The organism is Streptomyces sp. NPDC027962, assembly GCF_055566095.1.
In genome coordinates this window covers 1-56,433 of sequence record NZ_JBVHTA010000051.1, presented here as the reverse complement: position 1 = coordinate 56,433, position 56,433 = coordinate 1, and the positions used below count along the sequence as shown (strand labels likewise).

At 70.5% G+C, this 56,433-nt stretch carries 47 protein-coding genes, 4 pseudogenes and 1 riboswitch (1 of these 52 only partly in view); of the genes and pseudogenes, 20 read left to right on the top strand and 31 right to left on the bottom strand.

What is annotated here, in order from left to right; translation table 11 throughout:
* Nucleotides 1-682, top strand: partial view of a hypothetical protein gene (locus tag ACZ4SA_RS32520; RefSeq protein ID WP_468281502.1) — the 3' portion only. The gene continues 8 nt to the left of window position 1, outside the view; 682 of the gene's 690 nt are visible here — the last part of the coding sequence; its start codon lies off the left edge, out of view; the stop codon is at nt 680-682.
* 46 nt (nt 683-728) lie between these two features.
* On the opposite strand, the gene ACZ4SA_RS32515 is transcribed toward ACZ4SA_RS32520, so the two are convergent.
* Nucleotides 729-4,589 carry a GDSL-type esterase/lipase family protein gene (locus ACZ4SA_RS32515; protein WP_468281501.1) on the bottom strand — a complete coding sequence of 1,287 codons (3,861 nt, stop codon included), beginning with the start codon at nt 4,587-4,589 and terminating at the stop codon, nt 729-731.
* On the opposite strand from ACZ4SA_RS32515, the gene ACZ4SA_RS32510 reads away from it, so the two are divergent.
* Complete coding sequence (locus tag ACZ4SA_RS32510) at nt 4,575-5,171, top strand: hypothetical protein (RefSeq protein WP_468281500.1); 597 nt, start codon at nt 4,575-4,577, stop codon at nt 5,169-5,171. The two genes, ACZ4SA_RS32515 and ACZ4SA_RS32510, sit on opposite strands and share 15 nt — an antisense overlap.
* Here ACZ4SA_RS32510 and ACZ4SA_RS32505 read toward each other — a convergent pair.
* Together ACZ4SA_RS32505 and ACZ4SA_RS32500 are read right to left on the bottom strand one after the other, a co-directional pair.
* Nucleotides 5,089-5,979: a siderophore-interacting protein gene (locus tag ACZ4SA_RS32505; protein WP_468281499.1), complete on the bottom strand. Its 891-nt coding sequence runs from the start codon at nt 5,977-5,979 to the stop codon at nt 5,089-5,091. The genes ACZ4SA_RS32510 and ACZ4SA_RS32505 overlap by 83 nt on opposite strands.
* 111 nt (nt 5,980-6,090) lie before the next feature.
* Nucleotides 6,091-6,501 carry an ArsR/SmtB family transcription factor gene (locus ACZ4SA_RS32500; RefSeq protein ID WP_468281498.1) on the bottom strand — a complete coding sequence of 137 codons (411 nt, stop codon included), beginning with the start codon at nt 6,499-6,501 and terminating at the stop codon, nt 6,091-6,093.
* A 119-nt stretch (nt 6,502-6,620) separates the two neighbouring features.
* Between ACZ4SA_RS32500 and ACZ4SA_RS32495 the strand changes: the two genes are divergently transcribed.
* On the top strand, nt 6,621-8,588 hold the full coding sequence (locus tag ACZ4SA_RS32495; RefSeq protein ID WP_468281497.1) for a heavy metal translocating P-type ATPase: 1,968 nt from the start codon (nt 6,621-6,623) through the stop codon (nt 8,586-8,588).
* Between the two features lie 276 nt (nt 8,589-8,864).
* On the opposite strand, the gene ACZ4SA_RS32490 is transcribed toward ACZ4SA_RS32495, so the two are convergent.
* The 9 genes from ACZ4SA_RS32490 to ACZ4SA_RS32450 form a co-directional block, all read right to left on the bottom strand.
* Nucleotides 8,865-9,734: an energy-coupling factor ABC transporter ATP-binding protein gene (locus ACZ4SA_RS32490; RefSeq protein WP_468281496.1), complete on the bottom strand. Its 870-nt coding sequence runs from the start codon at nt 9,732-9,734 to the stop codon at nt 8,865-8,867.
* Nucleotides 9,731-10,480 (bottom strand): cobalt ECF transporter T component CbiQ, encoded by a 750-nt coding sequence (gene cbiQ, locus ACZ4SA_RS32485; protein WP_468281495.1) that lies wholly within the window; start codon nt 10,478-10,480, stop codon nt 9,731-9,733. The genes ACZ4SA_RS32490 and cbiQ overlap by 4 nt, the downstream gene beginning before the upstream one ends.
* A gap of 6 nt (nt 10,481-10,486) precedes the next feature.
* A complete protein-coding gene (locus ACZ4SA_RS32480) occupies nt 10,487-10,849 on the bottom strand; it encodes an energy-coupling factor ABC transporter substrate-binding protein (protein WP_468281494.1) in 363 nt (120 codons plus the stop codon).
* Complete coding sequence (locus ACZ4SA_RS32475; RefSeq protein ID WP_468281507.1) at nt 10,849-11,535, bottom strand: energy-coupling factor ABC transporter permease; 687 nt, start codon at nt 11,533-11,535, stop codon at nt 10,849-10,851. Before ACZ4SA_RS32475 ends, ACZ4SA_RS32480 begins: the two co-directional genes overlap by 1 nt.
* A 30-nt stretch (nt 11,536-11,565) precedes the next feature.
* Nucleotides 11,566-11,761: riboswitch (cobalamin riboswitch) on the bottom strand.
* A 121-nt stretch (nt 11,762-11,882) separates the two neighbouring features.
* Entirely contained in the window at nt 11,883-12,293 is a 411-nt protein-coding gene (locus tag ACZ4SA_RS32470) for a PTS-dependent dihydroxyacetone kinase phosphotransferase subunit DhaM (RefSeq protein WP_468281493.1), read from the bottom strand.
* Nucleotides 12,290-12,907, bottom strand: coding sequence for a dihydroxyacetone kinase subunit DhaL (gene dhaL, locus ACZ4SA_RS32465; RefSeq protein WP_468281492.1), 618 nt, complete (start codon nt 12,905-12,907; stop codon nt 12,290-12,292). Before dhaL ends, ACZ4SA_RS32470 begins: the two co-directional genes overlap by 4 nt.
* A 71-nt stretch (nt 12,908-12,978) precedes the next feature.
* Nucleotides 12,979-13,971, bottom strand: a complete 993-nt coding sequence (dhaK, locus tag ACZ4SA_RS32460) for a dihydroxyacetone kinase subunit DhaK (RefSeq protein ID WP_468281491.1) — start codon at nt 13,969-13,971, stop codon at nt 12,979-12,981.
* A gap of 1,136 nt (nt 13,972-15,107) precedes the next feature.
* Nucleotides 15,108-15,386 (bottom strand): hypothetical protein, encoded by a 279-nt coding sequence (locus ACZ4SA_RS32455; RefSeq protein ID WP_468281490.1) that lies wholly within the window; start codon nt 15,384-15,386, stop codon nt 15,108-15,110.
* Nucleotides 15,387-15,425: 39 nt separating this feature from the next.
* On the bottom strand, nt 15,426-15,896 hold the full coding sequence (locus ACZ4SA_RS32450) for a hypothetical protein (RefSeq protein ID WP_468281489.1): 471 nt from the start codon (nt 15,894-15,896) through the stop codon (nt 15,426-15,428).
* A gap of 163 nt (nt 15,897-16,059) precedes the next feature.
* On the opposite strand from ACZ4SA_RS32450, the pseudogene ACZ4SA_RS32445 reads away from it, so the two are divergent.
* The 4 genes and pseudogenes from ACZ4SA_RS32445 to ACZ4SA_RS32430 form a co-directional block, all read left to right on the top strand.
* A pseudogene (locus tag ACZ4SA_RS32445) lies at nt 16,060-16,329 on the top strand (FAD-dependent oxidoreductase); the annotation flags it as partial.
* Nucleotides 16,330-16,569: 240 nt separating this feature from the next.
* Entirely contained in the window at nt 16,570-17,784 is a 1,215-nt protein-coding gene (locus ACZ4SA_RS32440; protein WP_468281488.1) for a lycopene cyclase family protein, read from the top strand.
* Nucleotides 17,784-18,518, top strand: coding sequence for a methyltransferase domain-containing protein (locus ACZ4SA_RS32435; protein WP_468281487.1), 735 nt, complete (start codon nt 17,784-17,786; stop codon nt 18,516-18,518). The genes ACZ4SA_RS32440 and ACZ4SA_RS32435 overlap by 1 nt, the downstream gene beginning before the upstream one ends.
* Nucleotides 18,515-20,104 carry an FAD-dependent oxidoreductase gene (locus tag ACZ4SA_RS32430; RefSeq protein WP_468281486.1) on the top strand — a complete coding sequence of 530 codons (1,590 nt, stop codon included), beginning with the start codon at nt 18,515-18,517 and terminating at the stop codon, nt 20,102-20,104. Before ACZ4SA_RS32435 ends, ACZ4SA_RS32430 begins: the two co-directional genes overlap by 4 nt.
* A gap of 84 nt (nt 20,105-20,188) precedes the next feature.
* On the opposite strand, the gene ACZ4SA_RS32425 is transcribed toward ACZ4SA_RS32430, so the two are convergent.
* The 5 genes from ACZ4SA_RS32425 to ACZ4SA_RS32405 form a co-directional block, all read right to left on the bottom strand.
* Entirely contained in the window at nt 20,189-21,196 is a 1,008-nt protein-coding gene (locus ACZ4SA_RS32425) for a DUF5914 domain-containing protein (protein WP_468281485.1), read from the bottom strand.
* The gene (locus ACZ4SA_RS32420) at nt 21,193-22,188 is read right to left on the bottom strand and encodes a phytoene/squalene synthase family protein (RefSeq protein WP_468281484.1); all 996 of its coding nucleotides are present in this window, start codon (nt 22,186-22,188) and stop codon (nt 21,193-21,195) included. Before ACZ4SA_RS32420 ends, ACZ4SA_RS32425 begins: the two co-directional genes overlap by 4 nt.
* Complete coding sequence (gene crtI, locus ACZ4SA_RS32415) at nt 22,175-23,740, bottom strand: phytoene desaturase family protein (protein WP_468281483.1); 1,566 nt, start codon at nt 23,738-23,740, stop codon at nt 22,175-22,177. Before crtI ends, ACZ4SA_RS32420 begins: the two co-directional genes overlap by 14 nt.
* Nucleotides 23,737-24,897 (bottom strand): polyprenyl synthetase family protein, encoded by a 1,161-nt coding sequence (locus ACZ4SA_RS32410; RefSeq protein ID WP_468281482.1) that lies wholly within the window; start codon nt 24,895-24,897, stop codon nt 23,737-23,739. The genes crtI and ACZ4SA_RS32410 overlap by 4 nt, the downstream gene beginning before the upstream one ends.
* 227 nt (nt 24,898-25,124) lie before the next feature.
* The gene (locus ACZ4SA_RS32405) at nt 25,125-26,498 is read right to left on the bottom strand and encodes a cryptochrome/photolyase family protein (RefSeq protein ID WP_468281481.1); all 1,374 of its coding nucleotides are present in this window, start codon (nt 26,496-26,498) and stop codon (nt 25,125-25,127) included.
* A gap of 181 nt (nt 26,499-26,679) precedes the next feature.
* On the opposite strand from ACZ4SA_RS32405, the gene ACZ4SA_RS32400 reads away from it, so the two are divergent.
* Nucleotides 26,680-27,252 (top strand): Dps family protein, encoded by a 573-nt coding sequence (locus tag ACZ4SA_RS32400; RefSeq protein WP_468281480.1) that lies wholly within the window; start codon nt 26,680-26,682, stop codon nt 27,250-27,252.
* A 23-nt stretch (nt 27,253-27,275) separates the two neighbouring features.
* The gene (locus ACZ4SA_RS32395) at nt 27,276-28,388 is read left to right on the top strand and encodes an amidinotransferase (protein ID WP_468281479.1); all 1,113 of its coding nucleotides are present in this window, start codon (nt 27,276-27,278) and stop codon (nt 28,386-28,388) included.
* Between the two features lie 649 nt (nt 28,389-29,037).
* Here ACZ4SA_RS32395 and ACZ4SA_RS32390 read toward each other — a convergent pair.
* On the bottom strand, nt 29,038-29,277 hold the full coding sequence (locus ACZ4SA_RS32390) for a helix-turn-helix domain-containing protein (protein ID WP_468281478.1): 240 nt from the start codon (nt 29,275-29,277) through the stop codon (nt 29,038-29,040).
* Nucleotides 29,277-29,802 (bottom strand): annotated as a pseudogene (locus ACZ4SA_RS32385) (DUF2975 domain-containing protein). Before ACZ4SA_RS32385 ends, ACZ4SA_RS32390 begins: the two are co-directional and overlap by 1 nt.
* Nucleotides 29,803-30,281: 479 nt before the next feature.
* Here ACZ4SA_RS32385 and ACZ4SA_RS32380 point away from each other — a divergent pair.
* Nucleotides 30,282-31,370, top strand: a complete 1,089-nt coding sequence (locus tag ACZ4SA_RS32380) for a histone H1-like repetitive region-containing protein (protein ID WP_468281477.1) — start codon at nt 30,282-30,284, stop codon at nt 31,368-31,370.
* Nucleotides 31,371-31,376: 6 nt separating this feature from the next.
* Entirely contained in the window at nt 31,377-32,327 is a 951-nt protein-coding gene (locus tag ACZ4SA_RS32375; RefSeq protein WP_468281476.1) for an SRPBCC family protein, read from the top strand.
* 118 nt (nt 32,328-32,445) lie between these two features.
* Here the strand turns inward: ACZ4SA_RS32375 and ACZ4SA_RS32370 are convergent.
* A pseudogene (locus ACZ4SA_RS32370) lies at nt 32,446-32,607 on the bottom strand (amidohydrolase); the annotation flags it as partial.
* Nucleotides 32,608-32,804: 197 nt separating this feature from the next.
* Between ACZ4SA_RS32370 and ACZ4SA_RS32365 the strand changes: the two are divergent.
* Both ACZ4SA_RS32365 and ACZ4SA_RS32360 read left to right on the top strand, forming a co-directional pair.
* On the top strand, nt 32,805-33,635 hold the full coding sequence (locus ACZ4SA_RS32365) for a PP2C family protein-serine/threonine phosphatase (RefSeq protein ID WP_468281475.1): 831 nt from the start codon (nt 32,805-32,807) through the stop codon (nt 33,633-33,635).
* A gap of 55 nt (nt 33,636-33,690) precedes the next feature.
* Nucleotides 33,691-34,695, top strand: coding sequence for an MASE1 domain-containing protein (locus tag ACZ4SA_RS32360; RefSeq protein ID WP_468281474.1), 1,005 nt, complete (start codon nt 33,691-33,693; stop codon nt 34,693-34,695).
* 72 nt (nt 34,696-34,767) lie between these two features.
* On the opposite strand, the gene ACZ4SA_RS32355 is transcribed toward ACZ4SA_RS32360, so the two are convergent.
* The gene (locus ACZ4SA_RS32355; protein WP_468281506.1) at nt 34,768-35,997 is read right to left on the bottom strand and encodes a cytochrome P450 family protein; all 1,230 of its coding nucleotides are present in this window, start codon (nt 35,995-35,997) and stop codon (nt 34,768-34,770) included.
* A gap of 104 nt (nt 35,998-36,101) precedes the next feature.
* On the opposite strand from ACZ4SA_RS32355, the gene ACZ4SA_RS32350 reads away from it, so the two are divergent.
* From ACZ4SA_RS32350 to ACZ4SA_RS32340, 3 genes are all read left to right on the top strand, one after another.
* On the top strand, nt 36,102-37,382 hold the full coding sequence (locus ACZ4SA_RS32350) for an FAD-dependent oxidoreductase (protein ID WP_468281473.1): 1,281 nt from the start codon (nt 36,102-36,104) through the stop codon (nt 37,380-37,382).
* 243 nt (nt 37,383-37,625) lie between these two features.
* On the top strand, nt 37,626-38,408 hold the full coding sequence (locus ACZ4SA_RS32345) for a GntR family transcriptional regulator (protein WP_468281472.1): 783 nt from the start codon (nt 37,626-37,628) through the stop codon (nt 38,406-38,408).
* Between the two features lie 168 nt (nt 38,409-38,576).
* Entirely contained in the window at nt 38,577-38,930 is a 354-nt protein-coding gene (locus ACZ4SA_RS32340) for a transglycosylase family protein (RefSeq protein WP_468281471.1), read from the top strand.
* 42 nt (nt 38,931-38,972) lie between these two features.
* On the opposite strand, the gene sbnA is transcribed toward ACZ4SA_RS32340, so the two are convergent.
* The 7 genes from sbnA to ACZ4SA_RS32305 all read right to left on the bottom strand — a co-directional run bounded on the left by sbnA (nt 38,973) and on the right by ACZ4SA_RS32305 (nt 49,869).
* The gene (gene sbnA, locus ACZ4SA_RS32335; RefSeq protein WP_468281505.1) at nt 38,973-40,013 is read right to left on the bottom strand and encodes a 2,3-diaminopropionate biosynthesis protein SbnA; all 1,041 of its coding nucleotides are present in this window, start codon (nt 40,011-40,013) and stop codon (nt 38,973-38,975) included.
* A 160-nt stretch (nt 40,014-40,173) separates the two neighbouring features.
* The gene (sbnB, locus tag ACZ4SA_RS32330; RefSeq protein ID WP_468281470.1) at nt 40,174-41,241 is read right to left on the bottom strand and encodes a 2,3-diaminopropionate biosynthesis protein SbnB; all 1,068 of its coding nucleotides are present in this window, start codon (nt 41,239-41,241) and stop codon (nt 40,174-40,176) included.
* On the bottom strand, nt 41,238-42,227 hold the full coding sequence (locus ACZ4SA_RS32325; RefSeq protein ID WP_468281469.1) for a TauD/TfdA family dioxygenase: 990 nt from the start codon (nt 42,225-42,227) through the stop codon (nt 41,238-41,240). Before ACZ4SA_RS32325 ends, sbnB begins: the two co-directional genes overlap by 4 nt.
* A 21-nt stretch (nt 42,228-42,248) precedes the next feature.
* Nucleotides 42,249-44,762: a non-ribosomal peptide synthetase gene (locus ACZ4SA_RS32320; RefSeq protein WP_468281468.1), complete on the bottom strand. Its 2,514-nt coding sequence runs from the start codon at nt 44,760-44,762 to the stop codon at nt 42,249-42,251.
* Nucleotides 44,762-47,344, bottom strand: a complete 2,583-nt coding sequence (locus ACZ4SA_RS32315) for a Pls/PosA family non-ribosomal peptide synthetase (protein WP_468281467.1) — start codon at nt 47,342-47,344, stop codon at nt 44,762-44,764. The genes ACZ4SA_RS32320 and ACZ4SA_RS32315 overlap by 1 nt, the downstream gene beginning before the upstream one ends.
* A gap of 277 nt (nt 47,345-47,621) precedes the next feature.
* The gene (locus tag ACZ4SA_RS32310; protein WP_468281466.1) at nt 47,622-48,323 is read right to left on the bottom strand and encodes a 4'-phosphopantetheinyl transferase family protein; all 702 of its coding nucleotides are present in this window, start codon (nt 48,321-48,323) and stop codon (nt 47,622-47,624) included.
* Nucleotides 48,324-48,342: 19 nt separating this feature from the next.
* Nucleotides 48,343-49,869 (bottom strand): SpoIIE family protein phosphatase, encoded by a 1,527-nt coding sequence (locus tag ACZ4SA_RS32305; protein WP_468281465.1) that lies wholly within the window; start codon nt 49,867-49,869, stop codon nt 48,343-48,345.
* Between the two features lie 294 nt (nt 49,870-50,163).
* Between ACZ4SA_RS32305 and ACZ4SA_RS32300 the strand changes: the two are divergent.
* The 3 genes and pseudogenes from ACZ4SA_RS32300 (at nt 50,164) to ACZ4SA_RS32290 (ending at nt 51,747) form a co-directional block, all read left to right on the top strand.
* Nucleotides 50,164-50,555: pseudogene (locus ACZ4SA_RS32300) on the top strand (ATP-binding protein).
* Nucleotides 50,556-50,620: 65 nt separating this feature from the next.
* Nucleotides 50,621-50,962 carry a hypothetical protein gene (locus ACZ4SA_RS32295; protein ID WP_468281464.1) on the top strand — a complete coding sequence of 114 codons (342 nt, stop codon included), beginning with the start codon at nt 50,621-50,623 and terminating at the stop codon, nt 50,960-50,962.
* 116 nt (nt 50,963-51,078) lie between these two features.
* Complete coding sequence (locus ACZ4SA_RS32290; RefSeq protein WP_468281463.1) at nt 51,079-51,747, top strand: dienelactone hydrolase family protein; 669 nt, start codon at nt 51,079-51,081, stop codon at nt 51,745-51,747.
* Nucleotides 51,748-51,802: 55 nt separating this feature from the next.
* On the opposite strand, the gene ACZ4SA_RS32285 is transcribed toward ACZ4SA_RS32290, so the two are convergent.
* The 3 genes from ACZ4SA_RS32285 to ACZ4SA_RS32275 form a co-directional block, all read right to left on the bottom strand.
* Nucleotides 51,803-52,141 carry a hypothetical protein gene (locus ACZ4SA_RS32285; protein WP_468281462.1) on the bottom strand — a complete coding sequence of 113 codons (339 nt, stop codon included), beginning with the start codon at nt 52,139-52,141 and terminating at the stop codon, nt 51,803-51,805.
* 55 nt (nt 52,142-52,196) lie between these two features.
* Nucleotides 52,197-53,102: an SDR family oxidoreductase gene (locus ACZ4SA_RS32280; protein ID WP_468281461.1), complete on the bottom strand. Its 906-nt coding sequence runs from the start codon at nt 53,100-53,102 to the stop codon at nt 52,197-52,199.
* A gap of 153 nt (nt 53,103-53,255) precedes the next feature.
* A complete protein-coding gene (locus ACZ4SA_RS32275; protein ID WP_468281460.1) occupies nt 53,256-54,791 on the bottom strand; it encodes an SDR family oxidoreductase in 1,536 nt (511 codons plus the stop codon).
* Nucleotides 54,792-54,934: 143 nt separating this feature from the next.
* Here ACZ4SA_RS32275 and ACZ4SA_RS32270 point away from each other — a divergent pair, with 143 nt between their 5' ends.
* The gene (locus tag ACZ4SA_RS32270) at nt 54,935-56,149 is read left to right on the top strand and encodes a DUF4032 domain-containing protein (RefSeq protein WP_468281459.1); all 1,215 of its coding nucleotides are present in this window, start codon (nt 54,935-54,937) and stop codon (nt 56,147-56,149) included.
* Nucleotides 56,150-56,433 lie beyond the last annotated feature (284 nt).

Sequence of the window (56,433 nt, the reverse complement as noted above, 5' to 3'; positions counted from 1 at the left end):
ATCCTTACGCCGGCGGTCCGGCCAAGTCGCGTCCCTGCTGTTCGTGTTCCTTCTAGCTGGAGTCGGTGCCTGCTCCGGCAGCCCTAGCAAGAGCAAGCTCAAGGGGATTGCCGCATCAGACGAGGTCCGGACGAAGCGGGAGCGTACAGAGCACGAACTGCGGGCTCGGGCCGACGAGATCAGCAGAAACTCCCCGTGGGGTCCGGCGCTACGCGTCACTGTGATGGACACGTGCGCCCGGGGCGGTGACAAGAACTACTTTGACCCGAACCCGCCGAAGGAGCCCGCCATGAGATGCCGGATGCTTCTGCACCTGTACTTCGTCGTGGATTCTCCCGTCCCGCAAGTACTTGAAGATCTGCGAGGCATGAGGACGCCCACCGTCTGGAACGCTTACTGGATCAGCCGCGCGCTGAAGTACTACGAGGAGAAGCGTTACGACAAGCCGAGCGCCATCCCGCCGTCGATCAGAAGCGTTCCCGGCGGCGAGGATCTTTCCTGGGACACGCCTGGCGACAACTCGAAGGCGAAAGTATCGGAACCGTGCCCAGCCCGTAAGGCGATCTTGAGTACCTGCGTATCCGATCCTGACGACGTCACCCTGTCTGCGCTGCGGAAACGTCCGGGGACACTGTTCGAGTGGACTCTGACCGAGGAATACCACACGGTGTGGGATGCGTAGAGGAGCCGTCCGGTGCACATGTGCACCGGACGGCTCCTCTACGCGGTCATTTCCTGCCTGCTACACCCAGCCGTCGATGGTCCATTCCATGGCGTCCGTGTAGAGGCGGGCGCCGGCGATCTTCGGGTGGAAGGACTGCGCGGACAGGCCGTAGGCCTTCAGGATCGGCCAGTCCTTGATCGTGTTGTCGCTTTCGGTGAGGGTCTTCACCATGCCGTGAATGCTTTCCGGGTTTCCACAGATGCCCTTCCCCCTCGAAGTTCTTCGTGGGGTCGGAGAACCGTGCGTCGATTCCCTTGGTGCGGGCGATCGCCGCAGCGTCCTTCATCTCGGCTGTGAGATGCGCGGCCACGGTGTTGAGCCAGTCGTTGGACTCCTTCGACAGACCGAGCGGTCCGAGACGCACACAGCTGGCGTCGCCGGAGATCAGCTTGGGGTAACCCATGAGCATGATCTTGGCGTGGGGTGCCTTAGCATGGATCCGCTCGATGACGGCTTCGATGTCCACCTTCACCACCTCGGTGATCAGAGCCGGTATCGCATTCTCCAGCGGCTGCCCAAGATAATCTTTGTCCCTTTCGGTCTCGACCGTGCCGTCGCCGTTCACGTCTCGATCGATCTTCGGATCCGATTTGTCGAACAACTTGCTCTGGCAGCTGCCTGACCCGTACGAGATCAGGCACTTCTGGATGACGTCCGAGAACCGTGAATCATTGCCGCCGATGGAGATCGTGACAAGACTGGTGTTCTGGTCCAGATACCCCTTGTCGATCTGGGCCAGTTCGCCGTTCTCCGGGTGTTTCAGGATGTTGTACGTGCGAGCACCCGAGCAGGCGATCAGGTGGTAGTCCATACCGGCATCCCAGCTGTCCGCCATCTCGCCGATCGATGCGAACGCTCCGGGGGTCTTGGCCTGGCGCGACCATGTCTTCTTCGACCGGTGGCAGGCGTTACGAGTCGACTCGTTCTGTGTGTTCCGGTAGTTCGTCTCCGGGTAGTAGTCGGCGTTGCCTTCCGAGGCGCCCTCGCCGGAGGAGAACGAGTCACCCATGGCGACGATCTGGTGCTTCGGCTTGCCCGACAGCTTCTGGAAGGCGACTGCGTCCCAGGCGACGTCCTCGTCTCCGGTGCCGTCGGCGGTGTGAGTCGACAGGGAGACCGTCGGCGTGCCGGTGAAGCGGAACACTCCCAGGCTCACCCAGCGGTTCTCACGGGTGCGCTGCGGCACTACGCGAACTGGCGAGGTGGAGTCAGTCCCGCCCACAACGTAGGCGGCCTGCCGGGTGTGGGCGCCGTGGTCTGGCATGTGCACCATGACACGAGACCAGCCGATATTCGACTCGTTCAGTGTCCACTTGCCGTTGATGAAGAGCTTGGCCCCGGTGCTCTCGGTGGGGTGGCCGATGTTCTTGTTACGGGTGTGGGAGAACCAGAAGTGGTTTCCCTCGCCGCCGCCGATTTGATGCAGGTCCTTCTTCCCCGGATACGTGCCATCCACCGAGGTGAACTCGAAGCCGAACGTGCCGTCCGAGGTCGAGGCCCCGCAGGTGCGTCCCGGGCCGCCGGTGGGGGTCACCCCGTTGGGGATGTCGTCGACCACCAGGGTGCCGGCGGGGAGGTCACCGCGCCCGCAGTGCGGCAGGTAGGCGAAGCCGTCGAGTTGTTCGGGGTAGGTGTCGTTGAACCGGTGGACCGGGTAGCCGCACTCGGAGAGGAGGTTGCAGTCCTTCCACGTGACGGGCTGGTCCCACCAGCAGTGAAGCCAGTGCGGATTGGTCTCGCTCGTGCCGCTGTCCAGGGTGCAGGCACCCATCCCGGTGTCGTTCGAGTCGCCATCGGCGATCTTGGACGGGTCGCAGGAGTTCGACTCGCCGCAGAACAGATTGATGGGCGGCTTGGCCCTGGTGCGGTCATCGCTGCTGTTCCACCAGGCGGCCCGGTAGCCGGGCTGAATGTCGTCGGGAGCGAACAGCGCGGCGATCGGACGGGCGGCCCAGCCGATGACCTTCTCCTGGTAGGGCCAGTCCTGAGGGTGCGCGGCATGGCTGTAGTCGTCATTGCCGCTGGAGTTCTCCAGGAACGGGGTCCGGTTGGCCAGCCATAGAGGGTTGGCCGGGTTGTTGGTGAACCCGACTCCCTCGTGGCCTCCCGCATCCGGGGAGGAGTAGAAGCCCGAATTGTAGGCCCACAGGGCGAACGTCCAGTTCTCGATCCACCGCGGATGCCCGTCGTTGATCTTCATACCGGCGTTGCTGGTCTGGTTCCACTTTTCGGCCAGGATCTCAACGCCGGCCGCGATGTTGGCCGTGTAGTCCAGCGCGATGGCTTCCTGTTCGGTCTTGGACCGGCTGATGCCCTGGTCGGACAGGCGCATGCCGTCGGTGACCTGGGTGATGCCGTAACCGCAGTCTGCATCGGCCCAGTTGATGGCCCATGGATCGTTCTGGTTGCCGTCGGACGCGTAGGGGGTCCCGTAGTAGTTGCCGATCAGCGAGTTGGCGCTTGAGCCGGGAACAGCGAACCGGGTGGCTTGCCACATGTTGGATTCCTGCGCGGTGACGCCCAGCATGATCTGCGCGGGGATGTGCCACTGGGTTTTCCGGTCCATGGCGCCGTTCAGGTAGGGCAGCGTGGACAGGGACTGGGGGCTGTAGGCCGCCATGCCCGTGTTCTTCCAGTTCGCCGGACGGTTGACCTGGCTGTCGAGTTTCCCGATGACGGCCTGGTCGACGGCCCACTCGACCTGCCGGGGCGTCGGCTGGAACGCCTGCTTCTTCGGGTCGTTGCGAGGCACAGCGCAGGTGCGTTCGGCTTCTACCGGGTCCGTGGGCGAGGCCGCCGTGACGCCGAGCTGGGCGGACTTGCCTGCATCTGCGGGTCCGGTCAGGGCTGAGGAGAGTTCACTGCCCTGAACACGTTTCTTGGCGCCGCCTACCGGGTTCGTGCCGGGCAGTGCGTCCAGGGTGGTCTTCTTCCCCGTGCCCAGGATGTGGAGGCTGGTGCGGGCGGTGCGGGCCTGGATGGCCTCGTCCGGACGGATCCGGGTGTCTTTCCCGTCAGCCCACGCCGTGGTGACAGCCGTCTGTCCCTTACTCGATATCCGGGCGCCCTTGGTGATCGTGCCCGGATTCTTCACCACCGCGGGGAGAATGGTGCTGTTCTTGGCTTTCCCGGTGATGAACACGGTGCCGTCGGCAGATGACGCGAGGTCCCAGCCGGTCAGCGGGCCGGAGGCCAGAAGCGTCGGCTTCGCCTTGCCATTGCCCTTGGCGATCTGGGCCGCGTCGAGGTGGCGTGCCTGACTGTTGCCGTCCTGGGTCTGTTCCTTGGGCGGAATCCGGTCGATGTACGTCACGCCGCCGTCTCGGTCGGCCTTGATCCTGAACGGGACGGACCGGGTCGCTGCGATCTCCCTGCGCTTCCCGTCTTTGCCCGCGGTGACCAGGCGGTGCCCGTCGGCGGCGACGATCCCGTGCTCGGTGGGGATGGCAGAGGTCAGATGCCCGTTGTAGGCGACCGGGTTTGCGGCGTTGCCGGTCGTGGCGTCGACGGTGATGAGGCGGGTCTTCTGCTCCTCGTCGCCGTCGTGGGAGAGCTGAGTGAACACGACTTGCTCACCAGTTCCGCAACCGGGCGAGAAGTATGCTAAAGACGCCTGATGGGGCAGCTTGGTGACGTTCCCGGATTTGAGGTCCACGATCGCGGTGAACGCGCCGCGCACCATCAGCTCGGGATCGTTGGTGAACGTACGCGGTGCGTAGGCGACAGCGGCTCGCTTACCTGAGCCGGTCATGCAGGCGTTGCCGATCCACGTGTCGGCGTCGAAGCCGGCCTCGGACAGGGTCGCGGCGGTTTTCCAGCCGTAGCCGTTCTTTCCGTCGGCGACCAGGAGGTGGAACCCGACCATACCGGCCGCGGCGCGCCCGCACGGGAGCAACTCGGGCTGCTCGAGAGTGAACTGAGCGACGCGGGACCGACCGTGTTTACGGGGGCAGTGGCGGGCATGCGCTGCTGGCTGGACTGCATCGACGGCGAGTACGACAGCGCCCGCGCCCACGCTGCACAGGCCGTGAGGCGGCTGGGCCCGTTCGCCCACGTGGTGGCACCGCACCTGATTGTGGATCAGTTCCTGTGCGCAGCTTGGGCGATGGCGTACACGCGGTCGGCGCCGGACGGCGCTCGGCTCCTGGGCGCGTACGACAACAGCGACCGCGTGCCGGGCGGGCTGGGCTTCCTGCCGTTCGCCGACGAGCGCGAGGTCCGGCAGCGGGCCGAGCCGGACCTGCGCGCGGTCCTCGGGTCGCAGGCGTACGAGTCGGCGTACGCGGAAGGCGGCGGCCTGTCCGTCCGCGGGGCCGCCGCGCTGATCACGGCACCCCCGCCGCCACAGACCGTCCGGCAGCCGGTCAGGGAGCGGACGACTGGGCGTCCGCGAGCCGCTCGCGCGCCTCGGCCAGGTCCTCCTCGGTCGGTGCGTCGTCCTGACTGAGCCGCGCACGCCAGTAGCCGCTGAACTCCACCGACGTACGGGACAGGCCTCGCTCCTGGACGAGATGCCGGCGCAGTGCCCGCACCGCGCCGGCCTCCCCGGCCAACCATGCCCGTACCGACCCGGCGGGGAAGGCCGCGTCGCGCACGGCCGCGACGAGCAACTCGCCGTGTTCGGCCGGACCGGCACCGGCCGTGTCGCGGTGCAGCCAGTGCACCGTCACCTCCGCGGGTGTGTCGAAGACCTGCTCGTCCGCCTCCTCCGGCACCTCGACGTATGCCACCGCCGTGGCGCCGGCGGGCAGTGACTCCAGCAGCGTCCCGATCGCAGGAAGCGCCGACTCGTCCCCGGCGAGCAGCATCCAGTCGGCGTCGCGAGCCGGCGCAGGCGCGGCGAAGTACGCGGAAGGACCGAACATGCCGAGCGTGTCGCCCGGCGCGGCGGATGCCGCCCAGCGCGTCGCCGGACCGGCGTCCTCGTGCAGGTCGTGCAGTTCGAAGTCGATGTCGATCGCCGGCTCCAGCGGACGGTGCACCCGGATCGTGTAGCTGCGCATCCAGGGCCGTTCGGCTTCCGGGATCGCCGAGTACGCGGCGTACCAGCGCATCACGTCGCCGTCGGCGTCCGGCTCCGGCAGCCGGGGCGGCTGATGGCCGGTGCGGGGGAAGCAGAGCTTCACCTGCTGGTCGCCTCCCGTGAGAGACAGGCCGGCGAGCTCGGGGCCGCCGAAGGTCACACGGACCATGTGCGGGGTCAGCCGCCGGGCGGCGGTGACGCGGACGTAACGGATCGGCAGGGGCTGGGGCATCGGATCTCCGGACGGAACGGTGCGGACGGGATGCCCGTACCGTCGCAGCCCTCTCCGACACGCCACCGACAGCGCACGTACAGCAGCCCGTCGCACGGACCGTCCCAGCCGTCAGCCGGTGCGGGCACCGTCATCCGCGCTGTCGGTGCTCTCCTCGTCCGCGTCGGCGGTCCCCGGCAGGTCGCGGGAGCCCAGCCGGAGATGCTCGATGTGGTAGACGGCCTCGTCGAGGAGCTGCGCGACATGGTTGTCGTAGAGGCTGTACTCGATGCGGCGGCCGTGCCGGGTGCCGGTGACAAGGCTCAACGCCCGTAGCAGGCGCAGCTGGTGGGAGACGGCGGACTGCTCCATGTCGACCGCCTCCGCCAGTTCGGTGACTCCGCACGGCCCCTGACGCAGCCGGGTGAGGATCATCAGGCGTGACGGCGTCGCGAGCGCTTGCAGGGTCGCGGCGATGGTGGCTGCGGAGTCCGCGTCCAAGTGGGCGGCCGGGGTGGTCCCGCCGCTGACTCCGTGTCCCATGGTGCACATCGTAGCCGCGCACCCGAACGCATGAATGAAGAGCTCTTCATGTATTCCGCTATGGTGGTGGCGTTCCGTCCCGGCCCTGCGCGCGGAATCCGAAGAAGAGGTGTGCCCCGATGGCTTCCCCGATGCCCCCGACAGCCGCGCCGGTGCGCGACGCGGTACCCGTCGCCCCGCGGTCCGCCGTGTTGGGACGGCGGCGGACCCGACTGTTCGCGCTCCCAGAGGTCCGGTGGGCGGCGCTGTCCGCCGCCGCGTTCCTCTGCGCGCTGCCACTCGACCTCGGCGGTGCCCCGGCATGGGCGTGGGGCCCCCTCTACGCCCTGTGCTACGCGGCCGGCGGCTGGGAGCCGGGCCGGGCCGGTGTCCAGGCCCTGCGCGAGAAGACCCTCGACGTGGACCTGCTGATGGTCGTGGCCGCTCTCGGAGCCGCGGCGATCGGGCAGTTCCTCGACGGCGGTCTGCTCATCGTCATCTTCGCCGTGTCCGGCGCTCTGGAGGCGCTCGCGACCCGGCGCACCGCCGACTCCGTCAGCGGCCTCCTCGACCTCGCACCCGCGCAGGCCGTACGCCTCGTGGACGGCGCCGAACAGCTGGTGCCCGTCGCCGGCCTGCGGGTCGGCGACACCGTCCTCGTACGGCCCGGTGAACGGCTGCCCGCGGACGGGACCGTGCTGGAGGGGGCCGGCGAGGTCGACCAGGCGACGATCACGGGAGAGCCGCTCCCCGTCGACCGCACAGCCGGCGACGCCGTCTTCGCGGGCACCCTCAACGGCACCGGCTCACTGCGCATCCGCGTCGAGGCGGACGCTGCCGAGTCCGTGATCGCGCGGATCGTGGCCATGGTCGAGGAGGCGAGTGCGACCAAGGCACCCACGCAACTGTTCATCGAGAAGATCGAACAGCGGTACTCCGCCGGGGTCGTGGCGGCCACCCTCGCGCTGGTCGCCGTACCGCTCGCCTTCGGCGCCGACTTCACCGGCACGCTGCTGCGCGCCATGACGTTCATGATCGTCGCCTCGCCGTGCGCGGTCGTGCTCGCGACCATGCCGCCGCTGCTGTCCGCCATCGCCAACGCGGGCCGCCACGGAGTGCTCGTCAAGTCCGCCGTGGCGATGGAGCGTCTGGGCTCCGTCACCCGGGTCGCACTCGACAAGACCGGCACGCTGACCGAGGGCGCGCCCCGCGTCGCCGAGGTGCGCCTGCTGCCCGGGACCGGCCTCGACGAGAACACCGCGCTGATGCTCGCCGCGGCGGCAGAGCTTCACAGCGAGCACCCCCTCGGCCGGGCCGTCGTCGCGGCCGCGCGCGAACGCGGACTGGCGCTGCCGCACGCGCGGGAGTTCGACTCGGCGCCCGGGCGGGGCGTCTCGGCACTCGTCGGCGGACGCGAGGTGCGGGTGGGAAGTCCCGCCGCTCTGCTCACCGGCGAGTGGGATGCCGTCACTGCCGCCGAAGCCGGCGGCCGCACGGCGGTCGTCCTCGTGGTGGACGGCGAACCCGTCGCGGTCCTGGCGGTCGAGGACCGGCTCCGGGAGGGCGCCCTCGCGGCCGTCGCCGCTCTCCGCCGGCTGACTGGTGCCGGACCGGCGCTGTTGACCGGCGACAATCCGCGGGCGGCGGCGCGCGTCGCGGACGAGGTCGGCATCCGCGACGTACGGGCCGCCCTGCTGCCCGAGGACAAGGTCGCGGCGGTACGGGAGTGGGAACGGGCCGGCGACAAGGTCCTGGTCGTCGGCGACGGCGTCAACGACGCCCCGGCGCTGGCCGCCGCGAGCGTCGGCGTCGCGATGGGCAGGGCAGGCTCCGACCTGGCACTGGAGAGCGCGGACGCCGTCGTCGTACGCGACGAACCGGCCGCCGTCCCCGCGGTCGTGGCGCTCTCGCGTCGGGCCCGCCGGCTGGTCGTGCAGAACCTGCTGATCGCGTCGGTGTGCATCGGCGTGCTGGTGGTCTGGGACCTCGCCTGGCACCTGCCGCTGCCCCTCGGCGTCGCGGGCCACGAGGGCTCCACGGTCCTGGTCGGCCTCAACGGCCTGCGACTGCTGCGCGAGTCGGCGTGGCAGGACGCGATGCGCGCGTGACGCGGCGGGCGTGGCGGGCTCGGACGTCCGCGAGGTTCGCGACGGCCGGGAGTGCGCTGGGGCCCGCACGTGGGCGCGACGCCGGCCCGGCGGTTGCGGGCGCCTGCCCCTTTGACGCAGCGGCCGCGGACGTCCGCGGGGTTCGCGGGCGTCCGCGGCCGGGGGCGCGCCGGGCCGACAGGGGGCGCGACGTTCCACCCGAGGGGTCGGGTCCGACGGCCCCGGCGCCTGCCCCGCCCGGCGGGTCAGGGGCGTCGGCCCCGTCACTCCCCGCCCTCAGACGCCCGCCCCGCCCACAGAGGTCCGCCCCGCCCACGCGGCCAGTTCCTCCGGCGTACGCGGCCCGTTCTCCGCAGCGCCGAGCAGCCCATGCGCCCGCAGCACCTCCGTGACCGCCGTCCCCCACGGCCTGCGCAGGCGTGCCGCGTCCAACAGGGCCTGGTCCGAGAGGAGTTCCCCGACCGGCCCGGTGCGCAGGCCGTCCGGTGAGAGTACGGCCGCGTCGTCGGCCCAGCGCAGCGCCAGATCGACGTCGTGCGTGGCCATGACGACCGTCGTGCCGGACGCGCGCAGACCGCCGAGGACGTCGAGCAGCCGTTCCTGGCCGTGCGGATCGAGCCCGGCGGTCGGCTCGTCCAGGATCAGCACCCGCGGTCGCATCGCGACCGCTCCCGCGATCGCGGCCCGTTTCCGCTGCCCGTACGACAGCAGATGGGTGGGCCGGTCGCGGAGCGCCACGATGTCCATCGCGGTCAGCGCCTCGTCGACGCGCGCACGGACCTCGTCCTCGCCGAGCCCCAGATTCATCGGACCGAACGACACGTCCTGCTCGACCGACGCCGCGAACAGCTGGTCGTCCGGATCCTGGACGACCAGCTGCACCGTCGTACGGAGCCTGGTCAGCCCCGCCCGGTCGTAGGCCACCGGCTCGCCGTTCAGCCGCAGTTGACCGGTGGCGGGACGCAGCCCGCCGCTCAGGAGCCGCAGCAGGGTCGTCTTGCCGCTGCCGTTGCGTCCCAGCAGCGCGGTCGACCGGCCCTCCGCGAGGCCGAGACCCACGCCGCTGAGCACGGCAGGGCCGTCCTCGTAGGTGTAACCCGCGTCGACGAGCTCCACGACGGAGGGGGCCGTGGGGGACAGATTCATGGCACGTACCTTTCGAGCACGAGGGTGAGGGCGACGATCCCGGACAGCAGTGCGCCGACCCCGGCGAGGAACGGACGCGACACCGTCGCCCGCGGTACGAGCACCCGCAGCGTGCCGTCGTAGCCGCGGCCCGCGAGCCCGGCCTGCAGCCGGCTCGCGCGGTCGAAGGCCCGCACGAACGCCGTGGCGCCCAGCCCCGCGAGCGAACGCCACGCGGCGGCCCTGCTCGTGTGGCCGAGACGGGCGGCCTGCGCCTGGCGGACATTGGTGACGGCGTCCAGCAGCAGAAAGCTGATCCGGTACATCACGAGCGCCACATCGACCACCGCCGGCGGCACTCCCGCCCGCACCAGCCGCGGCAGCACATCGGACATCGGCGTCGTGAAGGCGAACAGCAGCACGCCCAGCGAGGCGGCGGAGGTGCGCAGCAGGAGCCGAACGGCGTCGGCCGGTCCGCCGGGCGCGAGCGAGACCAGGCCCTCCGGGCCGCCCACCGCGAACAGCAGCGGCACGGCGCCGGTGACGCAGAAGCCCAGGGGGATGCGGAAGGCCCGCCACAACTGCCGCGGCGCCACACCGGCCGGTCCGAGCAGTACGGTCAGGGTCGCGGCGGCGACGAGGACGGCCCCCGGCCAGGGCGGCAGACAGACCGCCGTCACCGTCAGGCCGAGCCCGAGGACCGCTTTTTCGCACGGGTGACGGCGGCGCCAGCGACTGCTGTGCGCCGCCGCGTCGATCGGCAGCATCGGCGGCTACGAGACCGTCGTGGTGCTGTCCACGTCCCGGCCGGTGGCCTCGGGCCCCTTCCCCAGGGCCCGCTCCGCACCCTGTCGGCGCCCCTTGCGCAGCCCGAAGTAGTACGCCAGCACACCCGCGCCCAGCGCCGCCTGCAGCGAGAACAGTGCCGACTCCACCTCCCCGGACGGCGGTTCGTACAGCGGCGAGAACCACGGTTCGTAGTCCGGCTCGAGTTCCGTGATCGCAGCCTCCGCCTCCCCGTCGGCCCCGGTGAACGGCTCCTCCTTGTGGTCGCCGAGCCCGAGGACCAGCGGCAGCACGGCCAGTGCCGCCACGACCAGCAGCAGCAAGGTGTTGATCTTCGCGTTACGGCTCATCAGACCGCCGCCTCCTTCTTCGCACCCTTGACCAGGACACCGAGCCGCGTGAGCTCGCCCTTGCTGGACTGGCTGAGCAGTCGCATCACGAGCACCGTGAGCAGCCCCTCGCTCACCGCCAGCGGCAGCTGCGTGACGGCGAAGATCCCGCCGAACTTGGCGAGCGCGCCCAGGACACCGGTGCCCGGGTCGGGGAACGCGAGTGCCAGCTGGACGCTGGTGACGCAGTAGGTGGACAGGTCTGCGACGAACGCGCCGAAGAAGACGCTCACCATCAGCGGTACGTCGAACCGGCGCAGCAGCCGGTACACCCCGTACCCGGCCCACGGCCCGACGATCGCCATCGAGAAGACGTTGGCGCCGAGTGTGGTGAGCCCCCCGTGCGCCAGCAACAGCGCCTGGAACAGGAGGGTGATCGTGCCGAGCACCGCCATGATCGGCGGTCTGAACAGGATCGCGCCCAGACCCGTACCGGTCGGATGCGAGCAACTGCCGGTGACGGACGGAATCTTCAGCGCGGACAGGACGAACGTGAAGGCCCCGGACGCGCCGAGCAGGAGGGTCGATTCGGGATTGGCCCTGACCTCTCGGGTCAGGGCCCGTACGCCGTGGACAACGAACGGGGCGGAAGCGACGCCCCAGGCGGCCGCGTGCAGCGGGGGGAGATAGCCCTCGGCTATGTGCATGATGTGGGAGACCCTCTCCAGCACCTCGTGGATGGACAACGCACCTCGGCCGGTCTCCTGGCTGACGGGTCATGCCGTCCGGGCTCCGCCTTCCCGGGCACCACGCACAGGCGTGGTGTCCCAGTGGCTCCCCGTGAGGGGGTGGAACCGGACTTCCCGATCACAGTGGCGAGGGCCGCACCGGTACTGCACCGGTTTCCCGAACACCAAGGCCCCGTGACAGTAGTGCGCCGACCAGGTACATCACAAGCCGCGCACGGGCGCACCGGCCGGCGGCCGGGTGAGCTGTTCACCACGTCCCGGTGGGTGAGGTGTTCACCACGTCCCGGTGGCGCGCCGCTGACGCGTCACTGTTTGCGGTAGCCGTACGCCTCCGACGCCGCGGCCTCCACCGCGTCCAGATCGCCCCCCGCGCCGGCCGTCACCACAGCGGCGACCGCGCCCTCCAGGAACGGCGCGTCGACCAGCCGTGTCCCCTCCGGAAGTTCGTCGCCCTCGGCCAGCAGCGCCTTGACCGTCAGCACGGCGCTGCCCAGATCGACGAGGACCGCGACGCCCGCGCCCTGGTCGACCTGCTGCGCGGCCGCGCTGATCAGCTCCGAGCTGGTGCCGAGGCCGCCGTCCGGTGTCCCGCCCGCCGGGGCCACGGGGGCCGTACCGCCGCTTCCCGCCAGTCCCCTGGCGAGCTCGGCGACGGCCGTGGCCACCTCCCTGCTGTGCGAGACCAGCACGATGCCCACCTGCTTGCCGTCGCTCATGCGCTCGCCGCCTCCACCGTCTCGGCGAGCGTGGCCACCATCAGGGCCGAGGACGTCGCTCCCGGATCCTGGTGTCCGATGCTGCGCTCGCCGAGATAGCTGGCCCTGCCCTTGCGCGCCTGCATCGGCACCGTCGCCAGCGCTCCCTGTTCCGCCGCCTCCCGGGCCGCGGCGAACGACTCGGTGCGCTCGCCGAGTGCCGCCGCTGCCGGCTCCAGGGCGTCCAGCATCGTCTTGTCGCCCGCTTTCGCCCCGCCCAGCTGCGCCACCGCGGCGACGCCCACCCGCAGGGCTTCGGCGAACTGCCCCGGGGTCACCTGCGCGTCGTCGCCCAGCGCCTTGCCGGTGCGCCGCAGCAGCGTCCCGTACAGCGGCCCCGACGCGCCCCCGACCGTCGACACCAACTGCCGCCCGGCCAGCATCAGCACGGCCCCCGGCGTCGCCGGGGGCTCCTTCTCCAGGGCGGCGGTGACGGCAGTGAATCCGCGCCGGAGGTTGCTGCCGTGGTCGGCGTCGCCGATCGCCGAGTCCAGCTCGGTCAGTCGGTCCGCCTCCCGGTCCACGGCGACCGTGGTGGCAGCCAGCCAGCGGCGGAAGAATTCGGCGTCGAGCACAAGCACTCCCTGGGGTGAGTCGGGTCTTTCGGGCGTTGACGTACGACGTACGGCGTGTGCGTCGGGGCCTCTCACCGCCCCCAGCGCAGCCCGGGCGTCTGCACCGGTGCGTCCCACAGCCTGAGCAGCTCCTCGTCCACCTGGCAGAGCGTCACGGAGGCGCCGGCCATGTCGAGGGAGGTCACGTAGTTGCCGACGAGGGTACGGGCGACGGTCACCTCCCGCTCCGCCAGCACCCGCTGGACCTCGGCGTTGAAGCCGTACAGCTCCAGCAGCGGTGTCGCACCCATCCCGTTGACGAGTGCGATGACCGGGCCCGACGGACGCAGGTCCTCCAGCACGGCGTCGACGGCGAAGTCCGCGATCTCCCGCGAGGTCATCATCGAGCGGCGTTCGCGCCCCGGCTCACCATGGATGCCGATGCCCAACTCCAGCTCACCGGGCGGCAGATCAAAGGTCGGACTGCCCTTGGCGGGTGTGCTGCACGCACTCAGCGCCACGCCGAAGCTCCGGGAGGACTCGTTCACCTGCCGGGCGATCGCCTCCACCCGCTCGAGCGGCATCCGCTCCTCGGCGGCGGCCCCGGCGATCTTCTCCACGAACAGGGTCGCGCCCGTACCACGCCGCCCGGCCGTGTACAGGCTGTCGGTCACGGCGACGTCGTCGTTGACCAGAACCTTCGCGAGCCGGACCCCCTCGTCCTCGGCGAGCTCGGCCGCCATGTCGAAGTTCAGCACGTCACCCGTGTAGTTCTTCACGATGAACAGCACGCCCTCGCCGCTGTCCACAGCGGCGGCGGCCCGCGCCATCTGGTCGGGCACGGGGCTGGTGAACACCTCCCCGGGGCAGGCCCCGTCGAGCATCCCCACCCCGACGAACCCGCCGTGCAACGGCTCGTGACCCGACCCGCCCCCGGAAACCAGCGCCACCTTCCCCGCGACGGGCGCGTCACGCCGCACGATCACCCGGTTGTCCACGTCGACGGCCAGCTCGGGATGGGCGGCCGCCATCCCCCGCAGCGCGTCCGCGACAACGGTCTCCGGCACATTGATGAGCATCCTCAACGGTTCCTCCTGGGAAATTTACCAGCATGGCCCCTGAACAGGGTTTTGACTGGTCGGTGGGGCTGTACGGGATCGTGGCCCTTGGCGGTCGGTGGCGGCCTCGGGCGGTGTCTGGCGGGACTGGTGCCGACTTCACTGACTGGCCGTCAGGAGCTTGTGACCCTTCCTCTGCGGCGACGAAGACGTCCAGTATCGACGAGGCGTCGGGCTGTCGAGAAGCGACGCGTCGAGCGCGGCGTGCAGATCCGGCGACACTTCGGTGCGCCGCACGGGGACTTCCCGTGCGGGCAGATTTGACCTGGTCTCGATGACCCGCCACCTGGAGTGCGTCGCGATCCTTCAGCCTGCTGCAAAGGGCGTCTGACCTGCAGTTTGTTCGGTGCCAGTATGTGCTGCGGGCGTTGCGGGCGATACCTTGACGCTGAGGGGAAAGGCTGCCACGGCGGACCCTGGACAAGGGGAAGGGGGGCAGGAGGCCACGATGCCGACCAGGCGGCCCCGCGAGCCGCAGCGCCCGCCGCCTTTGCCGCCGACCGGTCCCGCGCCCCGGGGCCGTACGCCTCGGGGACGCGTCGCCGCCGCTTGACGCCCTGGAGCGGACCCTGACCCCTCTCGCCGCCCTGGCGCGCAGCTCACCGGACGAACTCGTCGTCGGTTGACGGCCGATGCTCAGCCACTGTGCCCGACTGGTCGCACGGGGGAAGGCGTGTACGCACGCATGCGGTGCGCGCGGGGGCCCGTGGGCCCGTGCCCCCGGGACGGATATCGAAGCGGCCGGTCCGCGTCCTGGCCGGCGTCGTGGGCCGCGGGGCTGGTCGCCGGGCTGTGTCGTCGCGGTCGCGATCGGCCGCGGGCAGCAACTGGGCGAGAACCGGGCCCAGCTGAGACGGGCGGCGGGCGCCGGGCTGCTGCCCGGGCAGCAGCTGGCCGGGGTCGTGGCGGACGACGGCCCGGGCGTCCTGGACGAGTACGGCACCATGCTCGACCCCGGCCAGGAGAGCCGGGCGCTGCTGGACTGCGTGCTGTCCTGGGGCAGCGGCATGTGGGAGCCCGAGGCACAGGTCAGAGTGCGGGCCGAGACGCTGCTCCACGGACGGGGCCACGGGGACTCGAAGGCCCCCGGACGACTCCGGGGACTACGCGCTTCCCCTGCCGCCCGGCGTGCGCGGCAGCACCGGGACGAAGGAGCGGGTCGTCGGCAGCGAGGTGTCCGCCTCGCTGTGGGTGGCGTGCCCGAACGGACTGCGCGGCAGGCGCCTGCCGACCAAGGAATTGCACGTATCGGTGGCGCTGCCGTCGAAGGCCGGCTTCGACCACGACATCACGCCCGACGAACACGTCGCCGCCGCCCGCGTCGCGAACCGGGTCACCGAGCGGCAGAAGTGGGGCACCGATCCGATCGGTACGAAGGGCACGGCCGGCTGTGCGGGTCGGCGACGTGAGGTCGCTTCCTCTCACCCTGCCGCGGGCTCTTCGTCCCCTGCGGAACGGGGGGTGGCCTCATGGCCCGGGTGGTTCCTGGTCCTGCGGGCCTCTTTCAGCTCGGCTTCGTAGAGATGGTCCTTCCCGTCCGCCAGCTCGTTGCGCATCGACTCTTCGATCGTCTGGAAGGGACGGTAATAGCTGGCGTTGTACTCCTCGACGATTTGGAACGTCCAGTGTCCCGGGATCACGTTGCGGCCGATGATTTCCCGTTCGACGCGGTCAGCATGTTCCTGCTGCCCGGCCTTGTGCAGCAGCCGCACGGCGTCGTCCAGCTGGAGATCGGCCGTCCCGGTGAGTTGGTGGAACTCGTACAGCGCGCCGCGAGCCCGCTCCGTCGTCTCCAGCGCCTTCGAGAGAGCCCCGAGCGCTTCCACGACGATGTCCGTGACACCTGCGGGCCGTTGGTGCTGCTCGTCCGGGCCGTCGTGCTCAGTGGTCATGTGCTGAGCGTACTGACGATCACGTCGAGGGTGGTGGAGGCACCGCCCGGTCGGGTCACACGAAGCGTTGTCTCCGTGGCGGCTCCTGGCATCGGCGTCCGCGGCGTGGTCGGCTTGGCCGCCCGTCAGCTCATGAGCACCCGCAAGGTGAAGGAGACGGATGATGACCGATCAGCACCGTCCGCTGCCCGATGCCGTCGTCGGTGCCGGTCCGGCAGGCATCGCCTGCGCACTCGACCTGAGTCGCGAGGGGCTGCACGTGGCGTTGCTGGAGGCCTCCGACGGCGTCGGGGGCCGGATGCGCACCGACCGCAGGAACGGCTTTCTGCCGGACCGGGGGTTCCAGGTCCTCAACACCTCCTGTCCGCAGGTCAAGAAGCGCCTCGATCTGAGGGACCTGCGCCTGCGTCCGTTCACAGCCGGCTTCGTCGCCGGCCGCTATGTGTGCCGTGACAACCGGGCCACCGGATCCGTGCAGGGGGTACTGGCGTCGGGCAGCCGGGCCGCACGGGAGGCGCCGGCCGTCCGCACGGCCGTACGGCCCGTCCGGGTGTGACCCCAGGGCATGGCGCTCAGCTGCATCCGCAGAGGGGCCCCGGACCGAAACCGCGGCGGCACCGTGCCCGGTGGTGGAGCAGGACGTGGACAGCAACGCCGGGGAAGGGCGGACCAGGTGAGCCGACGGAGCCTCGACGAGAACGGGGTGGCCGACGCCGTGATTGTGGGCGGTGGAGCAGCCGGGCTCTGCCTCGCCCAGTGGCTCACCAGCACCGGCACGACCGCCGTGACGGTGGTGGAGGCGCCCGACGGACCGCTGCGGCCCGCGGAACGCACCTGGTGCCACTGGGACGACGGGCCGGGAGCGTTCGAGGACGCCGTTGTCGCCTCCTGGCCACGGCTGCGTGTCCGAGGCTCGGACGGCCGCGTCGTCGAGGCGGCCCCCGTACCGCTGCGCTACCGCATGATCCGCTCGGGTCCCTTCGAACGGCTGGTCCACTCGCGCCTCGCGGCCTGCCCCGCAGCACACGTCCTGCGTGCGAGGGCCGAAGCCGTGCGCCCCGGGCCGGGCGGAGCCGAGGTCCACTGCACGACCCCCGACGGACGGGCGCTGACCCTGCGCGGCAGGTACGTCTTCGACTCCCGGCCCCTGCGCCGTCCGCCACCCGCCCGTACGGCCCTGTTCCAGCACTTCCGCGGCTGGTTCGTGCGCACCGCCTCCGCCCGTTTCGACCCCGGGGTGGCGGACCTCATGGACTTCCGGGTGCCGCAGCCGCGCCATGGGCTCGCCTTCGGATACGTCCTGCCGCTCGGTCCGGACCGGGCCCTGGTCGAGTACACCGAGTTCTCCCGGACCGTGCTGACGACCGCAGCGTACGAATCGGCCCTCCGCCAGTACACGACGGACGTGCTGCGGCTCGGCCCGCTCACCGTCGAGTCCGCCGAGCAGGGAGTCATCCCCATGACCGACGCGCGTTTCCCGCGCCGGATCGGACCGGCCGTCTTCCGTATCGGGGCCGCCGGCGGCGCCACCCGGCCGGCGACGGGGTACACGTTCGCCGCCGTGCAGCGGCAGAGCCAGGCAATCGCCGCGGCCCTGCACCGGGGCGGTGAGATCGTCCCAAGGCCCCACAGCCGCAGGGCGCTCGCGATGGACGCCGTCCTGCTGCGGGCACTCGACACCGGGCGGATCGACGGGCCGGGGTTCTTCACCGAGCTCTTCCGCCGCGTGCCCATGGAGCGGCTGCTGCGCTTCCTCGACGGCGGGAGCACCCCGTGGGAGGAGTTCGGCATCGGTCTGCGCACCCCTGTCGTACCCATGCTCCGCACAGCGGCGGAACTGCCCTTCCTGCCCCGCCGCACCCCCGCACGACCCGAAGAGAGCCGCTGATGACGCCGCTGCGAGACCGCGACCTTGCCCGTGCCTTCGATCACGCCTCACACACCTACGACCGCCTGACGGCGGTGAACCCGGGCTACCGCACCGAGCTGCTCCGCTCGGCGCGCCGTCTCCGGCTGCCCCGCGGCGGAGAGGGCCTGCGGGTGCTCGACCTCGGCTGCGGTACGGGTGCGTCGACACTGGCCCTGCTGAGGGCCGCCCCTCACGCGCTTGTCACCGCCGTCGACGCGTCCTCGGGCATGCTGGAACGGGCTCTGACGAAGCCCTGGCCCCCGACCGTGCGTTTCTCGCATCTGACCGCGGAGGAACTGCTCGAAGCCGACGAGGACGGCCCCTACGACGCCGTCTTCGCCGCCTACCTGTTCCGCAACGTCACCGAACCCGACGCCGTCCTCGGGGCCGTCCGCGCACTGTTGCGTCCTGGCGGCCGTCTGGCGGTGCACGACTACAGCCTGAGCGGTTCCTTCGCCCACCGGGCACTGTGGAACGCGGTCTGCCGAGGCGTCATCGTCCCGGCGGGCACGCTGACCGGCGACCGTGAGCTGTACCGCCATCTGCGGCGCAGCGTCCTCGCCTTCGACACCGCCCCCGCCTTCGCGGCCCGCCTCACCCGCGCGGGCTTCCCGTTCGTCCGCGTCCTGCCGGCCGGCGGCTGGCAGACCGGCATCGTCCACACCTTCCTCGCCGGGAAGTCCTCCCGCCCTGCGAAGGGCAGCGCCTCATGAGCACATCGCGGCAGCGCACGGCCGCACGCCACGGGCACGACCGGAAGACGGCCGCACCGCACGGACGCGACCGCAAGGCGGACGTCATCGTGCCCGCGTCCGGCCGCGACCGCTTCACGGGCGACGCGCCCAGCACCGCGGTGATCGGCGGCGGCATCGCCGGTCTCGCCGCGGCGACCGCCCTGGCCGAACGCGGGGTCCGCGTCACCCTGTACGAGCGGGAGGCCATGCTCGGCGGACGGGTCGCGGGCCGGCGCACCCGCCTCGCGGACGGCTCCGGGGCGACCATGAGCCGCGGCTTCCACGCCTTCTTCCGCCAGTACTACAACCTGCGCGGCCTGTTGCGCCGTGCGGACCCCGACCTCTCCGCGCTCACACCGCTGCCGGACTACCCACTGCGGCACCGCGGCGGCCTGACCGACAGCTTCGCCCGCGTGCCCCGGACACCGCCATGGAGCGCGCTCGGATTCGCCGCCCTCAGCCCCACCTTCGGATGGCGTGACCTGGCCGCGATGAATCCGCGCGCGGCGCTGGCGCTGCTCGACGTCCGCGTGCCCGAGGTGTACGAGCGGTACGACGGCGTCAGCGCCGTGGATCTTCTGCGCGGCATCCGCTTTCCCGAGGCGGCCCACCACCTGGCCTTCGAGGTCTTCTCCCGCAGCTTCTTCGCCGACCCGGCCGAACTGTCCGCCGCCGAACTGCTGGTGATGTTCCACATCTACTTTCTCGGATCGTCCGAGGGCCTCCTCTTCGACGTGCCGCGCGAACCGTTCCCGCAGGCGCTGTGGGAACCGCTCGGGCGCTACCTGGAACGACTCGGCGTGGATGTGCGCACCGGCTCGCAGGTCCTCGGCGTCCGGCCGGTCGCGGGCGGCGGGCTGGCCGTGGACAGCGGACGGGCGAGCGACCGGCACCAGGCCGTGGTCCTGGCCCTGGACCCGACCGGCCTGCGCCAAGTCGTCGCTGCGTCCGAGGAGTTGGGGAACGCGAAATGGCGCCAGGACATCGCCGGCCTGCGCACCGCACCGCCGTTCCTCGTCTCCCGCCTCTGGCTCGACCGGCCCGTACGTGCGGAGCGCGCCGGATTCCTGGGCACCAGTGGCTACGACGGCCTGGACAACGTCAGCGTCCCCGACCGCTGGGAAGGCGAAGCGGCCCGCTGGGCGCGGCGAACCGGCGGATCCGTGGTGGAACTGCATGCCTATGCCGTGGACGAGAACGCAGAGCCGAAGGACGTCCAGGAGCGGCTCATCGCCCAGCTCCACGAGATCTATCCGGAGACCCGGGACGCCCGGCTCGTCGATGCCCGCCATGAATGGCGGGCCGACTGCCCCCTGTTCCCCGTCGGCGGCTACAGCCGCCGTCCGTCCGTCCCGACCCCGCACCCGCGGGTGATGGTCGCGGGCGACCTGGTCCGCACCGGACTCCCCGTAGCCCTGATGGAACGCGCGGCGACGTCGGGATTCCTGGCGGCCAACGGCCTGCTTGCCGCCTGGGGGGTTCGTGGCCAGGTGCTGTGGACCGTGCCGCGTGCCGGCCGCTCCTGGGCACTGCGGGCACTCGCGGCCGTCGCTCCCCGCGCGTGACACCCGCGGTCGGCAGGGGCTCACCGCGCGTGATGCCCGGCCGGTAGCGGCTCACCGCGCGTGACACCCCGGTCGCGGCTGCCCTCAGCCGGGGAAGCGCCCGGTGGTGCGCAGCGACCAGCGCCGCTCGGCGTAGGCCATGTCGTCGCGCCACAAACGGCCGGCCGTCCGGCGCATCAGCGGGCGCAGTGCCGGGGCCGCGGCGCGCGCCAGGGCGAAGCCCCGCCGGTCCGAGGCCGCGACGACCGCTTCGACCACAGCCGTCCGCGGGCTCGCGTCCCCCTCCGGCGTGAGCGGCGTGGCATGCGTCTCCACCACCGAACCGGCCCCCTCACCGTCCGTGATGTGCATGACGACGGTACGCGGTGCGGGCGCGATGAACACCGCCCGCACCGGCACCACCAGCCGGCCCGCGACCTTGAACGAGACCTCGACGGCGAACCCGTCGTCCTCGTCGCCTCGCGGGGTGCCCACCACGCGCAGGTCGACGAACGCATACGGGTGGAACCAGGAACCGTGCCAGGGGTCGAGCCGGTTCGCGACCACATCCTCCGGCTCGCACCGCCCCACCGTCGTGAACACCGCGTCCACACCGCTCCCGGACGGGGGCCGCACCGGCGCCGGTGGCCGCTCCAGGGGAGGCTCGCCCCCGACCGCGTCCAGTCGCACCCACACCAGGACGCCGTCGTCGTGGACGGGGAACGGCTCCCAGCCTGCGAACGCGCCGCCCTCCAGGGCCAGTCCGTGCCAGTGGCACACGAGTGTCCCGCACACCACCGTGCTGTCGCGCAGCGGAGCCCCGAGGTGCGGGCACACACCCGGCCCGGCCCGCAGCTCTCCCGTCTTCGCCCGCCACAGGACGACCTCCACGCCGCCGACGGTCCTGCCGTACGGGCGGCTGCCTGCCTGGATCTCCCGGGACGCTCCGACGACGAACCAGTTGCCCGACGGCCTTGCCGCTGCCCGCTTGAGCGCGTCGGCGATCACGGCGGGCTTCGCCTCCCGCCACGTCGACGCCTGACCGGCCCACCCCGGGCCGCGACGCACCCGCAGCGGCGAAACCCGGCGCCGCCTGCCGTTCCGGCCGTTCATCGGCCGGATCCTTCCGCCCGAGCCACCGCGCCCCGCGCCGGCACCACCTGCACCGGAGACCGGCTGCGCAGCCGCGCCCCGATGATCCGCGCGACTCCGGCGGCCGCCGTGCCCATGCGCCGTCGGCGCGGCACGGCGGCACGCCGGTGCAGCACTGCGTAGTCGTCGTCGGCGATCGCGTCCAGGATGCCGCCGTACAGGGTGAACGCCGTGCGGATGCACGGCCGTACGCGCGGGTCGAGCATGGCGATGCCCGGCTCGGCCTCCCGGTACACGGCCCGGGTCATCGCGTCGGCTGCGACGAAAGCGGCCCGGATACGCGGGTCACGGCCCCCGCTGCGACGGCTCCACTCGAGCAGCGGCCGCTCCACCCCGTGGGCGGCGAGCAGGTCCGCGGGCAGATAGACACGCCCCCGGTCCAGGTCCTCGCCCACGTCCCGCAGGAAGTTGGTCAGCTGGAACGCCACCCCGAGAGCCGCCGCGTGCGGCGCCGCCTCCTCACGGGGGACGACTGTCCCGAGCACCGGCAGCATCTGCAGCCCGATCACCGCGGCCGAACCGTGCATATAGGCACGCAGATCCGCGTACGTCGGGTAGTCCGTGACGCTCAGGTCGCTGCGCATCGAGGCCATGAAGTCGGCGAACAGCCGAGGGTCGATGGCGTAGCGCTCGGCGGTGTCGGCCACCGCTCTCACCACCGGCTCGCCGCCACGGCCCGTGCGCAGCCCCCGGGCGAGGTCGCTCTCCAGCTGGCGCAGCAAGCGGTCGCGTTCCTCGGGGGTCTGCCGGCGGTCGAGGTCGTCGACGATGTCGTCCGCCCACCTGGCGAAGCCGTACAGGGCGTGCACGGCACTGCGGCGTTCGACCGGCAGCAGACGGGTGGCCAGAAAGTACGTCCTGCCGTGGCGGGCGTTGAGCCGGCGGCACTGCGCGTAGTCGGTGCGGAGCCCGGGGTCGGTGATGCCGGCGGCGTCCAGTTCACGACGGGTCATCAGCACTGCCTTTCGAGGACGGGACGACGGCGCGCGCCGGCCCGCCGGACGGCCTCGCGGGTACCGGACGAGGGGTGCCCGTGATACGGGCGGCGGCGAGCTTCCCGCTGATGAGGACTGTGGGGACACCCACCCCGGGTGTCGTCCCGCACCCGGCGAGGACGACGTTGTCGTGCCCGGGCACAAGATTGCGGGGCCGGAACGGGCCGGTCTGCGCGAAGGTGTGCGCCACGGAGAACGGCGTTCCCGCCCCGTGGCCCTGGGCGGTCCAGTCCACCGGGGTGATCAGCGCCTCCCGGTCGATGGACTCCCCGAATCCGTGCAGCCCCCGGCGTTCGAGCTGGGCCAGCAGGTTGTCGCGGTAACGCGGGCCGAGGCCGCGCCACGCGGCGGCCGACGGGCCCGTCGTGGTGTTGGGGCACGGTGCGAGGACGTAGTGCAGGTGCTTTCCCTTGGGCGCAAGCTCCGGATCGTGCGTCGTCGGCCTGGTGATCAGCAGCGACGGGTCGCTCATCAGCCGCCCGGTGCGGGTCAGTTCGTCGAAGGTCCGCTCCCACGCGGCGCCGAAGGAAATCGTGTGATGGGCGAGTTCCGGCCAGGTGCGGTCCGTACCGGCGTGGAGGATCACGGCGGACGGCGCATGACGCAGCCGCACCGGGCGCCGTGGAGCCCGGCCCAGGAGGCGGTGGACGACAGGCAGATCGGGTGTCAGGACCACCGCGTCGCAGGCGATCCGCTCGCCCGATGCCAGACGCACGGCCCGCACCCGGCCGGCCGAACGCTCCAGCTCCGTCACCTCGGCCGACCAGCGGAACTGTCCGCCTGCGTCGCTCGCCGCGTCCGCCATCGCCCGGGGGAGTGCGTACATGCCGCCCCGGGGGAACCAGACGCCCGCGACCGTGTCCATGTAGGCGATCACGGCATAGGCGGCGAGCGCGCGGGCCGGCGCCACTCCGGCGTACAGCGACTGGAAGGAGAACACCCTCCGCAGCCGAGCGTCCGAGAGAAACCTGCCGATCTGCCCGTCCAGCCTTCCGAAGCCGCCGAGGGCGGCCAGCCGGGCCAGATCGGGGTGCACGAGCTGGAAGGGAGAGTCGAAGTTCGTGTCGATGAACCGGCGCATCTGGGCCCGGTACAGCTGTTGCAGCCAAACACGCAGCCGGCGGTAGCCGGCGGCCTCGGCGGGACCGGCGAAGCGCCGCACCTCGGCCTCCATGGCGTCGCCGTCCGTGTGGACGTCCACATGGGTGCCGTCGGCGAAGCGCGCCCGGTAGGCAGGGTGCAGCGGGATCAGATCCACCCGCCGGTACAGGCTGTCGCCGACTGCGGCGAAGGCCTCGTCGGCCAGGTGCGGCATGGTCAGCACGGTGGGGCCGGTGTCGAGCCGGTAGCCGCCGAGTTCGCGCCGGCCCGCGCGGCCGCCGGGGCCGGCGTCCCGTTCGACGACGGTCACCCGGCGGCCGGCGCCCAGGAGATGCAGGGCGGCGGCAAGACCGGACAGACCCGCACCGACCACCACCACATGGTCAGTGGCCCCCGGAACGCTCTTCACGCGTTCTCCTCGCTCCGGACCGGCACGTCGCCCACCGCGCTTTCCACCAACGAGGCGAACTCCCGCCGGGCGGGCCGATCCGCTCCGCTGGTCCCGAAGTGGCGCAGGCTCAGCGCGGACAGATCGGCGATCTCCGCCTCCACCGCTGCGCGTGCGCCCGTGCGTTCCAGGGCCGCACGCATCCGGGCGACCTGGTCGTCGGAACGGGAGAGCGCGTCCGCGCTGAGCGCGACGGTCGCCGCTTGGTCGTCCGACGCGCCTGCGAGCCGTACGGCGACGGCGAGGAGATACGTGAGCTTCCTTCCGCGCAGGTCCTCGTCCGCGGGCTTGCCCGTCACCACCGGGTCCCCGAACGCCCCCAGCAGATCGTCACGGAGCTGGAAGGCGAGGCCCACGCACCGGCCGGCCGCCCGAAGCGCGTCCATGGTGCGGTTGTCGGCCCCGGCAAGGGACGCGCCCAGCGCGAGCGGCCGTTCCACGGTGTAGCGGGCGCTCTTCAGCGTGGCGATGTTCTTCGCCTCGTCCACCGCGGCCGAGCCGGTCGCCTGGGCACGCATGTCCAGGTACTGACCTGCGACCATCTCGGTGCGCATCGCCTGCCATTCGCGGTGCAGCTGCGGTCCGTGCGGCGAGCCGAGCGCGATGTCGGCGAGCAGGTCGTCGGCCCATGCCAGAGCCAGGTCGCCCGCGAGCACGGCGGCAGCGGTCGAGTAGGACTCCGGCGATCCGTTCATGCGACTGCTGCGATGTATCCGCGCGAAGTCGGCGTGCACGGCCGGTGCGCCCCGTCGCAACGGGGAGCCGTCCATGACGTCGTCCTGAATGAGCGCGCATGCCTGGAGGAGCTCGAGGGCCGCCCCGATCCGCAGCGGCGTCCGCGGATCGCCGTCCCCGCCGGCGGCCCGCCACCCGCACCACACGAACGCGGTCCGAAGCCGCTTTCCGCCGCGCCGCACGAAATCGGCGACCCGGCCCGCCACCTCGCGCGCGAACACGGCGTCCACCTCGCGGGCCTCCCGGAGCCTGGCGTCGAGGTACTCCGCGAGGACGCCGTCGACGGCCGCGGCCGCTTCGCCGGCCGTGCACGGGCCCGCGCCGGAGCCGGCACGGCCGACGGCACCGGACCACCTCAGCCGTGTCGTCCGCGTACCCGGCATGGGCAACCCCCTTCTGTCCTGGTTCCCGGCTCATCAGGTACTTCGTCTTCGGCGGGATTCGGCTGTGCGTATCCCTGCCCGATACGCGACCTCATCGGAGCGCGGCTCACTCCAACGGCCCAGGAGGAGGATCAGAACGCTCCACGTGCCGCGTCCTTGCCGCGGCTCTCAGTCCCTGCCACGTCCTTGCCGCGGCTCTCAGCACCTCCACATCCCTGCCGTGGCTGTCAGTCCCTGCCGCGGGCGTGCTTGAAGCGAGCCAGCCCTTCCGCAAGGCCGATCAGCGGCTCCGGATAATCCAGATCGGCCAGATCGCCCGCGGGCAGCCGCCAGGGCTCGTGCACGAACCTGTCCGCCACCTCGCGGAGCTCCGGTACCCAGCGGCGTACATAGGCGCCCGGCCGGTCGAAGCGCTTGCCCTGGATCACCGGGTTGAGGACGCGGTGGGGGCGGGTGTCGGTGCCGGTTCCGGCGACCCACTGCCAGTTGAGCTGGTTGCTGACGACATCGCCGTCCACCAGCAGGTCCAGGAAGTGCCGGGCCCCGATGCGCCAGTCGACGTACAGCGTCTTGGCGAGAAGACTCGCCGCCAGCAGGCGGGCCCGGTTGTGCATCCAGCCCTCGTGGCGCAGCTGGCGCATCGCCGCGTCGACCAGGGGGTAGCCGGTGCGGCCGTCCTTCCACGCGGTGACTTCCTCCGCGGCCTCCTCCCCGGAGCGCCATGAGTCGTTCCGGGACCGGTAGTCCCTGACGGAGGACTCGGGCCGCGCGGCCATCACCTGGTGATGGAAGTCGCGCCAGCACAGCTGCCGTACGAACGCCTCGGCCCCCGCTCCTCCGTGCGCACGCGCCTGCCGGACCACCTCGGTGGCGGACAGGGCGCCGAAGTGCAGGTAGGGCGACAGCCGGGACGTGGCGTCACCGGCCAAGTCGTCGTGCCGGTCCTCGTAGGCAGCCAGACCCTTCCGTTGCCAGCTCCGGAACCGCTGCCGCGCAGCCGTCTCCCCGCCTGCCGGAATCCCGGGCGAGACTCCCGCCACGCTCTTGCGGGACGGCAGCGGCTCCGAACGTACGCTGTCCGGGACGCGCACTGCGCGCGGGGCGGGGAGGGCGTCGCGCAGGCGCTCCTGGGACCAGCGCCGGAAGTACGGTGTGAAGACGGCGAAGTGGTCGGAACCGGTCGGCAGCACCGAGCCCGGAGCGACGGCCGTGACCACCGCGTCATGGATGTGCAACTGGGCGCCGCCGGCCGCCAGTTCCTCACGCAGACGCTCCTCCCGGCGGTGCGCGAAACGGGTCACACCGGCGCTCATGTGCACCGCATGGGCGCCGCTCGCGGCCACCACCGCGCCCACCTCCCGGGCCACCGGCCCCGATCGCACGACGAGCCGTCCGCCGCGCTCGCGCAGCCCCTCGTCCAGGTCGGTCAAGCAGTCGGCCAGGAAGGCACGGCGGTTCGGCGCGTCGAAGCCCGCCGCACGGACGGCGGGGTCGCGGACGAAAAAGGGCACCACCTCATCCGCGGAGGCCAGGGCTGCCCGCAGAGGCGGATGGTCGTGGAGGCGCAGGTCCGACGTGAACAGGACGACCGCGACGGTCATGGTGTCACTCCTGGTGCTGTACGGGGTGCCGACCGTAGCCGCCCACCGGGCCGACTCTGCGGACCCGCCCATACGTCCGCGAAGGTGAAAGAGCCGTCGGCTCTGCGCGGTGACCGAAGGAGAGGGCCCGTCGGCTGATTGCCTGGAAACATCAGTACAGAACCATGCAAGGAGCACAGCCGTGGCATCCCAGGACGTCTCCTACACAGTGCCGGGCATGAGCGCCGAGGACAGCAGCCGGATCATCGCGCTGCTCCAGATGCGCCTGCACTCCCTCAATGACCTCACTCTGACGTTGAAGCACATCCACTGGAACGTGGTCGGCCCTCACTTCATCGCCGTGCACGAGATGATCGACCCGCAGGTCGACCAGGTCCGGGCCATGACCGACGACATGGCCGAACGCATCTCCACCCTCGGAGGCGAACCGAAGGGCACTCCGGGGGCGCTGGTCGACGAGCGCACGTGGAACGACTACTCGATCGGCCGCGCGGAAGCCATTGAGCATCTCGGCGCCCTCGACCTCGTCTACACCTCGGTCATCAAGGACCACCGAGAGGCCATGGAGGCGACGGAGACCACCGACCCGGTCACTCAGGACATGCTCATCGAGCAGCTGCGCGGCCTCGAGCTCTTCCAGTGGTTCGTCCGCGCTCACCTCGAGTCCAGTGGGGGCAAGCTCAGCACCCGCGGCGCCACCACGGAGAAGGCCGCCGCCGGCCAGGCCGCCGACCAGGCCCGGAAGCAGCCCTGACCGGGGCTGGGGGTGGGACGCCGATGCGCGCGCAACCCGCCGGCGCTGCGGAGCCTCTGGTGTCGCCGGTCAATTCGCACAACGAGTGGGACCCGCTCGAGGAGATCGTCGTCGGGCGTCTCGACGGCGCGACGATCCCGTCCAACCATCCCGTGGTGGCCTGCAACATCCCCCCATGGGCGGCCCGCATGCAAGGGCTCGCCGCCGGCTTCAGGTATCCGCGCGTGCTGATCGAGCGGGCGCAGCAAGAGCTGGACCAGTTCATCTCCCTCCTGCAGTCCCTCGGTGTCACGGTCAGACGTCCGGACGCGGTCGATCACAAGCAACGCTTCGGCACACCCGACTGGTCGTCGCTCGGGTTCTGCAACACCTGTCCGCGCGACAGCATGCTCGTGATCGGCGACGAGATCATCGAGACTCCGATGGCATGGCCGTGCCGATATTTCGAGACCCACTCCTATCGCGCGGTCCTCAAGGACTACTTCCGGCGCGGCGCGCGCTGGACGGCGGCGCCGAAGCCTCAGCTCACCGACGAACTGTTCGAGGCGGATTTCCGAATCCCCAAGGCCGAAGAGCCCATGCGCTACATTCTCACCGAGTTCGAGCCGGTGTTCGATGCGGCGGATTTTGTACGCGCGGGACGCGACCTGTTCGTCACCCGGAGCAACGTGACCAACCGGATGGGCATCGACTGGTTGCGCCGCCACCTCGGACCCGGCTATCGCATCCACGAGATCGAGAGCCGCTGCCGCACCCCCATGCACATCGACACGACGTTCGTCCTGCTTGCGCCCGGCAAGGTGTTGGTCAACCCCGAATACATCGACGTCGACCGCTTGCCCGACGTCCTGAGCTCATGGGACGTCCTGGTCGCCCCCAAGCCCAACCCGATCGGCGAGCGCGTGCTCAAGACCACCTCGATGTGCGGCAAGTGGCTGAGCATGAACGTTCTCATGATCAACGAAAAACAGGTGATCGCGGAGCGGCACCACACCGACATGCTGCGTGCACTCGAGGAATGGGGGTTCGAGCCGATCCCTTGCGACCTGCTGCACTACGCGCCGTTCGGAGGCTCGTTCCACTGCGCCACCCTCGACATCCGGCGTCGCGGCACCCTCGAATCGTATTTCGACTGATGTCGGCGCCGGCCACGGGTCAGCCGTAGATCGGCCTGCGGGCCTTGCGGGGTGCTGCTGGGCGCCGGTGCGGGCGCCGGCGCGCGATCGTGCCTGACATCTGCCGCCGGGACGAAGCACTCGGCGTCCTTCGGGCGGTTGGCGGACGCACCGCGGGGGCGCACCGCCGGCTCCAGGGCGAGCCCCGTGCCGCCGGCGACGCACAGCAGGTCCCGTCGTGACGCCGTCGGCGACGTCATGTCGCCCTCGGACGGGCCGAGATGGATGAGATGTCCTGGCCGCGCCTGCTGGACAAGGGCGTTGCTGACGCGGCCGCGGGAACGGCCCGCACATGGAACGTCAGGGTCGAGTCCGCCCGGGGAGCGTTGGCGGGGGAGTAGTGGCGCCACAATGCGCAGGCGGGGTACTCGGGCGCTCCGCGCCACGTCCTCGCCTCTCGCGGTCGGCCGATCAGGTGATCCGCCCTCATGCCGTCGCGGTGGTGCAGGCCTTGAGGCGCCGGGCTGATGTCAGAGTGGGCGGGGCAACTCCTGAGCAGCAGCCACGCCGGAGTTGCCGAGCTGGGGCCTCCGCGGTCGTTGTCACGTCCGGCCCGGAGGTCCCAGCCTGTACAGGCGGTCGTCCGCGGCGTCCGGCGCGGCGGCCGTCGTCACGCGTTCGCGTCGTCCTCTGCGTTCTCTACGGCCTTGGCTTCCCAGCGCAGCAGGTCTCCCGGCTGGCACTCGAGCACCTCGCAGAGCGCGGAGAGCGTCGCGAAGCGCACCGCCTTGGCGCGGCCGTTCCTGAGCACCGCCAGGTTGGCGGGTGTGATCCCCACGCGTTCCGCGAGCTCGCCCACGGGCATCTTCCGCTTGGCCGGCATCACGTCGATGTCGACGGTGATCGGCATCAGATCACCTCGTCCAGCTCGGCCTGCATCTGCGACGCCTCGGCGTCCCGCACAATCGCCTGAGCGAGCAGCATCCGCAGCACGAGCACGATGAGTGCGACGCCCAGCACCGCGATGCCGACCCCGCACCAGAAGGACGACGCCGGGGGCGACGGCTTCCCCGGGTGCCAGGAAGACGCCGAGCGTGAAAACCAGCAGGGCGGTCGCCGTGAACGCGCCGATCACGATGTCCACGTACCGGAAGGCCGCGTGGGAGAAGACCGTTCGCCGTCTTGCCGTCGTTGCCAGCCGCCACACGCATACCAGGACGACCTGGGCCGCCACGATGCCCAGCACTGTGATCACGAGAACCGGAGTGCGCGGGAACGCCAGGTCCGCGTCGATCCCCTCCAGGTCGGCGGCCAGTGGTGGCACCATCACCGCTTCGACGAACACCGAGCCGGTCAGCAGCACCACGAGCACGGCGCGCAGTGCGAGCGTCGTCAGCTTCCCCGTCGCTTTCGATCGACCTCGATGGAAATCTATCGATAATCGATAGGTCCGGCGAGGGTTCGGCTGTCGCCGTCTCGCCCCTGCCGTGCCACCCAACGGCACAGCCGAAACGCCTCGCCAACGGGCCGAGAGCCTTGCCGCGTCGCCGCGGTCGCCGCCCAAGATGCGCGAGGCCGGATCGTGGCCAGACTTGGCCGTATGGGAGAGCGACGTCGCCCCCGGGCCCGGCCGGCGTCTGCAGTGAGCAGCCGGCGCGACCTTTCCCAGCCGGGGGTGCAGGGCGCTGCTCGTGCTGCCTGCGGCGAGTTGCAGGCGCTGATCGATCATCGCGAGCGAGGGGAGTGCATGCTGCGCGAGCTCGTTCCCATGGGGCTCGGACTCCTCACGCTCCCCCACGCTCCGGTTCGAAGACGGGCTCCTCGGAGACGAGGAGTTCGAGCAAGAAGAAGAACGGTCTCTCGACCGGCTGCACGGTCGGTCGCACGCGCCGAACGATCGAAAGTGACTTGCTCATGAATGACTCGGAAAAGGTAGCGCTCGCGGCGGCAGTCGTCGGCGGCTACGTACTGGGCCGCACCAAGAAGGGCAGGCTCGCCATCACGGTGGCCACCTATCTGGCAGGAAGGCGATTCGGTCTCGAACCGCGCCAGCTCGCCGCGGAGGGCATGCGCCGACTCGGCGAGCTTCCGCAGGTCGCAGAACTGCAGCAGCAACTCAAAGGAGAGGTCCTCGAAGCCGGTCGCAAGGCGGTGACCGCCGCGGCGAACCGGAGCATGGGCTCCCTCGCCGACGCCCTCCATGACCGCACCGCCGGCATCGGCCGGCCGGCTGCACCGGAGGAAGAGGAGGAGGAAGAGGAAGAGGAGAAGCCCGAGGAGGAGTTCGACGAGGAAGAAGAGGAGGAGGAAGAGCCGGAGGAAGAGCCGGAGGAAGAGGAAGAAGAACCGGAGGGCGAGTTCGAGGAACCTGAAGAGGAAGAAGAGCCCGAGGAGGAGGAAGAAGAACCGGAGGGCGAGTTCGAGGAACCTGAAGAGGAAGAAGAGCCCGAGGAGGAGGAAGAGGAGGAAGAGGAAGAAGAGGAGCCCGAGGAGGAGCGCCCCGCGAGGCGCCGCCCTTCCAGGTCGGAGGCCAGGAGGAGAACCTCGAGCCGACTGGCGGGGAAGAAGACCTCTCCTGCGCACCGAACGGCGGGTCGGGAGGAAGGCCGGGCGCCGGCAGGGAAGAAGGCCGCCGCCAAGAAGTCTGCTCCGGCCAAGAAGGCGGCCCCTGCCAAGAAGGCCGCGGGCAAGAAGGCCGCGGCCAAGAAGACGGCGCCCGCCAAGAAAGCACCCGCCAAGAAGGCCGCGGCCAAGAAGACGGCGCCCGCCAAGAAAGCACCCGCCAAGAAAGCACCCGCCAAGAAAGCACCCGCCAAGAAGGCTCCGGCAAGGAAGACGGCAGCCAAGAAGACCGCAGCCAAGAAGACGGCAGCCAAGAAGACGGCAGCCAAGAAGACGGCAGCAAAGAAGACCGCTCCGGCCAAGAAGACGGCAGCGAAGAAGACAGCTCCGTCGAAGCAAGCTGCCAAGAAGACAGCCAAGCGTTCAGATCGCCGGAGGTAGGCGGCCATGGCCAAGACTCAGCAGAACGAGCCCCAGGAACAGGAATCCGGCGTCGACCGGCTGCGTGAGGAACTGTCGAACTACCTCACCGCTCAGGTGGAGGACCTTGCCGAGAAGGCGAGCAGCAAACTGACCGACGTCACCGACCAGTTGTCCGACGTTGCTGACAAGGGAGGCTCGCTGCCGGCCATCGGCTCCCGGATCCTCCAGGGAGAATCGCCGGTGAAGGCGTTCCTGTCCGAGAAGGCGAAGGGCGTCAAGGACTCGGTGGTGGGCAAAGCCAAAGAGGCTCTCGGCGGCAAGGGCGGCGGCCGGAAGGGCAGTGGCGGCAAGGTCATGAACATCATCGAGGTTCTCGATGTGGGGGTGCCGCTGCGTACCGCCTACGACCACTGGACGCAGTACGAGAATTTCACCAGCTTCGCCAAGGGCGTCCGCAGTGTTTCGTCGAGTGACGAGATGACCAGCGACTGGAATGTCAAGGTCGGCCCCTCTTCCCGGAGCTTCAAGGCGACGGTGCAGGAGCAGATTCCCGACGACCGCATCGTATGGACGTCGGAGGGCGCCAAGGGGACCACACGCGGAGCTGTCAGCTTCCACGAGTTGGCTCCCAATCTCACCCGGATCGTCCTGGTCCTCGAGTACTACCCCGCCGGATTCTTCGAGAAGACCGGCAACCTCTGGCGCGCTCAAGGCCGCCGGGTGCGGCTCGACTTCAAGCACTTCCAGCGCTACGTCTCGCTCACCGACGAGGAGCCCGACGGCTGGCGCGGTGAGATCCGCGACGGCGAGGTCGCCGTCACGCACGAAGAGGCGATGGAAGAAGAGGAGGCGGAGAACGAGAACGGTCAGGACGAGGAGTACGACGACGAGACGGAAGAGGCCGAGGGGGAGGACGGCGAGGACGAAGACGAGGGAGCCGACGAGTACGAGGACGAGGACGAGGACGAGGAGTGAGACCCGAGGGCTCGCCACGGACGAGATAGGCGCACGCGGCGGTTACCCTGCAGAAAGGAATCCCCGGCCGGCTACTACGTCGTCGCCGACAGCGGCTGCCCCTGAGCGGTGCTCCGCCGAACTTGAGGTAGCCCCTGGGCGAGCTGGCGACCGCGGTCCGACCGCTTCCGTGCGCCATCAGCGGCAGGTCGTCCTCGGTGATGCCGGTGCCGTGTGCGATGAGCAGGTCGGTGTCGAGCAAGCCGGCTCGTTCCAGGACGGCGATCGGCGTGAGGCCGTGCGGTTCACTCCCGGTCGATCAGCGAAGCGCGGACACTGGGCTCGGTCAGCGAAGAACGGGTGACACGAAGAGCGCTGCCCCGGTGGCGCGCCCCGGCGATCCCGAGGGCAGCTTCCACCTGCCGTTTCCCCCGTGGAGGCATGCGGAAGTGACGGCTAGGGTGAGGTGAGGAGACCGCGGGACCACCCGGAGCCGTGATGCGCGGACATCGTCCGGAACCGCCCGACAGCGCGCAGCAACTCCTGACCGCTCTCGGGCAACTCGTCGATCAGGCCCTGGAACGGATCAAGTTCCAGCGGGCCAGGGTCGAGCTGGCCATGGCTCTGCAGCGCCACATGCTGCCGCCCCGGCTGCCGGAGCTGCCGGGGCTGCATTTCGCCGCACGGTACATGCCGTCACGGGACGGTCTGGACGTGGGCGGCGACTGGTACGACGCCTTCGTGATGAACGACGGGTCGCTGGGGATCGCGATCGGCGACGTGCAGGGTCACGATGTCGAAGCCATCGCGTTCATGGGTCAGGTGCGGACCAGCCTGCGGGCCATCGCGCAGGCCACGAAGGACACCCGGGAGGTGCTGGGCCGCGCCAACGATCTGTTGATCTCCATGGGATGCGGCCTGTTCGCGACCTGCTGTTTCCTGCGTTTCGACCCGGTCAGCCGCGATCTGACCGTCTCGCGGGCGGGCCATGTCCCGATGGTGTGGGCCACGGCCGGAGGCCGTTCGGGGGTCGCGCTCGACCGCGGCGGGCCACCGCTCGGTGTGGTGTCGGGGGAGCGCTATCCGGTGACACACCGGCGTCTGACGGAGGCCGGAGTCATGGTGCTGGTCACCGACGGAGTGGTGGAGGGTCCCCACTACCCGATGGAGGCCGGTCTGGCCGAGGTGGTCCGTCTGGTGCGTGCGGGGTTCGACGCCGATCCCGAAGTGCTCGCCTCCGCGGTCGTCGAAGTGGCCGACCTGACCGGACACCGCGACGACGCCGCGGTCCTCGTGGTCCGCTACGACGGGCCGCAGGAGCCCCTGTGACCCGCTGGGAATCCCCGGGGTCGCAGGGACCGGGATACGAGTGCAGACTGCTGTGGTGCGCAGTACGGAGCTCGGCCGCCACGGGTCCGATGCCCTGCGCCGTTACGGGGCCGCTGCCCTGCACGTCCTCGTCTTTGCCGCCGTCTACTACGGCGCCGCCCGGATCGGGCTTCTCCAGCAACTGGTGCGCGACCAGGTCACGCCCCTGTGGCCACCGACCGGCGTTGCGCTGGCCGGGCTGCTCGTCCTGGGGCTGCGTATCTGGCCGGGCATCGCGCTCGGCGCGTTCCTCGTGAATGTGTCCCTCGGACCGTCGGCGGTCTCCGTCCTCGCCATCGTCGCCGGCAACACGCTGGCACCGGTCTGTGCGTACCTGCTGCTGCGCGCGGTCGGATTCCGGACCGAACTGGACCGCCTGCGGGCCGTGCTGGCCCTGGTTTTCCTCGGCGCGCTGGCCGGCATGCTGATCAGCGCGACCGTCGGCAGCGGCGTGCTGGTCCTCTCCGGGGCATTGGATGCGGGCGACTTCTGGCCGACCTGGTCGGTGTGGTGGACCGGAGACGCGATGGGGATCCTCGTCGTCACACCTTTCCTGCTGGTGCTCCACAGAGCGCGGTGGCCGTCATGGTCCGGGCCCGGCCGCTGGCTCGAGGCGCTGGCCCTGGCATTCGGGACCGTCGTCGCCGCGCTTCTGGCGACGCGCACACCCCACTCGACCCTGCTCTTCCTCGTCTTTCCCTTCCTGATCTGGGCGGCCTTCCGCTTCCGGCTGGCGGGTGCCGCCACCTGCGCGCTCGTGGTGTCGACGCTGGCGATTCTGGCTGCCGCCGGGGAGACCGGCCCGTTCGCCGGTGAGGATCTTTTCTCCACCATGGTCACGCTTCAGGCCTTCAACGGCACGACAGCCCTGACGGCTCTCCTTGTCGCGGCAGTCATCACCGAACGCGACGAGACCCACCAGGAGATCAAGCGGGTCTGCGCGCGGTTCGCGGAGATGGTGGCACAGCTGGAGCCTCGGCCCGAGTCGTACGAACTCCCGCCCGAGGAACCACCGCCGTAACATCCCCATGTCCCGCCGGCGGGTGTCTCACCTGCGGGCGCGGATCCCTACCGCGATCCCCGCCGCAGGAAATCAGCCCGTCCGGGGGCCGGGGGTGAAGGTGACGGGGAGCTGCATCGGGCCGCGCAGCCCGCCGGGCCGCCACCTCAGCTCGGCCGACGGCACGGCCAGGGCCAGGTCGGGAAGGCGTCGCAGTACCGTCTCGATGGCGATCTGGCCCTCCAGCCGGGCGAGCGGCGCACCCAGGCAGTAGTGCATGCCGTGCCCGAACGCCAGATGGCCGTTGTCACCCCGGGTGACGTCCAGCCGGTCGGGGTCGGGGAACCGCGCCGGATCGCGGTCGGAGATCGCGGACGCGATCACCACGATCGCGCCGCGCGGGACCGTCACACCCCCGATCTCGACCTCCTCGCGGGCGAACCGGGCGATGCCCGGGTTGACCGGGCCGTCGTATCGGAGGAACTCCTCGATCGCGCCCGGCAGCAGCTCGGGATCGTTCCGCAGCAGCTCCAGCTGGTCGGGGTGGGCGAGGAGCGCGGCGACTCCGCTGCCGATCAGGTTGACCGTCGTGATGTACCCGGCCACCAGCAGCAGGAACGTCATGGCGATCAGCTCGTCCTCGTTCAGCCGCTGCCCCTCGTCGCGGGCGCTGATCAGCGCGCTGAGGAGATCGTCTCCGGGCCGGGCGCGTTTGGCCTCGAGGAGCTTCGTCACGTACGCACGCATCCGCTGCCACGCCTCGTTCACAACAGCCGGGTCGGGCATCTCCTCCCCGCGCATGAGCATGTCGTCGGCCCAGCGCTGGAAGTCGTACCTGTCGTCCACCGGCACACCGAGCATCTCGCTGATGACGGTGACCGGGAGGGGCAGCGCGAAGTCCGCGACGAGTTCGGCCCGGCCGGCCGGCACGACGGCGTCGAGCAGCCGGTCGGTGATCTCCTGGATCCGGGGCCGCAGCTCGGCGACCCTGCGCGCGGTGAACGCCTTCGAGACCAGACGGCGCAGCCGGGTGTGGTCCGGCGGGTCGGAGCGCAGCATGTTGCTCGTCATCGACTCGCGCTCGAACTCGGGCAGCCGCCCCATGAGGCGCGGGTCCGAGGCCTCACGGACGTCGCTGCTCAGCCTGGGGTCGGACAGGGCTGCGAGTCCCTCCTCGTAGCGTGTGACCAGCCAGGCGTCCAGGCCGCCCGCGATGACGGCGCGCCGGACCGGGCCGTCCTCACGCAGCTGCCGGTAGAGCGGGAAGGGATCCGTCGTGAAGGCCGGGTCCGCGTAGGGGAGAAGGACCGGCTGCTGACTCATCATGCCTCCCGGGCACGTAGCGACCATGGGTGCGATTTGCTGTTACTTGAGGGTATATACCCCAAAAGTGACCGATCCACGGAGCCGACGAAGGGAGGGGCGTGATGGACGCGAAGAACGCCACGGAGGCAGGAGAGCGGACCACGTGCTGCGTGGTGGGCGGCGGCCCCGCCGGAATGGTCCTCGCCCTGCTCCTGGCACGGTCCGGGGTGGAGGTGACGGTCCTTGAGAAGCACGGCAACTTCCTCCGCGACTTCCGCGGAGACACCGTGCATCCGACCACCCTCGCGCTCCTCGACGAGCTCGGCCTGGGCGAGCGGTTCGCCCGGCTGCCGCAGCGCCGGGTGACGACGATCCAGCTGCCGATCGGCCCCGATCGTTCGCTTGTCACCGTCGGAGACATCGGCGCACTGCGGGGCCGGTACAACTACGTCGCGCTGGTGCCGCAGTGGGACCTGCTCGACCTCCTCGCCGACGAGGCCCAGCAGGAGCCGTCCTTCTCCCTGCGCATGAGCACCGAGGCGACGTCCTTCCTCGTGGAACGGGGACGCGTCACCGGGGTGTCCTATCGCACCGCCGACGGCCGCACCGGCGAGCTGCGGGCGACCCTCACGGTCGCCTGCGACGGCCGGGGGTCGCTGGCCCGCTCGCTGCCCGACCTGGGGCTGCGGAGTTTCGGCTGCCCGATGGATGCCTGGTGGTTCCGGCTGCCGCGGCGCGACGGCGACCCGCACGGGCTCGTGGGAGGCGTCGGCGACCGGTTCCTCAGCGCCATGATCGACCGCGGGGACTACTGGCAGTGCGCCGCTCTGATCCCCAAGGGCAGCGACGCACGGCTCCGCGAGGCCGGTCTCGACCGGTTCCAGGACGCCTACGGGGCCGCCGTCCCGTGGATCGCGGACCGGATGCGCACCCTCGCGTCGTGGGACGAGGTGAAGCTGCTCGACGTACGGCTCGACCGGCTGCGGAACTGGTTCCGGCCGGGGCTGCTGTGCATCGGCGACGCGGCGCACGCCATGTCGCCGGTCTTCGGCATCGGCATCAACCTCGCCGTCCAGGACGCCGTTGCGGCCGCCCGCCACCTCGTCGGACCGCTGGGCGACGGCGGTGCGGCGGGCCTGCCGGCGGCCGTGCGCCGCGTCCAGCGCCGGCGGCGGCCGACCACAGCGGTCACCCAGGCGCTCCAGCGCTTCGCCCACGCCCATGTCATCGAACCCGTACTGCTGGGCCGGCCTCCCTTCGGCAACCCCAAGCGCGCCAAGCGCCTCGCCGAGCTGGTCACCACGTCGCACTGGCTGAACCGGCTGCCGGCGTACTTCCTGGCCTACGGTGCCCTGCGCGAACGTCCACCGGCGGCGTCGGTGCGCCGAACGGCGACGCGCTGAGGCCGGCGGGGACGCTCGCGGGCATCCGGCTCCGCCCCGCGCCCGAGCCGAACTGGGCGAGCCGGCCACGCAACTCCCGTACGTCGTCGGCTGATCGTCCGGCTGCACGGAACGACGACCCATGGGCGGCGCGGGACGAAATCAGGTCAAGCCCTCCTGACGCCCTTCAAGGGAGGTGTAGACCATTGCTAACGTCGGCGCGACACCGTCACCCGCAGCATCTGCCGTGATCGGAGAACCGCCGTGTCCAGCCAGCACGAGCACGAATCCTTCGCCACCCCCGTCTATCGGCGCATCGCCATCGTCCTGGGTCATGACATCCGCGACGGGCGTATCGAGCCGGGCAGCCGGCTGCCTGCGGAGCGGGAGCTGGCCCGTCGCTTCGGCGTGAACCGTCAGACCGTTCGCTGTGCCCTGCAACTTCTGCGCGAGGAGGGCCTCGTCGCAACGGAAAAGCGCGGCAGCTACACCCGCGCACCCGTCGCGGCGGCCGCCGTCGTCGAACCCTCCTGCTTTCCCGGCGGGGCGGGCTCGCTGCGCGGCCCCCGCACGGCGGCGCGGCTGGACGCGGTCAGCGTCGCGCCCGCGATGGCCGCTCTCCTCGGCCTGGCGCCGGGCGAGACGACCCTGGTGCACCACCACCGCACGTTCGATGCGGACGGGGAGACGGTCCAGGACGCCATCACCCACTTCACACGGACCGCGATCACCGAAGTTCCCGAACTCCGCCGATACCACCGCCGGCCGCCCGGCGGCCGGCCCGAACTGCGCCTGCTCTACGAGTGGATGGACCGGGCGGGCCTGGCGCCCCGGGTGCGCGAATCCATCACCGTCACCCGCCCGGGCGCCACGCCGTCGCAGGAGCGGCACGCCCGTCTGTCCGTACGCCGCCATGTGCACGATGCGCGGGGCCGCCTGCTCGAGATCACCGATCTCTGCTTCAATCCGCGCTGGGAAGAAGTCGCCTTCGAGTTCTCGGGCCGGTCCCTGCCCCTCCGGAAGACGGTCATAGCCACCCGGCCGTGAGCGCCACCGCCTGCGGGCAGCGGCATGTTCGGCCTGGCAGCGGGTCGGCGGCGAGAAGGAGCGTACGCCGGCCGGGCGCTGACGCCGCGTCCACCGATGGGCCTAGCACCATGTGCCGGATCCGGCAAGCCGCCTTACGTTCGGGGCAGACGAACAGAAAGGCTTCTGATGTCACGTCTCGCCCCCACCACCCGTAACCGACTGCTCGTCAGGATGCTGGTGACAGCACTCGCGTCCGCGCCCGTCCTCCTTCTCGCAGCCCCCGCCCACGGGATGGGACACACGGCACGCGGCGCCGACTGGGACGCCATCGCCCGGTGCGAGTCATCCGGGAACTGGCGCGCCAACACCGGGAACGGGCACTACGGCGGGCTGCAGTTCACCCGGTCGAGCTGGGTGGCGGCAGGCGGCCTGCGGTATGCGCCGCGGGCCGACCTGGCGACACGGTCGGAGCAGATCGCCACGGCAGAGAGGCTGGCCGACCTGCAGGGTATGGGTGCTTGGTCCTGCGCCCGGCGGTGAGCGGCGGCAGCCACCGAAGCCGGTCGAGGTCGTCACCCGGAGTCAACGCCGCTGATGGGACTGCGGGCCGTGTGCTTGTGCCCTGCGGGAGCCGTCGGCGGAGACGGAGTCCGGGCTCTGCGGCGTGTCGTCGTCGAGGACGTCGTCCCCGTAGAGGCCGTGCACCCAGTTGGTCTGGTAGACGGTGTCGAGGTAGCGCTCGCCGAGGTCAGGGGCAATGGCCACCGCGGTCAGTCCCCGCGCGTCGTGCCGGCCGAGCCAGTCCGTCGCGCCGCTGACCACCGTGCCCGTGGAGCCGCCGAAGACGAAGCCTCGTCTGGCCAGGCGGCGGCAGGTGCGGATGGTGTCCACCTCTTCGACGCGTACCGCCTCGTCCACAAACGACTCGTCGAGCAACGGCGGCCGTACGCTCATGCCCAGGCCGGGAATCATCCGGCGACCCGGTTCGCCGCCGAAGATGACCGAGCCGACGGCGTCCACCGCGACGATCCGCACCGGGCGGTGCCACTGCCGGAAATAGCGGGCGCAGCCCATCAGCGTCCCGGTGGTGCCGACACCGACGAAGAGAACGTCCAGTCGCGGGAACGCGCGTGCGATCTCCGGTCCCGTCCGTGCGTAATGGGCCTTCCAGTTGTTGGCATTGGTGTACTGGCTGAGCCACAGGCACCGGTCGTCCGAGTCGCAGAGCTCCCGCACGTACGCCAGCCGCGCCGCCAGGAGGCTGCCGTGCGACCCCGGCGAGGCGACGACGTGCACCTGACTGCCCAGCGCTTCCATCATGAGCCTGGTCGACAGGTTGCAGCGGGAGTCCGTCACGCAGATGAACCGGTAACCCTTGCTCGCCGCGATCATGCTGAGTGCCACGCCGAGGTTCCCGGACGACGACTCGACAAGGACCGAATCAGGTGCCAGAGTCCCGCTCTGCTCGGCGGCCTCCACCATCTCGGTCGCGGCCTTCAGCTTGATCGAACCGGCGAAGTTGAACCCTTCGCACTTGAGGTACAGGGCGTGCCCCAGGATCGACCGGAGGTCGACGTAGAGCTCGTCCTCGTTGAAGGCCTGAGGAACGGATATTACGGGCACGACGGTCTCCTCGTCTGTGACCGGCACCTCGGAGACTCATGGGGGAGCCGTACCGGAGGTCGCGCTGGGGCGGGCGTTGCCGTGCGGCGCCGGGGACGCCGAACTCTCCTGGGATGGGGCGAACATGTGCCTCCTTGTCGTCTCTTCCGGGGCCGGCTGCTCATCCGTACCGGCGCAGTTCTTCGAAGAAGTCGTCGATGATCCGCAGCTCTCCGGCGCGGGCCACTTCGTCGTAGACGTACTTGCCGACCGCCAGATCGAGCACCCCGAGGCCGAACGGCGAGAACACGGCCGACCGGTCCGCCAGCACGCGCACCCGCCCTGCCATCACGTCGTCCAGCGTGCCGTGGACGAAGTCCCGGTTGCCCGCGAGCTGTTCGGCCAGATGCGGTGACGTGGACGCCCGCAGGCAGTGGTCGATGTCGTCGACGATGTTGGTCGAGGCGAGCAGGATCTGGGGTGCGAGGTCGCGCAGCGACACGTGGAGGACCAGCGGGTTGTGGGCGAACCATGAGAGGTCGTCGACATGCGGCTCACCGGCGACGGTGGCGAAGACGACCAGGTCGCTCTGCTGGATGAGTTCCTTGGCGCTGTTGTGCACGGTGATCCAGCTGTCGGTGCCCGACTGTTCCAGATAGAGGCGGAAGCCGGCCGCGCTCTCGGGGGACACGTCGTGCACGCCGATCTCGTCGAAGGACCAGCCCGTGCCTGCCAGGAAGGTGTGGATGTAGCGGGCGATCAGGCCGGCGCCGAAGAATCCGACGCGGGTGGGGCGCGGCCGGTCACGGCTGAGCCAGTCGGCCGCCGCAGCGGCGGACGCGGCCGTTCTGGTGGCGCTGATGATCGAGCTCTCCATGCAGGCGAACGGGTAGCCGGTGGCGTGGTCGTTGAGGATGAGCACGGCCGACGCCCGGGGGATACCGGATTCCACGTTCCTCGGGAAGCTGGAGATCCACTTCAGGCCGTCGACCCGTGAGTCTCCGCCGATCGAGGCGGGCAGCGCGATGATTCGCGACGACGGCCGGTCGGGGAAACGCAGGAAGGAGGACGGCGGATTCACCGAACGACCGCTGCCATGCAGCCGGTACGTGGCCTCCACCAACTCCACGACAGCCTTCTCGCGTCCCTGGAGCGCGTTCTTGACCTGGGCTCCCGAGATGACTGCGAACGGGGGTACCGCCGGCTGGTCGGACACTGATTCCTTCGGGGTGAAGCGCGCGGTGGTCATGCGACAGTCCTCCCGGAGCTCGGTGCACAGTCCTCCGTACGAACCGGATCCGCCATCGCCACCACCACGTCACGCGGGCCCTGGTAGGCCTCCCTGCTGTGCGCGGTACGGATGTTGTCGACGAGCAGAAGGTCACCGGCCTGCCACGGCCTGCGTACGGTGTTCGCGTCGTAGATCTTGTTGAGGAGGTCCACGATGTCCTCGGTGATGGGGTCGCCGTTGCCGTAGCAGGTGTTGAAGGGAAGGCCGTCGGCGCCGTACTCGTCGATCAGGTACTCCCGTACCTCGGGGGCCATCGTCCACTCGTTGAGGAACGCGATCTGGTTGAACCAGCAACGCACGCCGGTGACGGGGTGGTTCACCACGGCGGAGCGGAGCTGCCGGGTGCGCAGCCCGCCGTCCGTCTGCCAGGCGAACTCGATCGCGTTGGCCCGGCAGTAGCTTTCGACCGCGTCCCGGTCGTCGGTGCCGAACGCCTCGGCCACGGTGGCCCCGATCTCGTCGTTGTAGCTGCGGGTGAGCAGCCAGCCCTCGCGTTCGAAGCGGTCCGTGAGCTCCGGTGGCAGTGCCCTGAGCACAGCGGCCGAGTCGGCCACGCCGGTGGCCCCGCCCTCTGCGGGCGGCTCGAGGCACGCGAACAGCATCAGACCGGGGAACTCGGTCGCGTAGCTCAGTTCGTGATGCATGCACATCGGCTGGTTCGGCGGCCACTTCGCCGAGGAGTACACACCCTCGGAGTACGTCCGCCGGGAAGTGAACGCCTCCCGCTCGGTCACTGGACCGTCGGTCAGCTCCCGGACGACCGCGGCGACCCCGCTCGCATCGCGGAGATCCAGACCGCGGATCACGAGCGCTCCGTGCTCGGTGACGAAGGCGCGCAGCGGATCCCGCTGTTCGGCTGCCCAACGTGCCGGGTCGGCGGCGGCTGCCACCCGCAGCGTCGCGGGTGCGCCGGGGTCTGTCTCGACTTGGAGCAGTGCGGGCATCTTTCTTCCTTTCGTCGCGGCTCAGCGCTGAGCCGTTGCGGGCCGGCCGGTCCGGTCCTCGATGAGGCCGGCCAGGTCGGCGAGGACGGGGTGGCCCGTCAGATCGGCGAGGGAGACCGTTCGGTCGAGGGCGATCGCGAGCCGCACCGCCGACAGTGAGGTGCCGCCGCGGTCGAAGAAGTGGTCCTGCCTGCCCACCCGATCCAGCGGAATGCCGAGCACCTTCGCCCAGGCTGCCGCCAGCCGCCGCTCGGTCGGAGTGCTGGGGGCGCGGTAGCCGTCCTCCGCCGCGTCGAGTTCCTCGGCGAGGACCGCCAGCGCCTTCTTGTCGATCTTCCCGTTCGCGGTCAGCGGCAGGCTCTCCCGGTGGTGCAGGGTCGTCGGGACCATGTACTCCGGCAGCGACCGGGCCAGCCGTTCCCGCAGGACGTCCGTCCCGATCGGCGCACGGGCCGAGTAGAACCCGACCAGGTCCTTGCGTCCCGCCCGTTCGACGACCACCACTGCACCGTCGCCGACACCGGGCACGGTCAGGAGAGTGTTCTCGATCTCGCCGAGCTCGATACGGAACCCCCGGATCTTGACCTGTGCGTCCCGTCGGCCGAGGAACTCGAGCTTCCCGTCCGGCCGCCAGCGGCCGAAGTCTCCGCTGCGGTGCAGCCGTTGCCCCGGGCGGTGCGGGTCCGCCATGAAGGAGAGCCGGGTGCGCTCCGGGTCGTTGAGGTAACCCCGGCCGACGCACACTCCGGAGAAGACGATCAGACCGGGGGCGCCGAGCGGGACCGGCGACAGGTTCTCGTCGACGACGTAGATGCGCACGTTGTTGACGGGCCGTCCGAGCGGGACGCGCTCGGTGTCCGGCACACGGTCCATGACCTCGTGGTTGGTGTCGTCCGACGTCTCGGTCAGGCCGTACGCGTTGACCAGCCGGACGCCGGGTTCGGCCGCGAACCACCGCTGCACGAGCTCCTTCTTCAGCGCCTCGCCGGTGACCGACACGCACCGCAGGTCCGGCAGGGTGCGCGGGTGGCGCTCCAGCCCGGACAGCACGACGTCCAGGTACGACGGCACCACTTGGAGCACGCCGACCCGGCCGTCGGCAATCGTGTCGAGGAACCGCTGGACGTCGAGGATCGCCTCCTGCTCGACCAGCAGGGTCCGTCCGCCCACGAGGAGCGGTGCCATCAGTTGCCACATCGAGATGTCGAAACACTGGGGGGCGGTCTGTGCGACGACCATGCCCTCGCCGATCCCAAGGTCGTCGATCTTGGCGTACAGGTGGTTGAGCATGCCGGCGTGCTCGCACATCGCGCCCTTGGGGGTGCCGGTGGAGCCGGAGGTGAAGTAGACGTACGCGAGCCGGTCCGCCGAGACTGCGACGCCGAGGTCGTCGTCGGCCGAACTCCCGATGACTGTCGCGTCGATGAACAGCCTGCGGGATCCGGGCAGGGATGCCAGGGCCTGGTCAACGTTCGCCGTGCTGCCCCCTTCGGTCAGCACGAGCCGGCATTCGGCACGGGAGAGCATGGTGGCGATGCGGTCGGGCGGGAAGTGCGGCTCGACGGGCAGGTAGACACCGCCGGCCTTGAAGACCGCGAGGACGGCGGTCATCCAGTCCAGGTTGCGTTCGGTCACGACTGCAACGACGCCTTCGGGGCGCAGACCGTTTGTCAGCAGGGCGTGTCCCAGCCGGTTGGCGCGCGCATTGAGCTCGCGGTAGGTCAACCGGCGGCCGGCGTGCTCGGCCGCGACGGCATCCGGACGGGCCCGTACCCGCTCCTCGAACAGTTCGTGGAACCGGCGGTCGGGGACCTCACGGCGCGGGCCGGCGAGTCCGCCGATCTGGAACCGGAGCTCCTCTGCGGACAGGAGGCTGCTGAGTCCGTGTGCGGCATCCGGATCACGGGCGATCAGCTCCAGCGCGGTGAGATGGTAGCCGCTGATCCTCGCCGCCGCGTCCTCGTCGAGCGCGTCGGTCCGGCACCGCAGCCGCAGCACGCGGCGGCCGTCGAGGTCCGGGAAGGCCACGCAGAGCACGGCGTCCTCTGCCGGGCCGCGGCCGTCACCGACCGCATCGAACACGACATCGGGCCCGGACTCGAGCGCGACATCGGGCCGCGCTCCGGATACCCCGGCTTGGCGGGCACCGGTCGGCGTCGGCGGGAGGTCACGGTGGGCGAGCACCTGCGACACGGCCCGATGGGTGTCGACCAGCAGCTCGCGCCAGGTGCCGGCCGCGGTCGTCAGCCGGCAGGGCGTCGGCGCGGTTCCTGGTGTCGTCACACACGCGGTCACGACGGCCTGTTCACCACAGAGCGCGGAGAGCACCTTGGCATGAGCGGCCAGCAGCACCGAACTGAGCGGCACGCCCGTCTCGTCGGCCAGGCGGCGCAGTGCCGGGACCAGGTCGCCGGGGATCGCCGTCTCGTGTTCGGCGCTGCCCGGCACCGGAGCAGCGGTCCAGCGCGGTACGACGGTGAAGCCACTGGGTTCGGCGGTGCGTTCGGCCCTGCGTTCGGTCAACGACGTTGCCATCAGAATCCACCTCCCGTGGCGCCGCTCTCCTGTTGCAGAGGCCGGGCCGGGTTCCCGCCCCACCGTGCCCCGTCCGGGACGGTTTCGCCCTTCATGAGGAAGGAGTCCGCCTCGAGCAGGGCGCCGTCGCCGATCGTGACGCCGTAGTGGACGAAGGCGCCGACCCCGAGGGTGCAGCCGGAGCCGACCGTGCTGAGATCGGACTTGAAGGTGCCGTCCTCCTGCGAGTGGCACTGGATGACGCTGCCGGAGTTGAGCGTGCACTCGTCGCCGATGGTGGCCATGCCCCGCTCGGTGAGGCTGCAGCCGTCGTCGAACACCATGCGCCCGATGCGGACGCCCAGCAGCCGCCAGACGACGTTCTTGAACGGGGTCCCGTTGAAGATCCGCAGGTAGTTCTCCGACGGCACCTTCCAGTAGCGCTCACGGCGCCAGAACCTGCGGTCGTAGATCGAGCAGAACAACGCACCCAGCGGGTGGAACGTCGTGGTGATGCGCTCGACGAACACGAAGTACAGCGTGCTGAACAGCAGCAGGAGCACATTCGCGAGGGCGAGCGCCGACACCCCGAGCGATGCGTAGAGGTCCGCGGCGGCCGAGAAGAGCACCGTGACGAAGAAGAAGAAGAACCAGCCCATCAGCAGAAACCGGGCTATGGTGCCGGCGTTGTGCCGGGTCTTGGTCCGCAGAAGAGTGCGCCGTGCGTCGCCGCTCGTCAGATCGTCGAACGTACTGTCCCGCGCGACCGACCGCGGAATCTCGAAGCTGGGCGAGCCGAGCAGTCCGACCCCTTCCCGGACCTCTCCGTCGACGGGGATCGCGACCTTCGTCGCGAGCAGGCAGTTGTCGCCGGTCTTTCCCCGAGAGGGGTAGGCGATCCGGTTCCCGAGGAAGTTGCGCGCTCCGATGGAGGTCCGGGACACGAGGAAGGACGTGCTCGAGTACTCGGCGTTCATCATCGACAGACCGTCGGCGATCACCGTGCCACTGCCGACCGAACTCAGGTAGGGCGTCTCGTGTTTCACCAGCGTGCCGAAGTTCGACCCGGTCTGCTCGAACGTCGAGAGGTCCCAGCCGGTCCAGCGCAGGTAGTGGACGATGGCGCAGCTGTCGCCGAACAGACGGGTCATGAAACGCCTGTTGGTCAGCACGACAATGACCCGGTGCGCCGCGTGGGCAACGCCGTAGAGGGGGTGGACCCGGTCCGGTGTGACGAATTTGCTCAGCAGCCTGGGGACGGTGCCCACCACGAGGAGGCCGACCGCGATGCCGCCGAAGAACACGACGGCGGTGACCCCCAGCATGTCGACGTAGAACACCCAGCTGGTGAGCACCGCGGGCCCCGGTTCCAGCACCACCGCGAGCTGCGGCAACTCGGCGAGCAGGATGTCCGCACCGCCGATCGCGAGCGGTACGTAGAGCAACAGCAGGGTCACCAACTGCAGCACTCCGTGGGTCGTCCTGCGCAGAAGGCCGCAGGAGGCGGGAGCCGCGACCCGGAAGTCCACATCGGTCGGCTGCGCCGGCGACCCCTGCCAACGCTCGCCCGCGGGCACCACCTGCCCCCTGTACAGGGTGGAGGCGTGGCCGAGCTGGGAGCTGTCGCCCAGCGAGGTGTCGATGTCGATCACCGTCGCCTCGCTGACGTACACGTTCTTCCCGAGCGTGACGGAGCCCGTCTGGATCATCCGGTCGTGCGCCCGGTAGCAGCTGATGAACGAGTCCTTGCGGACCACGGTGCCGTCGCCGACGGTCAGCAGATCGGTGCACACGGGCAGATTCCGGGAGAAGATCGTGACGCCGCGCCCTATCTTCGCGCCCAGCGCCTTGAGGTACAGCGAATAGAGCGGTGAACCGACGAAGAGGACCAGCGGGTTCGACCGCACCAATGTCTTGACGATCCAGAAGCGGACGTAGGCCGGTCCCCACACCTCGAACCGGACGGGCTTCCACCGGCCGATGAGCAGCCACTTCACCAGGATCGGCAGGCCACACAGGACCACGAGGGTCACGGCACCGAACACAACGGCTCGCAGATACGCGTCGAACAGGCCTGCTGCCGCTGATATCCACTCGTACCCCTGCACCGCGACCACTGCGATGAGGTAGGCGTATCCGAGAAAGCACAGGAGCTGGAACACACCGCACAGCACATAGCGCGACCGGCGGGTCGGGGCGGTCGGCTCGGGGTGCTGGGCTTGAGCGGCCCGCGCGGCTTGCGCTTCTGCCAGGGGAGCCGGCGTGGCATCCGCGAGAGCCGTCGCCAGTGCCCTGATGGTCGGGTGCCGGTACACGTCCTTCATCGACACCGACGGAAGTTCCGCCCGCTTTCTCACCTTCGCACAGAAATGCGCCATGACCAACGAGTCGGCTCCGAGGTCGTCGAAGAAGTGACTGTCGGCCCGTACTTCACTGACGCCCGCGACGTCGGCGAGCAGTGCGGTGAGGATCTCTTCGGTTCCGTCTGGGCCGTCTGGGAGAACCTCTTCCGTGACGGCGGGCAGGTCTGCGCCGCGGTCGACGCGGGGGAGATCGATTTCTTCGAGATCTGTGGGCAACGCTTCGACGGGCTTTCCGGCCATGAGGTCTCCCTGGGGGAAGGTCGTACCACCCACGCCGCGCCGTACCGGCGGGCCTGTGAAGTGCGGCGGGGGAGCGTGCTGGGCGAGGGCCCTGCAGCTCCCGCGCGGACTCGGAGCGCGCGATGGCCGGTCGTCATGACCGTTGCCGTGCGGGGAAGATGTATGAGCCGGCGGATCCTTTCCTGCTGGATGATCGCCCATCTCGCCATATGGACCACCCGTGCTCCGTGCGGCGCGGTGACCGCTGTGCTCGGTGCTCCTCCGGTCCCGGTGACGTTCAAGACAAGGACCGGAACGGTCTGTGATCTCCCGGGCCACGATCCGGCCGCCGCAAGGCGACAGCTGCCGCATACCCGGGTTCCGTGGCCACATCGGCGAGCAACCACGCCTGTTGAGAGGCTGGTTGGGCTCCTGTGCCCACGTAGGTGAGAGCCGGTTCCACGTTCAACCCTACGCCCGTTGCCTTGAGTACCGCCTCTTTGCGAGTCCAGCAGCGGGCGAACGCCCGGGGGCGGGCCTCGTAGGGCACAACGGCCAGCTCCGCGGCCTCGTCCGGATGCAGCTGGGAGATCAGTTCGTCGACGACGGGAGCATCCAGGAGGGTCTCGACGTCGATGCCCACCGGCCTCGACGCGAGCGCGATGAGCACCATGCCCCGAGTGTGCGAAAGTGAGAAATGGACGCCTCTGCCCAGGACATACGGCCGCCCGTGCGGTCCCCCGCAGTGTGAACAGGGCTCACGCAGGAGCGACACGGCCTCCGGGTCCTGTTCGAGCCGCTCGGCGAGGAGCCGCCGCAGCGACACATGGGCGACCACGTAGGCGTCCCGGTCCTGGGCCCGTCGGAATGCGGCGAGACGCGCGGACTCCGAGGCGTCCAGCAGATGACGCCGAGCGGCAGCTTCCTCTGCATGATCGGGCACGCTGCCGGACCACAACAGTTCCAGCCCCGGCAACACCTGCGGCGTGCTGTCGGCCATTACGTCCTCCGCTGCGTGGTCACGCCCGGCCGGCGCTCCCGGGTCCGCCCCCGTCTCCCGTCGCCCGTACGACGAGCAGGGCGACGTCGTCGTGGTCTCCGGGCTGTCGCAGGGCGTCCAGCAGCCAGTCGCACGTGTCCTCCAGCGGCCGCCCCGGACGGTCGAGGAGGGAGAGGAGGACATCCAGCCGGTCGTCGATGGCAGTGTCGCGGGTTTCCACCAACCCATCGGTGTAGAGGACAAGCTGGTCGCCCGGGCGCAGGTTCAGGGTCGTGGTGGCGAACGGGACCTCGCCGACGCCGAGAGGTGCGCCGGTGGGCAGCTCGAGCAGTTCGGCCTTGCCGCCCGGACGCAGCAGAACGGGAGGCAGATGGCCGGCGAGGGAGATGCGGCATCGGGCGTGGTGGGGGTCGTAGACGGCGTATACGCAGGTGGCGATGGCCTCCCCGAGGCCGGCGGTGACGCGGTCCAGGTGGTGCATGACCTGGGCGGGAAGCAGGTCCAGGTCGGCCAGTGTCCGGGTCGCGGTGCGCAGTTGCCCCATCGTGGCGGCGGCGTTGATGCCGCTGCCCATCACATCGCCGACGACCAGGGCGGACTTGTCGCCGCCGAGGGGGATGACGTCGAACCAGTCGCCGCCGATCTCGCTCGTGGCCCGAGCCGGGCGGTAGCGGTAGGCGATGTCCAGCCCGGGCCGCTGCGGCGGCGGGTGGGGCAGCAGACTGCGCTGGAGCATCAGAGCGGTGCGCCGCTGCTCCTGGACCATGCGGTGACGCTCGGTGACGTCGACGCTGGCTGTGGCCACCCCGAGCACTTTTCCGTTGGAGTCCTCGAGCCGGAAGAACGAGATCGACCAGGCATGCTCGTTGTCCGGGTCGGCCGGGGTCCGGCCGACCGTGTACCGGTCCAGCACCGGGTCACCCGTTTCCAGGACCCTGCGCATCGTCGACTCGAAGGCGGTGGCGGACAGGGCGGGCAGCACTTCATGGACCGTCCGCCCCACATGCTCGTCCGCGCGCACACCGCTCAGCCGCTCCTCGGCCGCGTTGACGGTGACGTACCGGAGGTCGGTGTCCAGCACCGCCAGCCCGATCGGGGACTGGGACACCAGCCGCGTGGACAGGGCCAGGTCCCTTTCGACCTGTCGCAGAGTCTCCTGGTCGGTGGCAAGCCCCAAGGCGTAGAAGCCCTGGTGCTCGTCCATCAGCCGCATGTTGCGGAACTCCACCATGCGGGTACTGCCGTCCTTGTGCCGGATGGGAAACACTCCGGCCCAGCTACCGCCGCCCGCCATTACCTGGGCAAACAGCTCCAGGATCTGTTCCAGATTGTCCTCGTGGACCAGCAGGTGGCCGGCGAACCGCCCCAGGGCCTCTTCGGGGCTGTAACCGAACAGATCCTTGGCCTGCGGGCTCCACAGCACGATCCGCCCCTCGGCATCCAGCACGACGGCGGCGACACTCAGCACGTCCATGAGTCCGCCCGGGCCGGACGGGACAGCGCCCGCCGCATCGCGATCGCCCCGGAAGGGCTCCGCAGCAACCATGTCCCAGGATCTCCTTCCGGCGGCTGCCATGCATGGCCCCTTGTGCCGGCGAGGGCCGCGCCCCCAGCGGCCGGAGCCCCGGCCTCTCCATCGTCCTCCTCCGGCGGCCGCTCCCGCACGCCATTGCGGCGAGTCGCGTGTGCGAAACAGCCGCCGTCCCCGCGCGAGACGGCGCGTAGTCCTCGCAGGAGTGGGAACACGCAGTCCAATGCCGAACGGACAGCTTGTGACGAGAGGCAGGAGGACGACACATGGTTGCCGGTCCGCGTAAGCAGGAACCGGTCTTGCCCAGACGTGGTCGAAGGCCTCACCGCTCACTTCGACGGCGGCATCGAGGACGTCACCGGTGCCCGCCTGGCGGCAGGAGCATCCCTCGATGCCCTCACGCGCGGGGATCCGCCGAGCTGCCCGCAGGGCCACGGCGACATCCTGCTGGGGTCACGGAGCCGGCCGTCAACGCCGTCCAGTACGCCCCCGGCCCCTTCGTGCTGCGGATGCGCCGTACCTTCGACGGCCTGCACGTGACCGTACGCGACACCGGCCCCCGTCCACCCGTGCCTCGACCATGCGATCCCGCGCGCGGGACCGGCGGGCTCGGCCGGCATCTCGTCCAGGCGCTCTGCCGCCAGGTCGGCGTCCTGCACGATCCGGACGGGAAGGAGATCCATGCGTTCCTCCCGTGGTGAGATCAGATGACAAGCCACGCGGACGGCGGGCGTCGGTTCGCGCCCGACCAGGAAAGGCGGTCGACATGACCACGAACATGGGACAGGAAGAGCAGCGCGTGGGCGTCCGGACATACGCGGACGTCGACCTGGCGCTCAAGGACCTGGCGACGAGAGGGGACGGTGCGCCGCAGTTCTCCGCGGGTGAGGCCGCCGCCTTCGCATGGGCCCTGGGCCGCGCCGACCGCTCGCCGGTCACCGGGGCGCACGCACCGGACATTCCCGATCTGCAACTGCTGACGGCCGAGGTGGACGCTGCCGTCATCCACCTCGAGGACCCCACCACCGCCACCGGCAACCGCGACTACATGCTCGGCGTGCACGACGCTCTGGCCTGGCTCTGCGGACACAGCGACCAACTCGCCTGAGCTCTGAGCCGGCACGAACCGGGGACCTCCCCGCCGTCCCGCATGGCGCAGCGAAGGCGGGCTACCCGCACACTGACCGCGACGGACGCGGGGACGCTCGGAGGGAGACGGTGGCGATGATCGTGGAAGCGGTTTCACTCCCTGCAGGCGGGTCCACGAACGCCGGTGACCTGGTGGTTCCCCCGGACGCCCGTGGCGTGGTGCTCTTCGCTCACGGCAGCGGCAGTTCCCGGCACAGCCCCCGCAACAAGGCGGTGGCCGCGGCCCTGCAGCAGATCGGGCTGGGCACCTTGCTGATGGACCTCCTGACCGTGGAGGAGGAGCGGGTCGACGCGGTGACCGCGGAGCACCGTTTCGACATCGGCCTGCTGGGACGGCGTCTGGTGGCGGCGATCGACTGGCTCGGAGAGCACCCCGCCACCGCCCCGGTCCCGGTGGGGTTGTTCGGCGCGAGCACCGGCGCCGCGGCGGCTCTGGTGGCGGCGGCCGAACGGCCCGGTCGGGTCCGCTCCGTCGTCTCGCGCGGCGGTCGCCCCGACCTCGCCGGACAGGCACTGCCTCATGTGCAGGCACCTGTGCTGCTGATCGTGGGCGGCGACGACACGGAGGTGCTGCGGCTGAACCGGGAGGCCGCAGGCCTGCTGCGGACCCCGCACCGCGTGCATGTGGTGCCCGGAGCGACGCACCTCTTCGAGGAGCCCGGCGCCCTGGAAGAAGTGGCAGAGGTCGCGGGCGACTGGTTCCTCCGGCCCGGGGCCGACGGATCCGAGGACGAGTGGCAGTGAGCCGCGCAACGGTGGTCCGAGCGCCCGTATCACCGGGCCCCCCGCGCACGGCCGGTCAGAACGCGTAGCGGATCGTCAGCCACGGAGCGTGAGTCTCGACCGGACTGCGCACGTCGCCCGCCGCGCCCTTGGTGGCGCCGCGATGGCGCACATTCGAACTGTCGTTCTCAGACCGCTCGGGCTGCTCCGGATCGGGACGCCGGATGGCTTCCTCCGCCCGTGGACGCCACGCCGGATCGACCTCGTGCAGGTCCTGGTTGCATGGCAGCGTGAGCACCGCTGCCGCCGCCTGCTCCTTCACCGCGTGCGGCAGGACGCCGTCCATGTGCCGGAGCAGCTCCGCCCAGGCCTGCTTGCCGGGTCTGATGACAACGGGCGAGAGGTCGAAGTGCACCTCGTAGCCTCGACGAAGTCGGCGGCCGCTGCGCGGTCGTGTGCCCGCCGCCTGCTCAGCCGTCCGCCTGCCCGCCCCGCGACCGCTCACGCCCCGCCATGTCCGCCCGGCCGCCGGCGCCCAGCAGTCCCGTGGCCGCGAATGCGTCCTTCCGTCCGAGGCGGGGGAGCTCGTGCTTGGAGAACAGCGTGACCACCGGGGGCATGGCGGCGCGGACGACCTGCGTGGCCCGGAGCCAAGCGGGGGCGTACACGGTCGCGCTGCGCCGCTCGACGGCACGCACCATGCGAGCCGCCACGGTCTCCGCCGGACAGACCTTCCTCGCGGGCTTCGGCATGTGCCCCCGCAGCTCCCGCAGCACCGGATGCAGGTCCGCATCACGGATCATGTCGGTGTCGGTCCAGTTCAGATAGCCGATCCCCACCCCGACACCTTCATGCGCGAGCTCGGCACGCAGCGAGTGGGCGAAGGACTCCACACCGGCCTTGGAAGCGCAGTAGGCGCTCATCATGGGCGCCGCTCCGATGGAGGCGAGTGAAGCGATCTGCAGGTAGTAGCCGTGCGACGCCCGCAGGTCCGGCAGGAAGACACGTGCGGTGATCGCGCTGCCGATCAGGTTCACCTCGATCACGCGTCGCCAGGTCACCGGGTCGGACTCCGCGAAGGGCCCGCCCTCAGCCACTCCCGCGTTGGCGACCACCACGGAAACGGGTCCGAGGCGGTCGCGGACATCGCCGGCCACCCGTGCCATCGCGTCGTCGTCAGTGACATCGACCTCCCAGCACAGGGCTCGTCCGGGGGTGGTCTCCCTCACCGCGGCCAGCGCGGACTCCTCCCGGCCGAGCAGGGCCACATCGGCACCGCGCTGGGAGAGTTGCAGCGCTATCGCCGCCCCGAGACCCCGGGCGGCACCGGTCACAACGGCCGTGCGGCCGTGCAGTGGGCGTGCTGCATCTGTCACGGGTCCTCCTCGGTGGGAAGGGTGTGGGGGAGGCAGCGGTGCACACCGCCGAGCGGGCAGGCCGTTCTTTCACCATAGGCAGCGAAGGGCGGCGCCGCCCCCGCCACCGTGCTGTGGCGGCTCCGCCCGGGGCCGAACAGCATGGTCCGCCTGTCACCGAACCGCGCGCCGGTCGCCCGTTCCCTCGCTCGTGCCCTTCACCGCCGCCCGGGTGATGTTGCGGGCCATGCCGCCGAACACGAGAGCGTGGAAGGGCGACACGCTCCACCAGTAGGCATGCCCGAGCAGCCCCCTGGGGTGGAACAGCGCCCGCTGCCGGAACCGGGTGCGGCCGTTCCCGTCGTCCTCGGCGTACATCTCCAGCCAGGCCGACCCCGGCAGTCGCATCTCCGCACGCAGCCGCAGCAGATGGCCGGGTTCGATCTCCTCCACCCGCCAGAAATCGAGAGAATCCCCGACGCGCAGCCGCTCGGCGTCCCGCCGGCCGCGCCGCAGGCCGACCCCGCCGACGAAACGGTCCAGCCGGCCCCGCGCGGCCCAGGCGAGCGGGAACGAGTACCAGCCGTTGTCCCCGCCGATGCCCTCGATCACTTTCCACAGCGCTTCGCGCGGGGCGTCGACCGTCAGTTGGCGCTCGTCGCGGTACAGGCTGCCGCCGGCCCAGTCGGGGTCCGTGGGCAGCGGATCGCTCGGGGCTCCGGGCACGGCGGCCGACGACCAACGCGTCGTCACATCGGCGTCCCGTACCCTGCGCAGGGCCAGGCCGAGTGCCTCGTCGTACGGCAGGGGTTGGCCGCGGCCGTCGGGGACGTACTCGGCGATGTCGTGTTCGTGGCAGACGACTTCGTGGCGCAGTGACTCGGTGAGCGGGCGGGCGATGGAGTGCGGCACGGGTGTCACGAGGCCCACCCAGTGGCTGGAGAGCTTCGGGGTGAGGACGGGCACGGGCACGATGAGGCGCTTGGGCAGGCCGGCGACGTCGGAGTAGCAGCGCATCATGTCCAGGTAGGTGACCACGTCCGGCCCGCCGATGTCGAACGCCCGGTTCACGTCCGCCGGCATCCGGGCCGCACCCACGAGATACCGCAGCACGTCCCGTACGCCGATCGGCTGGATGCGGGTGCGCACCCACTGCGGCGTGACCATGACCGGCAGCCGTTCCGTGAGGTAGCGCAGCATCTCGAAGGAGGCCGAACCCGAGCCGATGATCACCGCCGCCCGCAGGACGGCGGCCGGTACGGGCGAGTCGAGGAAGATCTGCCCGACCTCCTCGCGGGAGCGCAGATGCGGGGACAGCTCCCTCGGCGGTACGCCCCGAGGTGTCAGTCCGCCGAGGTAGACGATGCGCCCCACGCCGGCGGCCCGGGCCTGTTCCGCGAAGACCCGGGCGGCGCGCCGGTCGGTCGCCTCGAAGCCGGCTCCGGTACCGAGAGCGTGCACGAGGTAGTACGCGACATCGATGCCGCGCATGGCCTCCGCCACCGATCCGGCGTCGGTGACGTCGCCCTTGGCGACCTCGACGTCCTTCGCCCACGGGTGGTCGCGCAGTTTTTCGGGGGATCGCGCCAGACACCGCACGCGGTGCCCGGCCTTCAACAGCTCCGGAACGAGCCGCCCCCCGATGTAACCGGTGGCCCCGGTCACCAGACACGTCAGGCCTGTCGCATCGTGCGCCGCGTCGCCGCCCATGGGATCCTCCTCGGCCGGTGGTACCGCTGTGTACCGGTTCCACCTTGCCCGATCATGGCCCGGGCCGCGTGACCTGCCCGTGGCGAGGGGAGGCCGCACGCCGTCACACTGGTGGCCCGTCACCGTACGACGTGAGGCGACCGATGGCTTTGCAGATCAGTGCAACGAACCCCGAGCACCCGGCCGTTCTTCTCGATCTGCCCTGGCACCTGCCGCTCGAGGACTGGCCGGAGAAGCATCTGGTGCCGCTGCCGCGCGGAATCTCCCGCCACGTCGTGCGCTACGCCCGTGCCGGGGCGGACGTCGTGGCCGTCAAGGAGCTCGCCGAGCGCCCGGCGACGCGCGAGTACGAACTGCTGCGTACCCTCGCCAGGCTCCGGATACCCGCGGTGGACCCGCTCGCGGTGGTCACGGGGCGCAGCGGCAGCCGGGGTGAGCCCCTGGAACCGGTACTGATCACCCGCCATCTGAAGGGTTCCCTGCCCTACCGCTCGATGTTCGAGACGACTCTGCGCCCCAGCACCGTGCACCGCCTCATGGACGCCCTCGCCGTCCTGCTCGTCCGGCTGCATCTGGCCGGCTTCGCCTGGGGTGACTGCTCCCTGTCCAACACCCTCTTCCGCCGGGACGCGGGCGCCTATGCCGCGTACCTGGTCGACGCGGAGACCGGCGAGCTTCACGCGCAACTCAGCACGGGCCAGCGCGAGTACGACATCGATCTGGCCCGGGTGAACATCAGCGGGGAGATGCTGGACCTGGAGGCATCGGGCGCGCTGCACCCGTCGGTGGATCCGATCGCGTTCGGCAACGAGATCTGCCGGCGCTACGAGGCCCTGTGGACCGAACTGACCCGCACATCGGTCTACCCGGCGGGCAGGTACCACTACATCGACCGCCGGATCCGGCGGCTCAACGCCCTCGGATTCGACGTGGCCGAGATGCAGATCCAGCACTCCTCGAACGGCGACACGGTCACCTTCGTCCCCAAGGTCGTGGACGCCGGCCACCACCACCGCCAGCTGCTGCGGCTCACGGGGCTCGACACCGAGGAGAACCAGGCCCGGCGGCTCCTCAACGACCTGGAGAGCTGGATGGCCACCCAGGAGGACTTCGTCCCGGGGGACCCGCTCGGGGCTCGCGACGAAGTGCTCGCTCATCGCTGGGTCCGTGAGGTCTTCCGGCCGACCGTACGGGCCGTTCCGCAACATCTGCGGGGCTCGATGGACCCCGCCGAGCTCTACCACGAGCTGCTGGAACACCGCTGGTACCTGTCCGAACGTGCCCAGTACGACATCGGCCTGGAGGCGGCGGTGGCGGACTTCGTCAGCAAGGTGCTTCCGTCCAGGTCCAGGGGATGACGCACCGGTGGCCGTGAGCCGCCGGTCGGCAGAGTTTCACAAGAGCGCTGCGACGTGCGCTGCCCTACTGGCCACAGCCCCGGCCGCCCCGGGCTCGCGACGTGCTCTGGTCGACGGCCTCATCGCCGAGGGCGCGCCGGCGGACCTGCGGGCGGAGGTTTCGCCGACCCCTACTCCGCGGCCATGCACTAGGCGCTGTTTCTCGGATCATGTGCGGAGCCAGATCACGAGGGTGGCGAGGGTGACGGTGCCGAGGTAGATGTAGGCGCGTTTCTCGTAGCGGG

Coding starts and splice junctions, on each gene's coding strand:
- ACZ4SA_RS32515 (WP_468281501.1), bottom strand. CDS start 4,589: ATGGTCGGGTTCCACCTCCTGGTCGCCGACGGAAAGAACGGCTACGGC.
- ACZ4SA_RS32505 (WP_468281499.1), bottom strand. CDS start 5,979: ATGCCCCAGCCCCTGCCGATCCGTTACGTCCGCGTCACCGCCGCCCGG.
- ACZ4SA_RS32500 (WP_468281498.1), bottom strand. CDS start 6,501: ATGGGACACGGAGTCAGCGGCGGGACCACCCCGGCCGCCCACTTGGAC.
- ACZ4SA_RS32495 (WP_468281497.1), top strand. CDS start 6,621: ATGGCTTCCCCGATGCCCCCGACAGCCGCGCCGGTGCGCGACGCGGTA.
- ACZ4SA_RS32490 (WP_468281496.1), bottom strand. CDS start 9,734: ATGAATCTGTCCCCCACGGCCCCCTCCGTCGTGGAGCTCGTCGACGCG.
- cbiQ (WP_468281495.1), bottom strand. CDS start 10,480: ATGCTGCCGATCGACGCGGCGGCGCACAGCAGTCGCTGGCGCCGCCGT.
- ACZ4SA_RS32480 (WP_468281494.1), bottom strand. CDS start 10,849: ATGAGCCGTAACGCGAAGATCAACACCTTGCTGCTGCTGGTCGTGGCG.
- ACZ4SA_RS32475 (WP_468281507.1), bottom strand. CDS start 11,535: ATGCACATAGCCGAGGGCTATCTCCCCCCGCTGCACGCGGCCGCCTGG.
- ACZ4SA_RS32470 (WP_468281493.1), bottom strand. CDS start 12,293: ATGAGCGACGGCAAGCAGGTGGGCATCGTGCTGGTCTCGCACAGCAGG.
- ACZ4SA_RS32450 (WP_468281489.1), bottom strand. CDS start 15,896: ATGACCACTGAGCACGACGGCCCGGACGAGCAGCACCAACGGCCCGCA.
- ACZ4SA_RS32435 (WP_468281487.1), top strand. CDS start 17,784: ATGACGCCGCTGCGAGACCGCGACCTTGCCCGTGCCTTCGATCACGCC.
- ACZ4SA_RS32430 (WP_468281486.1), top strand. CDS start 18,515: ATGAGCACATCGCGGCAGCGCACGGCCGCACGCCACGGGCACGACCGG.
- ACZ4SA_RS32425 (WP_468281485.1), bottom strand. CDS start 21,196: ATGAACGGCCGGAACGGCAGGCGGCGCCGGGTTTCGCCGCTGCGGGTG.
- ACZ4SA_RS32420 (WP_468281484.1), bottom strand. CDS start 22,188: ATGACCCGTCGTGAACTGGACGCCGCCGGCATCACCGACCCCGGGCTC.
- ACZ4SA_RS32410 (WP_468281482.1), bottom strand. CDS start 24,897: ATGCCGGGTACGCGGACGACACGGCTGAGGTGGTCCGGTGCCGTCGGC.
- ACZ4SA_RS32405 (WP_468281481.1), bottom strand. CDS start 26,498: ATGACCGTCGCGGTCGTCCTGTTCACGTCGGACCTGCGCCTCCACGAC.
- ACZ4SA_RS32395 (WP_468281479.1), top strand. CDS start 27,276: ATGCGCGCGCAACCCGCCGGCGCTGCGGAGCCTCTGGTGTCGCCGGTC.
- ACZ4SA_RS32390 (WP_468281478.1), bottom strand. CDS start 29,277: ATGCCGATCACCGTCGACATCGACGTGATGCCGGCCAAGCGGAAGATG.
- ACZ4SA_RS32380 (WP_468281477.1), top strand. CDS start 30,282: ATGAATGACTCGGAAAAGGTAGCGCTCGCGGCGGCAGTCGTCGGCGGC.
- ACZ4SA_RS32375 (WP_468281476.1), top strand. CDS start 31,377: ATGGCCAAGACTCAGCAGAACGAGCCCCAGGAACAGGAATCCGGCGTC.
- ACZ4SA_RS32365 (WP_468281475.1), top strand. CDS start 32,805: ATGCGCGGACATCGTCCGGAACCGCCCGACAGCGCGCAGCAACTCCTG.
- ACZ4SA_RS32355 (WP_468281506.1), bottom strand. CDS start 35,997: ATGAGTCAGCAGCCGGTCCTTCTCCCCTACGCGGACCCGGCCTTCACG.
- ACZ4SA_RS32350 (WP_468281473.1), top strand. CDS start 36,102: ATGGACGCGAAGAACGCCACGGAGGCAGGAGAGCGGACCACGTGCTGC.
- ACZ4SA_RS32340 (WP_468281471.1), top strand. CDS start 38,577: ATGTCACGTCTCGCCCCCACCACCCGTAACCGACTGCTCGTCAGGATG.
- sbnB (WP_468281470.1), bottom strand. CDS start 41,241: ATGACCACCGCGCGCTTCACCCCGAAGGAATCAGTGTCCGACCAGCCG.
- ACZ4SA_RS32325 (WP_468281469.1), bottom strand. CDS start 42,227: ATGCCCGCACTGCTCCAAGTCGAGACAGACCCCGGCGCACCCGCGACG.
- ACZ4SA_RS32320 (WP_468281468.1), bottom strand. CDS start 44,762: ATGGCAACGTCGTTGACCGAACGCAGGGCCGAACGCACCGCCGAACCC.
- ACZ4SA_RS32315 (WP_468281467.1), bottom strand. CDS start 47,344: ATGGCCGGAAAGCCCGTCGAAGCGTTGCCCACAGATCTCGAAGAAATC.
- ACZ4SA_RS32310 (WP_468281466.1), bottom strand. CDS start 48,323: ATGGCCGACAGCACGCCGCAGGTGTTGCCGGGGCTGGAACTGTTGTGG.
- ACZ4SA_RS32305 (WP_468281465.1), bottom strand. CDS start 49,869: ATGGTTGCTGCGGAGCCCTTCCGGGGCGATCGCGATGCGGCGGGCGCT.
- ACZ4SA_RS32295 (WP_468281464.1), top strand. CDS start 50,621: ATGACCACGAACATGGGACAGGAAGAGCAGCGCGTGGGCGTCCGGACA.
- ACZ4SA_RS32290 (WP_468281463.1), top strand. CDS start 51,079: ATGATCGTGGAAGCGGTTTCACTCCCTGCAGGCGGGTCCACGAACGCC.
- ACZ4SA_RS32275 (WP_468281460.1), bottom strand. CDS start 54,791: ATGGGCGGCGACGCGGCGCACGATGCGACAGGCCTGACGTGTCTGGTG.
- ACZ4SA_RS32270 (WP_468281459.1), top strand. CDS start 54,935: ATGGCTTTGCAGATCAGTGCAACGAACCCCGAGCACCCGGCCGTTCTT.